The sequence below is a fragment of the Pseudomonas sp. PDM20 genome, from assembly GCF_014852575.3.
GTDB lineage: Bacteria > Pseudomonadota > Gammaproteobacteria > Pseudomonadales > Pseudomonadaceae > Pseudomonas.
In genome coordinates this window covers 335,298-390,828 of record NZ_CM181224.1, presented here as the reverse complement: position 1 = coordinate 390,828, position 55,531 = coordinate 335,298, and the positions used below count along the sequence as shown (strand labels likewise).

54 protein-coding genes and 1 other RNA gene (2 of these 55 only partly in view) are annotated in these 55,531 nt (G+C 66.8%); 23 read left to right on the top strand and 32 right to left on the bottom strand.

From position 1 onward, the window contains the following. From IB261_RS01890 to nudE, 6 genes are all read right to left on the bottom strand, one after another. A protein-coding gene (locus IB261_RS01890; RefSeq protein WP_151189038.1) for a Na/Pi cotransporter family protein crosses the window boundary here: on the bottom strand, positions 1–1,022 show its 5' portion. It extends 826 nt beyond the left edge of the window; only the first 1,022 of its 1,848 coding nucleotides appear in the window; it begins with the start codon at positions 1,020–1,022; the stop codon falls past the left edge of the window. Positions 1,023–1,095: 73 nt separating this feature from the next. Beyond that, positions 1,096–1,434, bottom strand: a complete 339-nt coding sequence (locus IB261_RS01885; RefSeq protein ID WP_151189037.1) for a multidrug transporter — start codon at positions 1,432–1,434, stop codon at positions 1,096–1,098. Positions 1,435–1,517: 83 nt separating this feature from the next. Beyond that, on the bottom strand, positions 1,518–2,096 hold the full coding sequence (locus IB261_RS01880) for a lysophospholipid acyltransferase family protein (protein ID WP_151189036.1): 579 nt from the start codon (positions 2,094–2,096) through the stop codon (positions 1,518–1,520). A 96-nt stretch (positions 2,097–2,192) separates the two neighbouring features. Next, a complete protein-coding gene (gene mutM, locus IB261_RS01875) occupies positions 2,193–3,005 on the bottom strand; it encodes a bifunctional DNA-formamidopyrimidine glycosylase/DNA-(apurinic or apyrimidinic site) lyase (RefSeq protein ID WP_081519558.1) in 813 nt (270 codons plus the stop codon). Between the two features lie 99 nt (positions 3,006–3,104). Further along, positions 3,105–3,923, bottom strand: coding sequence for a 3'(2'),5'-bisphosphate nucleotidase CysQ (gene cysQ, locus IB261_RS01870; protein ID WP_139791632.1), 819 nt, complete (start codon positions 3,921–3,923; stop codon positions 3,105–3,107). Next, positions 3,923–4,489 carry an ADP compounds hydrolase NudE gene (gene nudE / locus IB261_RS01865; RefSeq protein WP_081519556.1) on the bottom strand — a complete coding sequence of 189 codons (567 nt, stop codon included), beginning with the start codon at positions 4,487–4,489 and terminating at the stop codon, positions 3,923–3,925. The genes cysQ and nudE overlap by 1 nt, the downstream gene beginning before the upstream one ends. 126 nt (positions 4,490–4,615) lie before the next feature. Between nudE and yrfG the strand changes: the two genes are divergently transcribed. Continuing rightward, complete coding sequence (yrfG, locus tag IB261_RS01860) at positions 4,616–5,278, top strand: GMP/IMP nucleotidase (RefSeq protein WP_081519555.1); 663 nt, start codon at positions 4,616–4,618, stop codon at positions 5,276–5,278. Between the two features lie 52 nt (positions 5,279–5,330). Here the strand turns inward: yrfG and lysM are convergent, their stop codons facing one another. Further along, complete coding sequence (gene lysM / locus IB261_RS01855; RefSeq protein ID WP_081519554.1) at positions 5,331–5,777, bottom strand: peptidoglycan-binding protein LysM; 447 nt, start codon at positions 5,775–5,777, stop codon at positions 5,331–5,333. Between the two features lie 149 nt (positions 5,778–5,926). On the opposite strand from lysM, the gene IB261_RS01850 reads away from it, so the two are divergent. From IB261_RS01850 to IB261_RS01830, 5 genes are all read left to right on the top strand, one after another. Continuing rightward, on the top strand, positions 5,927–6,826 hold the full coding sequence (locus tag IB261_RS01850; protein ID WP_081519553.1) for a LysR family transcriptional regulator: 900 nt from the start codon (positions 5,927–5,929) through the stop codon (positions 6,824–6,826). Positions 6,827–6,919: 93 nt separating this feature from the next. Further along, positions 6,920–7,756 carry a formate dehydrogenase accessory sulfurtransferase FdhD gene (gene fdhD / locus IB261_RS01845; RefSeq protein ID WP_151189034.1) on the top strand — a complete coding sequence of 279 codons (837 nt, stop codon included), beginning with the start codon at positions 6,920–6,922 and terminating at the stop codon, positions 7,754–7,756. A 29-nt stretch (positions 7,757–7,785) separates the two neighbouring features. After that, positions 7,786–10,107 carry an FdhF/YdeP family oxidoreductase gene (locus IB261_RS01840; protein WP_192383356.1) on the top strand — a complete coding sequence of 774 codons (2,322 nt, stop codon included), beginning with the start codon at positions 7,786–7,788 and terminating at the stop codon, positions 10,105–10,107. A 397-nt stretch (positions 10,108–10,504) separates the two neighbouring features. Further along, positions 10,505–11,008: a YMGG-like glycine zipper-containing protein gene (locus IB261_RS01835; RefSeq protein WP_081519550.1), complete on the top strand. Its 504-nt coding sequence runs from the start codon at positions 10,505–10,507 to the stop codon at positions 11,006–11,008. 121 nt (positions 11,009–11,129) lie between these two features. Beyond that, positions 11,130–11,567, top strand: a complete 438-nt coding sequence (locus IB261_RS01830; protein ID WP_081519549.1) for a YMGG-like glycine zipper-containing protein — start codon at positions 11,130–11,132, stop codon at positions 11,565–11,567. A 59-nt stretch (positions 11,568–11,626) separates the two neighbouring features. Here IB261_RS01830 and IB261_RS01825 read toward each other — a convergent pair whose 3' ends face one another. Beyond that, positions 11,627–12,166: a DUF2087 domain-containing protein gene (locus IB261_RS01825; protein ID WP_318653083.1), complete on the bottom strand. Its 540-nt coding sequence runs from the start codon at positions 12,164–12,166 to the stop codon at positions 11,627–11,629. A gap of 274 nt (positions 12,167–12,440) precedes the next feature. Between IB261_RS01825 and IB261_RS01820 the strand changes: the two genes are divergently transcribed. Then, positions 12,441–12,806: a hypothetical protein gene (locus tag IB261_RS01820; RefSeq protein ID WP_192383358.1), complete on the top strand. Its 366-nt coding sequence runs from the start codon at positions 12,441–12,443 to the stop codon at positions 12,804–12,806. Between the two features lie 18 nt (positions 12,807–12,824). On the opposite strand, the gene IB261_RS01815 is transcribed toward IB261_RS01820, so the two are convergent. From IB261_RS01815 to IB261_RS01805, 3 genes are all read right to left on the bottom strand, one after another. Beyond that, on the bottom strand, positions 12,825–13,259 hold the full coding sequence (locus tag IB261_RS01815) for an acyl-CoA thioesterase (protein WP_192383359.1): 435 nt from the start codon (positions 13,257–13,259) through the stop codon (positions 12,825–12,827). Positions 13,260–13,266: 7 nt separating this feature from the next. After that, a complete protein-coding gene (locus tag IB261_RS01810) occupies positions 13,267–14,424 on the bottom strand; it encodes an iron-containing alcohol dehydrogenase (RefSeq protein ID WP_192383360.1) in 1,158 nt (385 codons plus the stop codon). Between the two features lie 261 nt (positions 14,425–14,685). Beyond that, positions 14,686–15,480: a thymidylate synthase gene (locus IB261_RS01805; protein WP_045213093.1), complete on the bottom strand. Its 795-nt coding sequence runs from the start codon at positions 15,478–15,480 to the stop codon at positions 14,686–14,688. A gap of 210 nt (positions 15,481–15,690) precedes the next feature. Here IB261_RS01805 and IB261_RS01800 point away from each other — a divergent pair, with 210 nt between their 5' ends. From IB261_RS01800 to IB261_RS01765, 8 genes are all read left to right on the top strand, one after another. Next, positions 15,691–16,197, top strand: a complete 507-nt coding sequence (locus IB261_RS01800) for a sugar dehydrogenase complex small subunit (RefSeq protein WP_081519544.1) — start codon at positions 15,691–15,693, stop codon at positions 16,195–16,197. Positions 16,198–16,199: 2 nt separating this feature from the next. Continuing rightward, positions 16,200–17,789: a GMC family oxidoreductase gene (locus IB261_RS01795; protein WP_192383361.1), complete on the top strand. Its 1,590-nt coding sequence runs from the start codon at positions 16,200–16,202 to the stop codon at positions 17,787–17,789. Continuing rightward, complete coding sequence (locus IB261_RS01790) at positions 17,786–19,066, top strand: cytochrome c (protein ID WP_192383362.1); 1,281 nt, start codon at positions 17,786–17,788, stop codon at positions 19,064–19,066. The genes IB261_RS01795 and IB261_RS01790 overlap by 4 nt, the downstream gene beginning before the upstream one ends. Positions 19,067–19,177: 111 nt before the next feature. After that, a complete protein-coding gene (locus IB261_RS01785; protein ID WP_192383363.1) occupies positions 19,178–21,595 on the top strand; it encodes a multiheme c-type cytochrome in 2,418 nt (805 codons plus the stop codon). 121 nt (positions 21,596–21,716) lie between these two features. Further along, a complete protein-coding gene (locus tag IB261_RS01780; RefSeq protein ID WP_192383364.1) occupies positions 21,717–22,034 on the top strand; it encodes a DUF2388 domain-containing protein in 318 nt (105 codons plus the stop codon). 111 nt (positions 22,035–22,145) lie between these two features. Next, positions 22,146–22,472, top strand: coding sequence for a DUF2388 domain-containing protein (locus IB261_RS01775; protein ID WP_151189024.1), 327 nt, complete (start codon positions 22,146–22,148; stop codon positions 22,470–22,472). Positions 22,473–22,567: 95 nt separating this feature from the next. Further along, positions 22,568–22,789: a hypothetical protein gene (locus tag IB261_RS01770; protein WP_081519540.1), complete on the top strand. Its 222-nt coding sequence runs from the start codon at positions 22,568–22,570 to the stop codon at positions 22,787–22,789. A 541-nt stretch (positions 22,790–23,330) separates the two neighbouring features. Continuing rightward, positions 23,331–23,807: a BRO-N domain-containing protein gene (locus tag IB261_RS01765; RefSeq protein WP_192225507.1), complete on the top strand. Its 477-nt coding sequence runs from the start codon at positions 23,331–23,333 to the stop codon at positions 23,805–23,807. A gap of 385 nt (positions 23,808–24,192) precedes the next feature. On the opposite strand, the gene gcvP is transcribed toward IB261_RS01765, so the two are convergent. The 4 genes from gcvP to IB261_RS01745 all read right to left on the bottom strand — a co-directional run bounded on the left by gcvP (position 24,193) and on the right by IB261_RS01745 (position 30,417). Beyond that, entirely contained in the window at positions 24,193–27,069 is a 2,877-nt protein-coding gene (gcvP, locus tag IB261_RS01760) for an aminomethyl-transferring glycine dehydrogenase (RefSeq protein ID WP_192383365.1), read from the bottom strand. A gap of 76 nt (positions 27,070–27,145) precedes the next feature. Further along, positions 27,146–27,535 (bottom strand): glycine cleavage system protein GcvH, encoded by a 390-nt coding sequence (gcvH, locus tag IB261_RS01755; protein ID WP_045213109.1) that lies wholly within the window; start codon positions 27,533–27,535, stop codon positions 27,146–27,148. A 67-nt stretch (positions 27,536–27,602) separates the two neighbouring features. Next, positions 27,603–28,685 carry a glycine cleavage system aminomethyltransferase GcvT gene (gene gcvT, locus IB261_RS01750; RefSeq protein WP_192225509.1) on the bottom strand — a complete coding sequence of 361 codons (1,083 nt, stop codon included), beginning with the start codon at positions 28,683–28,685 and terminating at the stop codon, positions 27,603–27,605. A 112-nt stretch (positions 28,686–28,797) separates the two neighbouring features. Further along, positions 28,798–30,417, bottom strand: a complete 1,620-nt coding sequence (locus tag IB261_RS01745; protein ID WP_192383366.1) for an ABC transporter permease — start codon at positions 30,415–30,417, stop codon at positions 28,798–28,800. 173 nt (positions 30,418–30,590) lie between these two features. On the opposite strand from IB261_RS01745, the gene IB261_RS01740 reads away from it, so the two are divergent. Next, on the top strand, positions 30,591–30,929 hold the full coding sequence (locus tag IB261_RS01740; RefSeq protein WP_081519536.1) for a hypothetical protein: 339 nt from the start codon (positions 30,591–30,593) through the stop codon (positions 30,927–30,929). 15 nt (positions 30,930–30,944) lie between these two features. Here the strand turns inward: IB261_RS01740 and IB261_RS01735 are convergent, their stop codons facing one another. The 6 genes from IB261_RS01735 to IB261_RS01710 all read right to left on the bottom strand — a co-directional run bounded on the left by IB261_RS01735 (position 30,945) and on the right by IB261_RS01710 (position 36,905). Continuing rightward, positions 30,945–31,946, bottom strand: coding sequence for a Fe(3+) ABC transporter substrate-binding protein (locus IB261_RS01735; RefSeq protein ID WP_081519535.1), 1,002 nt, complete (start codon positions 31,944–31,946; stop codon positions 30,945–30,947). Positions 31,947–32,066: 120 nt separating this feature from the next. Then, positions 32,067–33,284, bottom strand: coding sequence for a 2-octaprenyl-3-methyl-6-methoxy-1,4-benzoquinol hydroxylase (locus IB261_RS01730; protein ID WP_192383367.1), 1,218 nt, complete (start codon positions 33,282–33,284; stop codon positions 32,067–32,069). Positions 33,285–33,334: 50 nt separating this feature from the next. Next, on the bottom strand, positions 33,335–33,817 hold the full coding sequence (locus IB261_RS01725) for a DUF4442 domain-containing protein (RefSeq protein ID WP_081519533.1): 483 nt from the start codon (positions 33,815–33,817) through the stop codon (positions 33,335–33,337). Positions 33,818–33,821: 4 nt separating this feature from the next. Beyond that, the gene (gene ubiH, locus IB261_RS01720) at positions 33,822–35,006 is read right to left on the bottom strand and encodes a 2-octaprenyl-6-methoxyphenyl hydroxylase (RefSeq protein WP_192383368.1); all 1,185 of its coding nucleotides are present in this window, start codon (positions 35,004–35,006) and stop codon (positions 33,822–33,824) included. Position 35,007: 1 nt separating this feature from the next. Then, positions 35,008–36,342 carry a Xaa-Pro aminopeptidase gene (gene pepP / locus IB261_RS01715; protein ID WP_081519531.1) on the bottom strand — a complete coding sequence of 445 codons (1,335 nt, stop codon included), beginning with the start codon at positions 36,340–36,342 and terminating at the stop codon, positions 35,008–35,010. Between the two features lie 8 nt (positions 36,343–36,350). Next, complete coding sequence (locus IB261_RS01710; RefSeq protein WP_192383369.1) at positions 36,351–36,905, bottom strand: UPF0149 family protein; 555 nt, start codon at positions 36,903–36,905, stop codon at positions 36,351–36,353. A gap of 182 nt (positions 36,906–37,087) precedes the next feature. On the opposite strand from IB261_RS01710, the gene IB261_RS01705 reads away from it, so the two are divergent. The 4 genes from IB261_RS01705 to IB261_RS01690 all read left to right on the top strand — a co-directional run bounded on the left by IB261_RS01705 (position 37,088) and on the right by IB261_RS01690 (position 38,472). After that, entirely contained in the window at positions 37,088–37,297 is a 210-nt protein-coding gene (locus tag IB261_RS01705; protein WP_017521390.1) for a TIGR02449 family protein, read from the top strand. Beyond that, positions 37,294–37,623: a cell division protein ZapA gene (locus IB261_RS01700; RefSeq protein ID WP_045213134.1), complete on the top strand. Its 330-nt coding sequence runs from the start codon at positions 37,294–37,296 to the stop codon at positions 37,621–37,623. The genes IB261_RS01705 and IB261_RS01700 overlap by 4 nt, the downstream gene beginning before the upstream one ends. A 31-nt stretch (positions 37,624–37,654) precedes the next feature. Then, positions 37,655–37,833, top strand: a non-coding RNA gene (ssrS, locus tag IB261_RS01695) — 6S RNA. Positions 37,834–37,842: 9 nt separating this feature from the next. Then, positions 37,843–38,472, top strand: a complete 630-nt coding sequence (locus tag IB261_RS01690) for a 5-formyltetrahydrofolate cyclo-ligase (protein WP_081519528.1) — start codon at positions 37,843–37,845, stop codon at positions 38,470–38,472. Between the two features lie 24 nt (positions 38,473–38,496). On the opposite strand, the gene IB261_RS01685 is transcribed toward IB261_RS01690, so the two are convergent. Next, positions 38,497–38,631, bottom strand: a complete 135-nt coding sequence (locus tag IB261_RS01685; protein ID WP_128082560.1) for a hypothetical protein — start codon at positions 38,629–38,631, stop codon at positions 38,497–38,499. A 323-nt stretch (positions 38,632–38,954) separates the two neighbouring features. On the opposite strand from IB261_RS01685, the gene IB261_RS01680 reads away from it, so the two are divergent. Together IB261_RS01680 and IB261_RS01675 are read left to right on the top strand one after the other, a co-directional pair. Then, a complete protein-coding gene (locus IB261_RS01680) occupies positions 38,955–39,416 on the top strand; it encodes an EVE domain-containing protein (protein ID WP_081519527.1) in 462 nt (153 codons plus the stop codon). 44 nt (positions 39,417–39,460) lie between these two features. Beyond that, positions 39,461–41,320 (top strand): sensor domain-containing diguanylate cyclase, encoded by a 1,860-nt coding sequence (locus tag IB261_RS01675; protein ID WP_081519526.1) that lies wholly within the window; start codon positions 39,461–39,463, stop codon positions 41,318–41,320. Positions 41,321–41,485: 165 nt separating this feature from the next. Here the strand turns inward: IB261_RS01675 and IB261_RS01670 are convergent, their stop codons facing one another. The 4 genes from IB261_RS01670 to IB261_RS01655 all read right to left on the bottom strand — a co-directional run bounded on the left by IB261_RS01670 (position 41,486) and on the right by IB261_RS01655 (position 47,051). Further along, the gene (locus IB261_RS01670) at positions 41,486–42,610 is read right to left on the bottom strand and encodes an ABC transporter permease (RefSeq protein ID WP_192383370.1); all 1,125 of its coding nucleotides are present in this window, start codon (positions 42,608–42,610) and stop codon (positions 41,486–41,488) included. 1 nt (position 42,611) lies between these two features. Then, positions 42,612–45,347 carry a ribosome-associated ATPase/putative transporter RbbA gene (gene rbbA, locus IB261_RS01665; protein WP_192383371.1) on the bottom strand — a complete coding sequence of 912 codons (2,736 nt, stop codon included), beginning with the start codon at positions 45,345–45,347 and terminating at the stop codon, positions 42,612–42,614. Next, entirely contained in the window at positions 45,344–46,417 is a 1,074-nt protein-coding gene (locus IB261_RS01660) for an HlyD family secretion protein (protein WP_081519523.1), read from the bottom strand. Before IB261_RS01660 ends, rbbA begins: the two co-directional genes overlap by 4 nt. Before the next feature lie 220 nt (positions 46,418–46,637). Then, on the bottom strand, positions 46,638–47,051 hold the full coding sequence (locus tag IB261_RS01655; protein WP_081519522.1) for a flagellar basal body-associated protein FliL: 414 nt from the start codon (positions 47,049–47,051) through the stop codon (positions 46,638–46,640). Between the two features lie 162 nt (positions 47,052–47,213). Here IB261_RS01655 and IB261_RS01650 point away from each other — a divergent pair, with 162 nt between their 5' ends. Then, a complete protein-coding gene (locus IB261_RS01650; protein ID WP_081519521.1) occupies positions 47,214–48,191 on the top strand; it encodes an NADPH:quinone oxidoreductase family protein in 978 nt (325 codons plus the stop codon). Between the two features lie 209 nt (positions 48,192–48,400). On the opposite strand, the gene IB261_RS01645 is transcribed toward IB261_RS01650, so the two are convergent. The 6 genes from IB261_RS01645 to IB261_RS01620 all read right to left on the bottom strand — a co-directional run. Beyond that, positions 48,401–49,924 (bottom strand): malonate--CoA ligase, encoded by a 1,524-nt coding sequence (locus IB261_RS01645; RefSeq protein WP_192383372.1) that lies wholly within the window; start codon positions 49,922–49,924, stop codon positions 48,401–48,403. Between the two features lie 9 nt (positions 49,925–49,933). Beyond that, a complete protein-coding gene (locus IB261_RS01640; RefSeq protein ID WP_192383373.1) occupies positions 49,934–51,268 on the bottom strand; it encodes a malonyl-CoA decarboxylase in 1,335 nt (444 codons plus the stop codon). 29 nt (positions 51,269–51,297) lie between these two features. Next, positions 51,298–52,758 carry an amidase gene (locus IB261_RS01635; protein ID WP_192383374.1) on the bottom strand — a complete coding sequence of 487 codons (1,461 nt, stop codon included), beginning with the start codon at positions 52,756–52,758 and terminating at the stop codon, positions 51,298–51,300. A 176-nt stretch (positions 52,759–52,934) separates the two neighbouring features. Further along, positions 52,935–53,930: an ABC transporter substrate-binding protein gene (locus IB261_RS01630; protein WP_412548121.1), complete on the bottom strand. Its 996-nt coding sequence runs from the start codon at positions 53,928–53,930 to the stop codon at positions 52,935–52,937. A gap of 60 nt (positions 53,931–53,990) precedes the next feature. After that, complete coding sequence (locus IB261_RS01625) at positions 53,991–54,797, bottom strand: ABC transporter permease (protein WP_174824627.1); 807 nt, start codon at positions 54,795–54,797, stop codon at positions 53,991–53,993. Then, positions 54,797–55,531 carry the 3' portion of an ABC transporter permease gene (locus IB261_RS01620; RefSeq protein ID WP_081519515.1) on the bottom strand. 192 nt of this gene lie beyond the right edge of the window, so the window shows 735 of its 927 coding nt (coding positions 193–927); its start codon lies beyond the right edge, outside the window; it ends in the stop codon at positions 54,797–54,799. Before IB261_RS01620 ends, IB261_RS01625 begins: the two co-directional genes overlap by 1 nt.

Here is a 55,531-nt window from a genome sequence, read left to right as displayed (position 1 = left end):
CGCACCAGCGCATTGGCCAATGCGCCCTGGATCGGCCAGAACAGCACCACGCCCATGCCGTTGAACAGGGTGTGGAACAGCGCCAGCTGGATCATCGGGTTGTCCGCCAGTCCCACCGGCGTCACCAGCCAGTGCACCAGCCAGGTCAGCGGCGCGAGCAGGAGGAACGCCAGCACCCCGGTCACCACGTTGAACAGCACGTGCGCCAGCGCCAATCGCTGCCCGCTGCGGTTGCCGCCCAGGGAGCCGACGAAGGCCGTGGTGACGCTGCTGCCAACGTTGGAGCCGATGGCGATCGCCAGGCTCTGGCCCAGCTCAAGCTGGCCACCGGCGAGGGCGGCAAGCGTCAGCATCAGGGTCGCGTGACTGGACTGCAGCACCACGGTAATGAGGATGCCGAAAGTGACGAACAGCAGCGCGCCGAGCATGCCCTCCGAGCGCAGTTCGCTCATGTCCATGGCGTCGCCGAAGCTGCCGAAGCCATCCTTGATCTGGTCGATGCCCAGGAAGATGAAGGCGATACCCAGCAGGATGCGCCCGGCGGCCTTGCTCTTGGCGCCGTTGAAGCCCATCAGCACGCCGAACACCAGCAAGGGCAGCGCCAGGGGACTCAGGCTGAGGTTCTGCCCGGCCAGCGCCAGCAACCAGATGCCGCTGGTGGCGCCGAGGTTGGCGCCAAAAAGAATGGCGATGCCACCGGCCAGCTGGATCAGCCCGGTGCTGATGAAGGCGATGGTGAGCAGGGAAACCAGGGTGGAGGATTGCAGCAGGAAGGTACCGAACAGCCCGAACAGCAGGCTCTTGCCGCGAGTCGCGGTGCTCTTCTCCAACCAGCGCTCAAGCTGGCTGCCGGCGAGGTCACGCAGGCCTTCTTCAAGGCACTGCATGCCGAACAGGAACAGCGCCAGGCCCGCCCCCAACTGCAGCAGACCGGCGCTGGACCAGAAGGTGTAGCCCAGGATGACGGCGACCAGCAGCAGAAGCAGCGGACGCAGGTGCTTCTTCAGGCCACTCAGCTTCATGGGCTACCTACGGGACTTACCCGGCAAGCCGGGCTGGCGAGGCGGACACGCCGCCCCGGAGCAGGACGACGGATCAGTCCTTCTTGTAGCCGCTGGTGGTGCAGCCCAGGCAGCGCACGAAGGCGGCCTTGCCCGGATCGACGACCAGCGCCTTGCCCGCTTCGCCGATGTTGCCGCCGGCCGCGCTGAACGGCAGGGTCACCACGAAGGCCGCAGCGCCCACTACGGTCGCGCCGATCAGCAGCGGACGCGCGATCAGCAGGTCGCCAATCATGGAGTAGAACGGCGGGGCGGAGACGACGTAGGTCGGGTCGCCGCTGACATTGCTCACTTCTTCCTGAGCAACGGCCGGCAACACCGAGAATGCACAGACCAGGGCCATTGCAGTGGCGGCGGTGCGGAACACGTTCATGGAGGGAAGTCCTTTTTTGTGTAGTTGGGCAGGCAGACTGCCATAACTATAACAGCGCTCCGTGACTTGTCGCGTGACAGCCTTCAATCGCCGAAGAATGCGTATTCAGGCTTTTTCGGCACGAAAGGCCGGTAGAAGGCCAGCATGCGGCGCAGGTCGGCGGGTTCGTCGCCAGTGGGCCAGAACGGCTCGCCGATGACGATGCGCCGGCCGGGGTAATCCAGCGCCGCCAGCACGATGGGCACGCCCGCGCCACGGGCGATGTGATAGAAGCCCATTTTCCAGCGCTCGACCTTCTTGCGCGTGCCCTCCGGGGAGAGGATCAGCATCATCTCGCGGTTGTCTGCGAAGGCCTGGATCGCCTGGTCCACGGTGTTCAGCTTGAGGTGGCGCTGGATCGGGATGCCGCCCCAGCGGCGCATCAGGCCGCCGAAGGGTGCGCGGAAGATAGTGTGCTTGCCGAACCAGCGGGCGTTCAGGCGCAGCACGAACTTGACCGCCAGGAACAGGATGAAGTCCCAGTTGGACGTGTGGTGTGCGCCGATCACCACGAACTTGTCGAGTTTGGGCAGCGCACCTTCGATACGCCAGCCGGCCAGGCGCAGCATGCTGTGGCCGAGTGCTTCGGCGAACGGGTTGCGGGGCAGATAGTTGCCGGACATGAATCACCTGAAGGCCCCTCGTCGGGGGCCTTTGTTGTTATGGCGGAGGGAGGATCGGGCAGATCGGGGCGGCAGCTTAACGGCCGCCCCTGGGCCTCAGCGTTGGCAGCGCGGACAGTAGACGCTGGCGCGCTGGCCGAGACGCACTTCGCGCAGGGTCGAACCACAGACCTTGCACGGCTCGCCTCCGCGCCCGTAGGCGAAGAGCTCCTGCTGGAAGTAGCCGGGCTGGCCATCGCCGCCGACGAAATCGCGCAGCGTGGTGCCGCCGCGCTCGATGGCAATGGCGAGGATGCGCTTGATTTCCTGGGCGAGCTTCACGTAGCGCGCCCGCGAGATGGTTCCGGCCTCGCGGCGCGGGTCGATACCGGCGGCGAACAGCGCCTCGGTGGCGTAGATGTTGCCCACGCCGACCACCACCGCGTTGTCCATGATGAAGGGCTTCACCGCCATGCTGCGGTTGCGCGACAGCTGGAACAGGCGCTCCCCCTCGAAGGCATCGGTCAGCGGCTCCGGGCCCAGGTTGCGCAGCAGTTCGTGCTCCAGCGGCGTCAGGCTCCAGAGCAAAGCACCGAAGCGACGCGGGTCGGTGTAGCGCAGCGCCATGCCCGATTCCAGCTCGATGTCCACATGCTCGTGGCGCGCTGCCGGCGTGCCGCATTCCACCAGGCGCAGGTTGCCGGACATGCCCAGGTGGCTGATCAGCGTGCCCACCTCGGCATTGAGCAACAGGTACTTGGCGCGCCGCTCCACCTTCACGATGCGCTGTCCGGACAGGCGAACGTCCAGGTCCTCGGGGATCGGCCAGCGCAAACGGCGCTCGCGGACGATCACGCGGCTGACGCGCTGGCCTTCGAGGTGGGGCGCGATGCCCCGGCGGGTGGTTTCGACTTCAGGTAATTCGGGCATGGATGACGATATCTGAGGGACTTTTACGTAGGAGCGAGCTTGCTCGCGAACCGCCCGGCAAGTAAATGCCGGGCGTACGCCTACCGGATGAAACGCAGGTCAGTCCAGCGCGCGCGCCAGCTGGATCAGGTCTGCGCGCCACGGTGCCGCCTTGGGCAGAGCCAGGAAGGACTCGTTGAGCAGACTCTCCCGCGCTTCATAGGTGAAGGGCTCGCCGCGCACGTCCAGCACTTCTCCGCCAGCGCCTTCCAGCACGCCCTGGGCCGCGGCGGTATCCCACTGGCTGGTCGGCGCCAGGCGCGGGTAGCAGTCCGCCGAGCCTTCGGCGAGCAGGCAGAACTTCAGCGAGCTGCCGATGCTGGCCAGGTTCAGGTTGCCGAAGCGCTGCGCCAGGCCGGCCAGCAGCTTTTCCTGCTGCGGGCTGGAGTGGCGCTTGCTGGCCACCACGGTGAAGACGTCGTCCGGCTCGGTGCGCACTTCGATGGCTTCGGGCTCGTCGCCGCGGTCCTCGCACCAGGCGCCCAGGCCAGCACCGCCGTAGTAGCAGCGGCCGCTGGCCGGTATGCCGACCACGCCGAAGACCACCCGGCCGTGCTCGATCAGCGCGACGTTGACGGTGAATTCGTCACTGCCGGAGATGAACTCCTTGGTGCCGTCCAGAGGGTCCACCAGCCACCAGCGAGTCCACTGGGCGCGCTGCTCGAAGGGGATGTTGCAATCTTCCTCGGACAGCACCGGCACATCCGGCGCCAGCGCGCGCAGGCCGTCGGCCAGTACGCGGTGGGCAGCCAGGTCGGCGGCGGTCACCGGCGACTCGTCGGCCTTGCTCTGGACATCCAGGTCGCCCTGCCAGAACGGCAGGATCACATCGCCAGCCTTGTGCACCAGGTCGATCACGGCAGGCAGAAAAGCATTCATCACGGCTGGAATTCCCCTCGTTGGGTCAGCAGGTCACGTACCAGGTAGAGCGCGGCCAGCGCCCGTCCTTCACTGAACTGGGCATTCTGGGCGAGGCTGGAAAGCTCGCGCAGGCTGATCTTGTCCACGCCCATCGGCTCGGGCTCGTCGCCGGGCAGCGTTTCCTCGTAGAGGTCGCGGGCCAGCACCACCTGGATGCGCTGACTCATGTAGCCGGGGGACAGCGACAGTTCGGTGATGTATTCGAGCTGGCGGGCGCCATAGCCGGCCTCCTCCTTCAGCTCGCGGTTGGCGGCGTCGAGGATGTCCTCGCCCGGCTCCACCAGGCCCTTGGGCAGCGACAGCTGGTACTCGTCGACCCCGGCGCAGTATTCCTCGACCAGCACGGCGTGTTCGGCATCGAGCATGGCGATCACCATCACTGCACCGTAGCCCTGTCCCTTGCCCACCAGGCGCTCGTAGGTACGCTCGACGCCATTGGAGAAGCGCAGCTGCAGCTCCTCGACGGCGAACAGCCGGCTTCTGGCAACGATCTCTCGGGCGAGGACCGTGGGTTTCTGACGCATGGGGCGACTCCTGGGGGTGGCCGGGTCGGCTATGATAACCCGCCTTTTCCGATTCTCCGTGTCAGATATCGCGCCGATTCCGTCCACCGGCGGCGCAATTGCGACACCCTTTTGCGAAAGCCCAGCATGCCGCGCCTGCCCTGGAACCAGATCGACACCGTCCTGCTCGACATGGACGGCACCCTGCTCGATCTGCATTTCGATAATCACTTCTGGCTCGAACACCTGCCGCAACGCTACGCCGAGCACCACGGCATCAGCCGTGCCGAGGCCGATGCCGAGCTGCTGCCGCTGTTCCGCGACAACGCAGGCCTGCTCAACTGGTACTGCCTGGACTTCTGGAGCCGCGAGCTCAAGCTGTCGATCCTCGACCTCAAGCACGAGGTCGCCGACCTCATTGCCCTGCGCCCGGACGCTGACCTGTTCCTCGCCGAACTGCGTCGCCACGGCAAGCGCGCGGTGCTGATCACCAATGCCCACCGCGATTCGCTGTCGCTGAAGCTGCAGCGGGTGGAGCTGTCGCCCTGGTTCGACCGGCTGATCAGCTCCCACGACTACGGCTTCCCCAAGGAAGACCAGCAGTTCTGGCAGGCGCTGCAGGCGGACGTCGGTTTCGATCCGGCGCGCAGCCTGTTCATCGACGACAGCCTGCCGATCCTGCGCGCGGCGCGAACCTTCGGCGTCGCCCAGTTGCTGGCGGTGCGCCAGCCGGACAGCCGCCAGGGGCCGAAGGACACCGAGGAATTCGCCGCCCAGGAAGACTACCGGACGCTGCTCGAAGGGTTGTGAATCGCCGGGCTGCAGAAACAGCGAGCCCGGCGCTGGGCCGGGCTCTCTGGCTTTACTCCGGAATCCGCAGCACCTGGCCGGGATAGATCTTGTCCGGATGGCTAAGCATCGGCTTGTTCGCCTCGAATATCTTCATATAGGCGTTGGCGTTGCCGTACTCGGCCTTGGCGATGGCGCTCAGGGTATCGCCCTTCTTCACGGTGACGAAGCGCGCCTCGGCAGCAGGAGCCGCAGAAGCGGCGACGGTGATGTGGTCTTCCACACCGGAAACCCCCGCGACGTTGCCCAGGGTGAGGAGGATCTTTTCCTTCTCTTCCTGGCTGGCCACTTCACCGGTGGCGATCACCTTGTCGCCCTCGACGCTGACCTGGATGTTCGGGTTGCCCAGGCCAACCTTGGCAATGTGGTCCTTGAGCGATTCGGCGGCTTGCGCCTCCTGGCCCACAATGCTTTCCCACAGTTTCTCGCCGGCTTCCTTCACGAACGCAAAAATGCCCATTTCCAACCTCCCTACGGTTACAGTGACAGGCGGCCGGCATTGGGCAGACCGCGCGCCCCTGGAGTCTAGACGGCGACTTCCGCAGCGCCTGACGGAAAAGTCCTAATCCCTCCCCGACCCGACAGAACGCCCCCGGAGCCTTCCCGCCGATGGACATCAAGCAGCTGAAATTCCTCTGCGCCCTGGATGAGACCCGGCACTTCGGCCAGGCGGCGGCGCGCTGCCATGTCACCCAGCCGACCCTGTCCATGCGCGTGCGCAGCCTGGAGGAAGAGCTGGGCCTGGAACTGGTGCGCCGTGGGCAGCGCTTCGAGGGTTTCACCGAGGCCGGCGAACGCGTACTGGCCTGGGCCCGCAGTCTGCTGGCGGCCCACGACGGGCTCTACGCCGAAGCGGCCGCGTGCCGGGGCCAACTGGTCGGCACCCTGCGCCTGGGTCTGGTGCCATTGGCGGGGTTCGACCCCATGCGGCTGATCGAGCTGTTCGCCCAGCGCCACCCGGAACTGCGCTTCCAGCTGTTCGCCCTGAGCTCGGAAAATATCCTCGAAGGCCTCGGCCGCAACCAGCTGGACCTTGGCCTGTCGTACCTGGATCGCCTCGACCGCGAACACTTCGAAAGCCTCGAACTGGCCGCCACGCGCATGGGTTTGCTGCACGACCGCCGGCACTTCCAGATCGACAGCCCGACCCTGAGCTGGGATGCCCTGGCGGAGCTGCCGCTGGGCCTGCTTTCGGCCGGCATGCACTTCCGCCAGTCCATCGACCACGGCTTCCGCAGCCGCGGCCTGACCCCCCAGGCACGCCTGGAGACCGACGCCGTGCACCAATTGGTGCAGGCCGTGGAGCGCGGGCTGTGTTGCGCGATCATGCCGTTGGGCAGCGGGCTGGATACCCAGGGCGAGCACTTCGTCCTCACCCCGATAGAGGACGCGCGCACGCTGTCGCCGCTGGGCCTGATCCTGCGCCGCAGCGAGCCGCGCTCGGCGCTGGCCGAAGCCTGCTTCCGCGAAGCCGCGGCTCTGCTGGGCGGTTCCGAAAGCGACCGATAAACGCCATCTATCACTACATCGACAGCAGCCATTAGACGCTGCCCCGGCATAGGCATAGGCTGGTCGCATTACTAGAACCACAGGGCTCAGCCCATGCCTTGCCTGATCACCCGCCCGGCCAGCGCCGCGGTCCGGGATGCCGTCGTGCCTGCCGACGGCTACAGCTATGCCGAACTCACCCCGGAGGGCGACACCGGTCGCGCCGTGCTGGCCGGGGAAGTCGCCCTGGCGATTGCCTACAACGGGCTCAGCCAGGCCGTCATGATGGTCTCGCCGAACGACCTGGAAGACTTCGCCTACGGTTTCAGCCTCGGCGCCGGCCTCATCGACTCCATCGACGACATCTATGACGTGCGCCTGACGCCCCATGGCGACGCCATCGCGGCCGAGCTGCAAGTCAGCAACCGCGCCTTCTGGGCCCTCAAGGACCAGCGCCGGCAACTGGCCGGCAATACCGGCTGCGGCCTGTGCGGCGTCGAGGCGCTGGACCAGGCGCTGCCTGGCCTGCCGGTGCTGCCCTCGGCGCCGCTGCCGCCGGCCGCGCACTTCGAACACCTGCGTGAGCGGGTCAACGCCGTCCAGGAGATCGGCCGCCGCAGCGGCGCCCTGCACGCCGCACTGTTCGTCGATGCCGCCGGCGAGATTCGCCTGTGCCGCGAGGACATCGGCCGCCACAACGCGCTCGACAAGCTGATCGGCGCGCTCAAGCGCCAGCGCCTGGACCTGGCCGGCGGTTTCGCCGTGGTCACCAGCCGCTGCAGCCTGGAACTTATCCACAAGGCCGTGCGAGCCGGGTTGTCGACCCTGGTCAGCCTCTCCGCACCGACCGCACTCACCGTGCAGTGGGCCCGCGAGCACAACCTGAACCTGATCCACCTGCCGCACCGCAGCGCGCCGCGCATCTACAGCCCGGCTCCGCCAGCCGCCTGAACGCCCGCATTCGAAGATAAAGAGACCCCATGAGCCTGCAGCAAGAGAATCCCCGCTACCAACCCTACAAGGGCGCAGCCGCCGGCTGGGGCGCGCTCATCAGCGTCACGCGCTTCTGGCTGGACAGCAAGCAGCCGTTCAAGAACCTGCGTGCGCTGCTCAAGACCAACCAGAACGGCGGCTTCGACTGCCCCGGTTGCGCCTGGGGCGACTCGCCGGAAGACGGCCGGGTGAAATTCTGCGAGAACGGCGCCAAGGCGGTGAACTGGGAAGCCACCAAGCGCCGCGTCGACCCGGCCTTCTTCGCCCGCCACAGCGTCAGCTCGCTGCGCGAGCAGAGCGACTACTGGCTCGAGTACCAGGGCCGCCTGACCGACCCGATGCGCTACGACCCGGCCACCGACCGCTACCAGCCGATCGCCTGGGACGATGCCTTCGCCCTGATCGCCAGGCACCTGAATGCGCTGGAAAGCCCTGACCAGGCCGAGTTCTACACCTCGGGACGGGCGAGCAACGAGGCCGCGTACCTTTATCAGCTGTTCGTCCGCGCTTTCGGCACCAACAACTTCCCCGACTGCTCGAACATGTGCCACGAGGCCAGCGGCGTCGCCCTGGGCCAGAGCGTCGGCGTCGGCAAGGGCAGCGTGACCTTCGACGACTTCGAGCATGCCGACGCGATCTTCGTCTTCGGCCAGAACCCCGGCACCAACCATCCGCGCATGCTCGAACCGCTGCGCGAGGCGGTAAAACGCGGCGCCCAGGTCGTCGCCTTCAACCCGCTGAAGGAGCGCGGGCTGGAACGCTTCCAGCACCCGCAGCATGCGCTGGAAATGCTCACCAACGGCTCCGAGCCGCTGAACACCGCGTTCTTCCGCCCCGCCCTGGGCGGCGACATGGCCGCCGTGCGCGGCATGGCCAAGTTCCTCCTGCAATGGGAACGCGAAGCCCAGGCCAAGGGCGAGCCGGCGGTGTTCGACCATGAATTCATCGCCGAGCACACCCAGGGCGTCGACGCCTACCTCGCCGCGGTGGATGACACCAGCTGGGATCACATCGTCCAGCAGTCGGGCCTGAGCCTCGAGGAGATCGAGCAGGCCGCGATCATGTACCGCCGCGCCGAACGCGTGATCGTTTGCTGGGCCATGGGCATCACCCAGCACCACCACTCGGTGCCGACCATCCAGGAACTGGTCAGCCTGCAACTGCTGCGCGGCAACGTCGGCCGCCCCGGCGCCGGCCTGTGCCCGGTGCGCGGCCACAGCAACGTGCAGGGCGACCGCACCATGGGCATCAACGACCGCCCGCCGGCCGCGTTGCTCGACGCCATCGAGCGCCGCTTCCGGTTCAAGGTGCCGCGCGAGAACGGCCACAACACCGTCGAGGCGATCAACGCCATGCTCGATGGACACTCGAAGGTGTTCATCGGCCTGGGCGGCAACTTCGCCCAGGCGACCCCGGACAGCCCGCGCACCCACAGTGCCCTGCAGAGCTGCGCGCTGACCGTGCAGATCAGCACCAAGCTCAACCGCAGCCACCTCACCGTGGGCGGCGACGCGCTGATCCTGCCGTGCCTGGGCCGCACCGACATCGACCGTCAGGCCGACGGCCCGCAGGCCGTGACCGTGGAAGATTCCTTCAGCATGATCCACGCGTCCTTTGGCCAGTTGGAGCCGTCGTCGAAGCAGATGCGTTCCGAGCCCGCCATCATCGCCGGCATCGCCAAGGCCACCCTGGGCAACCACCCGGTGGACTGGGACGCGATGATCGCCAACTACGACCGCATCCGCGACCTGATCGCCGATACCATTCCCGGCTTCAGCGACTTCAATCGCCGCGTGGCCAATCCCGGCGGCTTCCACCTGGGCAACTCGGCCGGTTCGCGGCGCTGGAACACCGCCAGCGGCAAGGCCAACTTCCACCACCATCCGCTGCCGGCCGACCTGGTCCACGCGAAGATCCGCGAGACCGGCCAGGAGCCGCACCTGATCCTGCAGACGCTGCGTTCCCACGACCAGTACAACACCACCATCTATGGCCTGGACGACCGCTACCGCGGCGTGCGCGGTCATCGCGAGGTGGTGTTCGCCAACGAGGCCGACATCCGCCGCCTGGGCTTCGAGCCCGGCGAGAAGGTAGACATGGTGTCGCTCTGGTCCGATGGCGTGGATCGCCGCGTCAGCGGTTTCACCCTCCTGGCCTACGACATCCCCGCCGGCCAGGCCGCGGCCTATTACCCGGAAACCAATCCGCTGGTGCCGCTGGACAGCCACGGCGTGGGCAGCCACACGCCGACCTCGAAGTTCGTCGCCATCCGCTTCGAGAAGGCGCGGCCGAGCCTGCGGATCGTTTGACGACCTGACGCTTCGATACTCCTTGCAGGAGCGCCCCATGGGCGCGATCGCGGGCATGGCCCGCTCCTACAAGGGGACTTCGTGCGCGCAGCAGAAGGCCATCCTGCGAAAAATCCGCTGGATTTGCGTCACATCAGAAAGGGATGAAAGGTAAACTCGGAAGGGCCAGGGCAGCCCCCGTGAAAAGCCATCATTTCAATGGCAATTTGTGAGAAAAACACCTCACAAATGGAACCCTGGAATAACACTCAGACCGCCCGAAATCGAAAAAGTTCTGACCATAAATCAAATACTTGCAATATTTGATGAAAGTCGTGTTACTCGTCGGAACCCCCTTGTCAGAGCCTTCGCACGACCCGAGGATCGCTTCCAACATCCCCACAGAGAGATCCTCTCTATGAAGTACTCCTCGATGCTCCTGTTGTCTCTTGCGCTGGTCGGTGGCACCGCCTACGCGGACGGCGACACCCGTGCCGGCGTCGGTGGCGCCCTGGGCGGGGTATTGGGTTCGGTCATCGGCCAGTCGGTCGGTGGCAGCACCGGCGCCGCCATTGGTAGTGGTCTGGGCGGTGCGGCCGGTGGCGCGGTCGGTGCCCGCCACGGCAACAAGACAGAAGCCGCCATCGGTGGCGGCCTGGGCGCTGCCGGCGGCCAGGTGATCGGCAACAAGATGGGTGGTACCACCGGCGGCCTGATCGGTGCGGCCCTGGGTGGCGGCGCCGGCGGCGCACTGGGCAACCACTACGCCGACAACAACCGCGACGACGATGATGACGATTACCGTCACGGCTACCGTCGTGCCCGTTACGACGACCATCGCCACTATGATCGCCGCTGGCACGACAACGGTCGCCATCGTGGCTGGTACAAGCACAAGCACCACCGTCGCGACTGGGATTGACCCGCGGTAGCTCTAACCGCGATCAGTCCACGGAAACGACGACTGACAGCCGGGCCTGATTGCCCGGCTGTTTTGTGTGCGGGACAATTCTCCCGATAATTCCTACTTTCAGGTTCGCAACATGCGTAAGACTCTTTCTGTTCTGGCACTGGCCCTGCTGGCCAGCCACGCCGTGGCCGATGACACCAAGACCGCCATTGGCGGCGGTATCGGTGGCGCCCTCGGCAACGTGGTCGGCGGCGCCCTGGGCGGCTCCACCGGTGCGGCCATCGGTGCTGGCGTAGGCGGTGCGGCTGGCGGCGCGATGGGCGCGAAGAACGGCAACAAGACCGAGGCGGCCATCGGCGGCGGCCTGGGCGCAGCCGGCGGCTCGGTCATCGGCAACAAGGTCGGTGGCTCCACCGGCGGCGCCATCGGCGCGGGCCTGGGTGGTGCAGCCGGCGGCGCACTGGGCAACCACCTGGCCGACGATAACGACGATGACCACCACAGTGGCAGCAAGAGCCATCACAAGGGCAAAGGCCACTACAAGCACAAACACAAGCATCACGACGACTGACGGATGCCCTTGTGAAAAAGCCCGCCTATTGGCGGGCTTTTTCGTTCAGGCCTTCAGCTTCAGGCGCAGGCTGGCAAACAGGACAACAGCGCGCCCAGCTCGGCCGGCGGACGTCGCTCGACGCGCCGGTACTCACCGCCATCCGGGGTACGCGTGAGCCAACCGCCGTCCACCAGCGCCCTTCGCAGCAGGAGGTGGTCGCCCAGACATTCCTGGGCGCGCAGCCGTTCGTTGAGCTCCTTCTCGCTCCAGCGCTGCCGTGCCGGCAGTCGCGACCACAGCACCCAGAGGCACGCCTCGCGGTGGCTGTGCTTCTTCGGCCAGCGCTGCAGGCAGCCGGAGTCATCGAAGTAGCGCCGCCATTGCTCGACGCGGCGAAAATCCACCACGGCTTCAGGCTCGGCTTCGCGGGCCAGTCGCGTCTGCGCCTGATGACTGGCGCGCAGCGCCTGGTAGTTGCGGAAACCCACCGCGCGGGCGAGCAGGTTGAGCAGTTCGACATGACCGGGGCGCTCGGGCGATTCGTCGAGCTGGCGCGCCAGCGATTTCGCCAGCGCGGAGATGTCGGGGGCGTGATAGGGCAAGCGTTGCCTGGACACAGTGCAATCCTCGTTGCGTGCCAAGACCTCGCGCGGGAGGTTATCGGGGGTCGCCATTCCGATGCGGCACTGGGGAAAGTGTGTCGGATCGTCAAACATGCGGGGAACCGCGCGGCAGGTTTAGCGCTCTCCATACGGAGGCGGCGACGCCTGGGTGAACTGCCGACCGGCCGCCAGCATAGGCCGGACGCGCCGCCCGGGACAAGCCCCGTGTCATCCCGCGAGTCTGGTATAGGCTTGCCGGGGAGGGATCACTGCCGACAAGGAGTTACTCGTGAAAGCTCTTGCTGCCGCCGGACTGCTGCTGACGCTCTGCGCCGCGCAGCCCGCGTACGCCGGGGACTGGCAGGTCTGCCAGCTGGAAGTGGAAATCACCGGAGCGCTCAAGCTGCCCGTGCGCGGGCTGGAAGGCCGGGTCGCTTCGGCCAAGCCGCGCTCGGCGGGCACCGAGTGCCCGAGCCCGGGCGAGGTCATCGCCTTCGAACCGGAAAGCGCCGACTGGCAGAGCCGCATCCCGCGCCAGCACTGGCCTGCGGCCGGGCAACGGGTGTGGATGCGCTACCAGTACCTGGACGGCATCTGCAAGGGCGACGGCAACAGCCGGCCCTGCCGCATCGAGCATTATCCGATGGGCTGGTGAGACGTCCGCCCCTTGAGGTCAGCCTCGAACCAGCACTTCCATCGCCTCGCGCAGCGGCGCCGGAATCGACACCGGCCGGTTGCTCGCCCGATCCACGAACACATGCACGAACTTGCCCGCCGCGCAGGCCAGTTCATCGCCCTCGCGGAAGATCGCCAGTTCGTACTGCACCGAGCTGTTGCCCAGCTTGCCGATCCGCAGGCCGACCTCGATGCGCTCGGGGAAGGCCACCGGCGCGAAGTAGTCGCAGCTCGAACTGACCACGAAGCCCACCACGTCGCCGTCGTGGATATCCAGGCCGCCGCGCTCGATCAGGTAGGTATTCACCGCCGTGTCGAAGAAGCCGTAGTAGGTCACGTTGTTCACGTGGCCGTAGATGTCGTTGTCGTGCCAGCGCGTGGTGATCGGCTGGAAGTGCGCGTAGTCGGCGCGGCTGGGGTGCTGTTCGCTCATCGGGTTCTCAGAAGGCGGCTCGGTAGATGGCCAGCGCGTCGCTCTCGCTGACTTCGCGGGGATTATTCACCAGCAGGCGCTGCTGCAACATCGCATCGGCGGCCAGGCGCGGCAGGCTGTCCTCCGGCACGCCGGCATCGCGCAGGCGCGACGGCAGGCCGCTGCGCGGGCTGAGGTCGGCCAGCTCGGCAATGAACTGCTCGGTGCGGTCGGCATCGCTGCGCAGGCGCTCGCCCAGCAGCAGCGGCGCCAGCTCGGCATAGAGCGGGCCGGCGTTGGGCGCATTGAAGCGGATCACCTCGGGCAGGACCAGCGCATTGCTCAGGCCGTGCGGAATATGGAAGTGCCCGCCCAGCGGGTAGGCCAGCGCGTGCACGGCGGCTACCGGGGCGTTGGCGAAGGCCTGCCCGGCCAGGCACGCGCCCAGCAGCATGGCCTGGCGCGCCTCGCGGTTGCGGCCGTTGTGCACCGCTTCGTCGAGGTTCAGCGCCAGCAGGCGCAGGGCCTCGCGGGCCAGCAGGTCGGACAGCGGGTTCTTCTTCAGCTTGCTGGTGTACGCCTCGATGGCGTGAACCATGGCGTCGATGCCGGTGGCGGCGGTGACCGCTGACGGCAGGCCGAGGGTGAGGTCGGCGTCGAGCACAGCCAGGTCCGGCAGCAGGTAGGGGCTGACGACGCCCATCTTGGTGGTCTCGCCGGTGGTGACGATGGCGATCGGCGTCACTTCCGAGCCGGTGCCGGCGGTGGTCGGCACCTGGATCAGCGGCAGGCGCGGGCCACGGGCGTTGCCGACGCCGAAGACATCCTTCAGGCATTGTGTCGCCAGCGGGTGCGCCAGCAACGCCACCAGCTTGGCAACGTCCATCGAGCTGCCGCCGCCGAAGCCGACCACCAGCTGCGCGGCCATCCGGCGCGCCTGGTCAGAGGCTTCCAGCACGATGCTTTCCGGTGGGTCGGCCAGCACCTGGTCGAAGACTTCCACTGCCACGCCGGCGGCGGCGAAGCCTGGCAGCACGCCGTCGAGCATGTTCAGGCGGGTGATGCCGGGGTCGGTGACGATGAGCACGCGCTGGGCGCCGCGCTCGCGGCAGAGTTCACCCAGGCGGGCGGCGGAGCCACTTTCGCAGAGGATCTGCGCGGTGGTGGCGAAGCTGAAAGGCTGCATGACGGTCCCCGGTCTTGTCGTTGTAGTGCGGAAAATCCGTAGGCCACCGTTCGGCGGCCAGCCGGGGGAGCATAGCAATGGGACGCAGCCTCATGAAACCTTGTACCGCCAGGCGAAACAGTTATTCACCGAGTGAATGGTTTTGCCATGGATCACCGGGGCCCAGCAAGCTCGCTCCTACGAAGGGCATCTCACTGACTCTTGGCGGGGCAGAAACAAAAAGGCCGGCATTGCGCCGGCCTTTTCTTCATCGAGGACAGGTCAGACAGCGACCGGTGCCTTGATGTGCGGGTGAGCTTCGTAGCCGACCAGCTCGAAGTCCTCGAAGCGGAAGTCGAACAGGTCCTTCACCTCGGGGTTGATCTTCATGGTGGGCAACGGCAGCGGCTGGCGGGTCAGCTGCAGGTCGGTCTGCTCCAGATGGTTGGCGTACAGGTGGCAGTCGCCGCCGGTCCAGATGAATTCGCCGGGCTGCAGCCCGGCGACCTGCGCGACCATCAGGGTCAGCAGCGCGTAGCTGGCGATGTTGAAGGGCACGCCGAGGAAGATGTCGGCCGAACGCTGGTACAGCTGGCAGCTGAGCTTGCCGTCGGCCACATAGAACTGGAACAGCGCGTGGCACGGCGGCAGGGCCATTTCGTCGATCAGCGCGGGGTTCCACGCGGAGACGATCAGGCGGCGCGAATCCGGGTTGTTCTTCAGCATCTGCATCAGGTTGGCGATCTGGTCGATGTGGCGACCGTCCGGCGCCGGCCAGGAGCGCCACTGGTAGCCGTAGACCGGGCCCAGGTCGCCGTTTTCGTCGGCCCACTCGTCCCAGATCGAAACGCCGTTTTCCTTCAGGTAGGCGATGTTGGTCGAACCTTTGAGGAACCACAGCAGCTCATGGACGATCGATTTGAGGTGGCACTTCTTGGTGGTCACCAGCGGGAAGCCTTCGGCGAGGTCGAAACGCATCTGGTGGCCGAACACGCTGTAGGTGCCGGTGCCGGTGCGGTCGCTCTTGAAGGTGCCGTGTTCGCGCACGTGGCGCATGAGGTCGAGGTACTGTTTCATCGCTGCGGTTTCACCCAAAAGCCGGTCGGTGAGGCTCTGCGGCGCGGCTCCGGGGTGGGCCGCCGGCAGGAGCAATCGCCCGGCAGAATCTGAACAAGCGGCAATACTAAGGGCCTGGGCAAGGTATCGCCACCCTGGCCGACCAATACCCGATTCAAGCGGCGACAGACCGCGCTCCCCAACCGTTCGCCTGTTGCAAGAGAGGTCGTCATGTCCGAGGCACAGCTGCCCGCCTTCCCCCTTTCTCGTCGCCGCCTGCTGGCGGTGGCCTGCGCCAGTGCCGCCCTCGGCGGTGTGCTGCTCAGCCCCGCCGCGCGCACCTGGGCCGCGCTGACGCCTCAGGCCGAGAAGGAGCTGGAAAGCTTCATGACCCTATCCCAGCGCCTCACCGGGCGCAGCAACCTCGACCCGCGCATCGGCCAGCGCCTGTTCCAGGCCCTGGCGCAGCGCGACACCGCGCTCAAGCAGAGCCTGGCCGAGCTGCTCGAGCGCCTGGGCGACGCCCCGGACAGCTGGAACGAGCGCCAGCAGTGGCTGGCCCGGCAGATCCTCGGCGGCTGGTACCTGGGGCAGGTCGGCGATGACACCAGCGCCACGGTCGTCACCTACGAGCAGGCGCTGATGTTCCGTGCGGTGGACGACGTGCTGGTGATCCGCAGCTACTGCCCGAACAAGCCGGGCTTCTGGGCAGCGCAGCCTACCGAGCGGGGGGCATGAGCATGGCCGAGACGCAACGCGCGGATTTCGTGGTGGTCGGCTCCGGAGTGGCCGGCGCCCTGGTCGCCCATCAGCTGGCGCTGGCCGGCAAGGACGTGCTGATCCTCGAAGCCGGCCCGCGCATGGGCCGCTGGGAGATCGTCGAGCGCTTCCGCAACCAGGCGGACAAATCCGACAACCAGGCGCCCTACCCGTCCAGCGCGCACGCGCCGCATCCGCAGTTCAAGCCGGACAACCACTACCTCATCCAGAAGGGCGAACACCCCTACGACGTGCAGTACATCCGCGCCGTGGGCGGCACCACCTGGCACTGGGCGGCGTCCGCCTGGCGCTTCCTGCCCAACGACTTCAAGCTGCTCAGCCTCTACGGCGTGGGCCGCGACTGGCCCATCGAGTACGCAGAGCTGGAGCCCTGGTACCAACGCGCCGAGGAGGAACTGGGCGTCTGGGGCCCCGGCGATGAAGAGCTCGACTCGCCCCGCAGCCAACCCTACCCGATGCCGCCGCTGCCATTGTCGTGGAACGAGCAGCGCATCAAGACCTTGCTCAACGCCAACGGCTACCGCGTGGTCACCGAGCCGGTGGCGCGCAACAGCCGCCCCTACGATGGCCGGCCGACCTGCTGCGGCAACAACAACTGCATGCCGATCTGCCCCATCGGCGCCATGTACAACGGCATCGTCCACGTCGAAAAGGCCGAGGCCGCTGGCGCGCGGCTGATCGACAACGCGGTGGTGTTCAAGCTGGAGAAAGGCGACGGCGGCCAGATAGTCGCAGCGCTGTACAAGGACCCGCAGGGCAACGAAGTGCGGGTCGAAGCCGACACCTTCATCCTCGCCGCCAACGGCATCGAGACGCCCAAGCTGATGCTGATGTCCGCGGTTGGCAACAGCTCGGACATGGTCGGCCGCAACCTCATGGACCACCCCGGAACCGCCGTGCAGTTCTACGCCGACGAGAAGCTCTGGCCTGGGCGTGGGCCGCAGGAGATGACCTCCATGGTGGGCTTCCGCGACGGCGCCTTCCGCAGCGAGTACGCGTCGAAGAAGATCCACCTGTCCAACCTCTCGCGCACCGACCAGGTGGCCGCCGAACTGATCCGCCACGGGCCGCTGCTGCTGGGCCATGACCTGGAGGCGAAGATCCGCGACCGCGCCGCGCGTTTCGTGCGCTTCGACAGCTTCCACGAAATCCTCCCACACCCGCAGAACCGCATCGTGCCCAGCGCCACCGAGCGCGACGCGGCGGGCATCCCCAAGCCCGAGTTCACCTATGCGATGGACGACTACGTGCGCAAGAGCGCGGTGCACACCCGCGAGGTGTACGCCCACGCGGCCAAGCTGCTGGGCGGCGAGGAGGTCAGGTACGACGACAGCTTCGCCAACAACAACCACATCACCGGCACCGTGCTGATGGGCGCGGACCCGAAGGACTCGGTAGTGGATGCCCAGTGCCGCAGCCACGACCACCCCAACCTGTTCATCGCCAGCAGCGGCGTGATGCCCACCGTCGGCTCGGTGAACTGCACCCTGACCATCGCCGCCCTGGCCCTGCGCCTGGCCGAGCACCTGAAGCGGGAGACCAAGGCATGAAACCTCTCCTGCTGCTCGCCCTGCTGGCCACACCGCTGGCCACCCATGCCGCCAAGGCCCTCGACCCGGCGCCGGCGGAGTTGCTGCAACGTGGCGAATACCTCGCCCGCGCCGGCGACTGCGCGGCCTGCCACACCGCGCCGGGCGGCAAGCCCTTCGCCGGCGGCCTGCCGCTGGCCACGCCACTGGGTGCGGTGTACTCCACCAACATCACCCCCGACCCGAAGACCGGCATCGGCAGCTACAGCTACGACGACTTCGCCCGTGCCGTGCGCGAAGGCGTGGCCAAGGGCGGCACGCGGCTCTATCCGGCGATGCCCTACACCGCCTATTCGAAGATCACCGACGAGGACATGAAGGCGCTCTACGCCTGGTTCCTCGAAGGCGGCGTACAGGCGGTCGCGCAGCCCAACCAGGATTCCGACATCACCTGGCCGCTGGACATGCGCTGGCCGCTGGCGATCTGGAACCTGCTATTCCACGACGATGCGATCTACCAGAACAACCCGAAGCAGAGCCCGGCCTGGAACCGTGGCGCCTATCTGGTCCAGGGCCTGGCCCACTGCGGCACCTGCCACACGCCGCGAGGCTTGGCGTTCCAGGAGAAGGCCACGGACGAACGCGGCACCGGCTTCCTCGCCGGCGCGGCACTTGGCGGCTGGTATGCCTTCAACATCACCCCCGACACCCACAGCGGCATCGGCGGCTGGAGCGACGCGGAGATCGTGCAGTACCTCAAGACCGGTCGCGTACCGGGAAAGGCGCAGGCCGCCGGCCCCATGGCGGAGGCGGTGGAGCACAGCTTCCAGTACATGACCGACGCCGACCTGCAGGCCATCGCCAGCTACCTGCGCAGTGTTCCGGAGGTCAGCGATGGCGAACGCAAGGCGCGCTTCGCCTGGGGCCAACCGGCGGACGATCTGGTCACCCTGCGCGGCCAGGACTTCGCTGCGCAAAAGCACGATGACGGCGCGCGCCTCTACCTGGGCAACTGCGCCAGCTGCCATTCCTGGAGCGGCGAGGGGGTGAAGGACGGCTACTACCCGATGCTGCTGAAAAACAGCGCGGTGGGTGCCCTGCAGCCGGACAACCTGGTGCAGGTGGTGCTCGGCGGCGTGCATCGCAAGGTGGGCAATGACGACGTGTTCATGCCCGGCTTTGCCGGCACGCTGAACGACGAGCAGATCGCCACCCTGGTGAACTACCTGACCGCGCAGTTCGGCAATCCCGATGTGAAGGTCGATAGCGCAAGGGTCGCCGAGATTCGCCAGCCCTGACCCCGACGTAGTGGCGGGCCGCCAGCCACCAGAAATGAGGCCCGCCCGCGTTGACAGCTCCCACCGGCTCGCGGAAGCTCCTGTACCCACGGAGTTGCCGCGGAACAACGGATGTCCATGCGCCACAAGACCAAGAAGCCTCGCACCGTCTCTGCCCCCGCTCCCGCCGCCGCGCAGCCCGAAGGATTGCGTCGCGCCTGGCTCGCCGTCGTCGTCGGGGCACTGCTCCTGGCTACCATCGGGGCGTGGATCTGGGTCGAACAGGACAACGGCGTCCAACTGCCCAGCGGCCACCCAGCGATTCCGGCCAGCACGGCGAAGCCCGCTGCGCCGACACCGGCGGCACAAACCGCGACGCTGGTGGATGAAGCCACCTGCAGCGGCTGCCACCAGTCGCAGATCAAGGACTGGCAGGGCTCCCATCACCAGCAGGCGATGAAACCGGCAACCGAAGGCAACGTCTTGGGCGACTTCGCCAATGTCACCTTCAAGGGCGAGACCGAGACCAGCCGCTTCTTCCGCAAGGACGGCGAGTACTGGGTCAACACCCCCGGCGCCGACGGCAAGCCGGCGGATTTCAAGGTCGCCTACACCTTCGGCTTCGAACCGCTGCAGCAGTATCTGCTGGCGTATCCGGGTGGCCGCCTGCAGGCCCTCGGCGTCGCCTGGGATAGCCGCAAGCACCAGTGGTTCCAGCTGATGCCAGGCCAGCGCATCGACTTCAAGGACGAGCTGCACTGGACCCGCCCCGCGCAGAACGCCAACTTCATGTGCGTCGAGTGCCACACCACCGGTTTCAAGCGCAACTACGATGCGAAGACCGACAGCTTCGCCAGCCACTGGAACAGCCTTGGCGTCGGCTGCCAGGCCTGCCACGGCCCGGCGTCCAAGCACCTGGAATGGGCACAGAAGCCCGACGGCAACGCCGCCAGGGGCTTCGATGTGCCGCTGCAGAACGCCAGCCAGAGCACCATCGTCGAGACCTGCGCACGCTGCCACGCCCGCCGCGCGCCACTGGGCGACGGCTACCAGAACAGCCACCGTTTCATGGACGACTACCTGCCCAGCACCCTGACCCGCGAGCTCTACGAGATCGACGGCAAGATCAAGGACGAGGTCTTCGAGTGGGGCTCCTTCACCCAGAGCAAGATGTTCGCCAAAGGCGTGCAGTGTACCGACTGCCACAACCCCCACAGCGGCGAGCTGAAAGCGCCGGGCAACGGCGTCTGCCTGCAGTGCCACAACACCGCCGGCAAGGCAGTGCGTCCGCAGATCGACGGCAAGGGCCTGCAGGCGAAGAACTACGACTCCCCCGAGCACACCCACCACCAGCCCGGCACCCCTGGCGCGCAGTGCACGTCCTGCCACATGCCGGGGCGCTACTACATGGTCAACGACTACCGCCACGACCATGGCTTCACCTTGCCCAACCCGGCGCATGCGCGGCACATCGGCGCACCGGATGCCTGCCTGGCCTGCCACAAGGACACCCCGGCGAAGAAGATCAGCGACCAGTTCCGCCAGTGGTACGCCAGTGAACTGCCGGCCAAGGCCAACGCCTCCAGCAATCCCGTCCCGCGCTATGACGACACCCTGTGGAAAGCCCGAAATGGCAAGCCCGGTGCCTCCCGCGCCCTGCATCTGCTGCTGGCCGACGCCAGCCTGCCGGCGATCCGCCGCGCCACGCTGATCGCCGAGCTGCCCAGCTATCCCAGCCAGCGTTCGCTGGAACTGGCCGCGCTGGCCCTGAAGGATGCCGACCCGCAGGTACGTACCGCCGCCATCAACGTGCTCCTGCCGCTCGCCAACGGCCCGCAGCAGGCCATGGTGCTGCCGACCCTGCTGGCGCCGCTGCTGTCCGATCCGATCCGCGCCGTCCGCATCGCCGCCGCCTGGCAACTGGCGCAGCTGCCACCACAGGCCCGCTCCGGTCTCGACGCCGCGCTGGACAAAGGCCTGGGCGAATACGAGGCGGTGCAGAACGACCTGAGCGAACGCGCCGAGGCGAACCTCAACCTCGCCATGCTCTACCAGCGCACCAACCGGCCGGAAAAGGTGGAGCCCGCCCTGCGCGCCGCCATTGCCCGCAACCCGGCATTCCTGCCGGCCACGGTCACCCTGATCCAGTGGCTGGAGGCCAACGGGCGCCAGGCGGACGCTCGCCAGCTGCTCGACGAAGCCCTGCGACAGAACCCGGCATCCGGGCTGCTGCACCACGTCAACGGCCTCGCCCTGATCCGCCAGGGGCAACGCCCGCAGGCCCTGAAAGAGCTGCGCGAAGCAGTACGCCTGGCCCCGGACGACGACCAGCTCCGCTATGTCCTGGCCATTGCCCTGCATGACAGCGGGGATGCCGACGGCGCCAGCCACGAGCTGGAGATCCTGCTGCAGAAACACCCGGCCAACCGCGCGGCACGCCTGGTGCTGCTCGACTACCTGCGTGAGTCCGGGCAGTTCCAGAAGGTGCAGCAACTTACGGCAGAGCTGGAGCAGCAGAACCCGGACGACCCCTCGCTCAAGCGCGAGTGATCGTCCGGCGACAGATAGCGCTGAAGACCGGCAGCTCCGACGACAGACATTTCCGACGACAGGATGGAACCGCGGAATATTCCGATGCTCTGAGTGGCGCGCAATCACTCAAGGAACCATCATGCGTCGCCGTTCTGTCCCTGCTGTCGTAGCCCTCACCCTGCTCCCCCTCACCTGTGCCATGGCCGAAGATCGCGACTTCTGGCGCTCGGTCCTGACCTCCGGCGCCACCACCGCCTCGAGCTACCTGACCAGCCGTGACGACCACAAGCTGATCGGCCCGGCCCAGGACGACGCCGCCAGCTTCATCGCCACCGATGGCGCCATCCGTGGCCCCTACCTGGAAGCCACGCTGCAGCAGATGCGCAGCGCCGACCCTGCCCTGGCGCAAGCCAGCGATACCGAGCTGGCCTCGGCAATCCTCGCCGCCCAGCGCTGATCGAAACGGCCTGCGCGAGCGACCACTCGCGCAGGCCGTCGCCGGAAAGTTGGAACTCCCGCCAGTCGCCGCGCCTCTCACCTGTACACGGACCTTGCGGAGGTGTACCCGATGCGTACCGCGAAACTGGCCACGGCCTTTGCCCTGATCGCCCTGCCCGTTGCCTCGGCCATGGCCGACGGCGACTTCTGGCGCGACGTCATCTCGTCCGGCGCCACCACGGCGTCGACCTACCTGACCTTCAAGCACGACAAGCTGATCGTCGCCGCGCAGGACGATGCGAGCGCCTTCGTCGCCAGTGACGGCGCCATCCGCGGCCCCTACCTGGAAGCCGCCCTCACCCGCCTGCGCAGCGACGACGCCGCGCTGCAGGACCACAGCGACATGGAACTGGCCAACGCCATCCTCGTCCGCCGCGATGACGCACCCGCCCAGTGACACCCACCGGCGTGGCCCATGGCGCTCGCCGCGGGCCACGCCAAGTGGTGCGGGCTGTGTTCTACTGACACTCCGCCTACGACACGGAGTGTCCCATGAACGATCCCATCCAGCCGTTGAAGATCACCCTGATCCTGCTGATCGTCAGTGAAGGTTTCTGGCTGCTCAGCCGCCTGCTCAGCGTGGTTGGCCTCGAGATTTACTCGCTGCTACCCTCGGCCGTCTACAACCTGATCGGCATGCTCAGCAACGTACTGATGATCCTGCTGTTCGTGTTCCTGATCCGCCTGATCGGCCGCTTGCAGCTCAAGCCCTGAGTCCCGCCGCAGGCACCAGCGCCCCTCTCGAAAACGCGCCTGCCGCGAGCGCCACGTTGCGCCGTCGAACGGCACGCAGCGGATTCAACCTGTAGGAGCGGGCCACGCCCGCGATCGCGCGCATGGCGCGCTCCTACAGGGAAGCTCGGCGCAAGGGTTTTCGCGCGGAAATACCCGACAGCCTCGCAGTTCCTGAAAGCCACGCCACCGATGCGGTAATGCCGCTGCGGGATGCTTGGGAAGCCCCCTACACTGCCGCGGCGTTGCGGTCCTACGAGCCCACTGCTTAGCGTTTCGCCCTGCCACAGCGTCATCGTGGCCAGGCGTAGAAACCTGACTTCTAGTTACTGTCGCAATAGCAGGGGCAATCCGGCACCACTTCGGTGCCGGGTTCGCTTTGCTGTCTATGGCGGCCGTGCGAGGCGGACTTCGGTCCGGCCGGTCTTTGGTAACTAGAGCCGGTTTTCTACCCTTGCACGGTCCGCCTCCCTCCTTCGGCAGTTTCGGGCGGCGGCTTCTTGATTCAGCAAGGAGCTCCAGCATGAACCTTTCGATTTCCCCGGCCGATGACGGCCTGATCCCGACTTCCTTCATCCGCTATAACCGCCAGCTACGTGCCCTGCTGATCGAGCAGCAGGCGTGGTTCGTAGCGCGGGACCTCGGCAAGCTGCTCAGCTACAAGATCACCGGGCCCTTCCTCAAGCGCCTGGACGGCGACCAGCACCGCCATGAGCGCCTCGCTGGCTACTCCCAGCCGGAACTGCTGATCAGTGAAAGCGGCCTCTATGCCCTGCTGCTGGTCTACTGCTACCACCCGGAGAACCGCAGCCTGCGCCAGTGGCTGACCAACGAAGTGGTGCCCACCCTGCGTGACCAGTTCAACCACGACGCCCGCCTGCCGCGCCGCCGGATGCAGCAGTTGCTCGGCGAGGCGCTGCCGGTGATGGACTGGCAGGGCAACCTCTGGCTGCGTTGGCGCGACGCCATTGGCCTGATGGAAAGCCACCTGCGCACCTGACCCGCTTTGTAGGATGGGTGGAGCGTAGCGATACCCATGCTGTCGGCGCACGGAAGCTGATGGGTATCGCTGCGCTCCACACCATCCTACGTCGTGCCCTCGGCAGGCTCTGGTAGGGCGCATAACGCGCCAGCGTTATCCGCCGTGGCGCTTCCGGCGGATTACCCGTTCCGGGTTATCCGCCCTACGGCTCTGGGATTCGCTTCGACCTGCCCCGTCGCGTAGGAGCGAGGGGGACGCCTTCGTTATTGCTCGCGAACCCGCCCAGCGCCTGCGCCGCCGGGAACTCCATTCGCGAGCAAGCTCGCTCCTGGGGAAAGCCCAATGAAAAAGCCGCCCGAAGGCGGCTTTTTCAGTTCAGCGCACGTTCACTTCGGCGCACTGATCACTCGCGGTAGTCATCCACCGGCACGCAGGCACAGAACAGGTTGCGGTCGCCGTAGACGTTGTCCACGCGGTTCACCGCCGGCCAGTACTTGAAGGCGCGGGTGTGCTCGGTCGGGGTCACCGCTTCGGCGATCTGGTAGGGGCGGTCCCACAGCCCGGTGACGTCCGCCAGGGTGTGCGGCGCGCGCTTGAGCGGGTTGTCCTCGGCCGGCCATTCGCCGGTCTCGACCTTGGCGATTTCCGCACGGATCGACAGCATCGCCTCGATGAAGCGGTCCAGCTCGTGCTTGGACTCGCTCTCGGTGGGCTCCACCATCAGCGTGCCGGGCACCGGGAAGGACATGGTCGGCGCGTGGAAGCCGTAGTCCATCAGACGCTTGGCCACGTCTTCCTCGCTGATCCCGGTCTGCGCCTTGAGCGGGCGCAGGTCGAGGATGCACTCGTGGGCGACGCGCTCGTTGCGGCCACGGTAGAGCACCGGGAAGGCGCCATCGAGCTGCTGGGCCAGGTAGTTGGCATTGAGGATCGCCACTTCGGTGGCGTCGGCCAGCTGCGGGCCCATCATGGCGATGTACATCCAGCTGATCGGCAGGATGCTCGCGCTGCCCCAGGGCGCGGCGCTGACAGCGCCGTTCAGCGGGTTCGGACCTTCGATGCGGATCACCGGGTGGTTGGCGACGAAGGGCGCGAGGTGCTTCTTCACGCCGATCGGGCCCATGCCCGGGCCGCCACCGCCGTGGGGAATGCAGAAGGTCTTGTGCAGGTTCATGTGCGACACGTCGGCGCCGATGTCCGCCGGGCGCGCCAGGCCGACCTGGGCGTTGAGGTTGGCGCCGTCCATGTAGACCTGGCCGCCGTGGCTGTGGATGACCTCGCAGATTTCGCGGATGCCTTCCTCGTACACGCCGTGGGTCGACGGGTAGGTGATCATCAGGCAGGACAGCTGCTCGCCGGCTTCGGCCGCCTTGCGCTTGAGGTCCTCCAGGTCGACATTGCCGCCCTTGTCGCACTCGACGATGACCACGCGCATGCTCGCCATGATCGCCGAGGCCGGGTTGGTGCCGTGGGCCGAGGACGGGATCAGGCAGATGTTGCGGTGCGCATCGTCACGGCTCTCGTGGTACTTGCGGATCGCCAGCAGGCCGGCGTACTCGCCCTGGGCGCCGGAGTTGGGCTGCATGCAGATGGCGTCGAAGCCGGTGATCGCGCACAGCCAGCTTTCCAGCTCCTCGATCATCAGGCGGTAGCCCTCTGCCTGCTCGCGCGGCACGAAGGGGTGAAGGCTGGCGAACTCCGGCCAGGTGATCGGGATCATCTCGCTGGTGGCGTTGAGCTTCATGGTGCAGGAGCCCAGCGGGATCATCGACTGGTTCAGCGCCAGATCCTTGCCCTCGAGCTGGCGCAAGTAGCGCAGCATCTCGGTTTCGCTGTGATGGCGGTTGAACACCGGATGGTTCAGGTAGTCGCTGCTGCGCTGCAGGGCGGCGGGGATGCCGTCGGCAACCTTGCCGGCGTCGAGCTGGGCGACGTCCAGGCCGTGGCCGGCACCGAGGACAATGTCGAACAGGCTGGCGAGGGTGTCGGCGCTGCTGGTTTCGTCCAGGCTCACGCCCAGGCGGTCTTCGCCGACGATGCGCAGGTTCACGCGGGCGGCGCGGGCGCGCTCGACGATGGCCTGCTGCTGGGCGCCGACGTCCAGGGTCAGGGTGTCGAAGAAGTGCTGGTTGACGACCTTCACGCCCTTGGCGGTCAGGCCGGCAGCCAGCACGGAGGTCAGCCGGTGCACGCGCTGGGCGATGCGCTTGAGGCCCTGCGGGCCGTGGTAGACGGCGTACAGGCTGGCGATGTTGGCCAGCAGCACCTGCGAGGTGCAGACGTTGGAGTTGGCCTTCTCGCGACGGATGTGCTGCTCGCGGGTCTGCAGTGCCATACGCAGCGCGGTGTTACCACGGGCGTCCTTGGACACACCGATGATGCGGCCCGGCATGGCGCGCTTGTAATCGTCGCGGCAGGCGAAGAACGCCGCGTGCGGGCCGCCGTAGCCCATGGGCACGCCAAAGCGCTGGGCGCTGCCCAGGACCACGTCGGCGCCCAGCTCGCCCGGCGGGGTGAGCAGCAGCAGCGCGAGCAGGTCGCTGGCGACGCAGGCGATGGCCTGTTGCGCGTGCAGCGCGTCGATCACCGCGCGCAGGTCACGGATTTCGCCACGGGTGTCCGGATACTGCAGCAGCGCGCCGAACACAGTGTGCTGGCCGAGGTTGTCCACCTCGTCGACCACCACGTCGAAGCCGAAGGCTTCGGCACGGGTCTGCACCACGGAGATGGTCTGCGGGTGGCAATGCACGTCTACGAAGAACAGGTTGCTCTTGGCCTTGGCCACGCGCTTGGCCAGGGCCATCGCTTCGGCGGCGGCGGTGGCCTCGTCGAGCAGCGAGGCGCTGGCGAGGTCCAGGCCGGTGAGGTCGATGGTCATCTGCTGGAAGTTCAGCAGGGATTCGAGACGACCCTGGGCGATCTCCGGCTGGTACGGGGTGTAGGCGGTGTACCAGCCCGGGTTCTCCAGCACGTTGCGCAGGATCACCGTCGGGGTCAGGGTGCCGTAGTAGCCGGTGCCGATCAGGCTGGTCCACAGCTCGTTCTTGCCCGCATAGCCCTTCAGCTTGGCCAGCGCGCCCTGTTCGTCGAGGGCGGTCGGCAGGTCCAGCGGCCGGTTCAGGCGAATCGCCGGCGGCACCGTCTGCACGATCAGGTCGTCGCGGTTGCCGAGCCCGAGGGTATCGAGCATGGCTTGCTGCTCGGCGGCGTCGGGGCCCAGGTGGCGGGCGAGGAAGGCATCAGGCTGGTGCAGCTGGGAAAGCGAAGGGGTGTTCGACATGGCCACGGTCTCGAAAGGTCGGTCCGTAAAAAAGAACAGGCCCCGACGAGTCGAGGCCTGTGTTTACAGCAGTGTCTTACGCGTCGGCGTCGCTGGCAGCGCGGTAGCCGGCGGCGTCGAGGAGCTTGTCCAGCTCGGCCGGGTTGCTCGGCTTGAGCTTGAAGAACCAGGAACCGTACGGGTCGTTGTTCACTTCTTCGGGGGTGTCGGCCAGCACGTCGTTGACGGCGATGACTTCGCCGCCCACCGGGGCGTAGATGTCCGAAGCGGCTTTCACCGACTCGACGACACCGGCTTCCTGGCCGGCGGCGAGGGTCTTGCCCACTTCCGGCAGTTCGACGAAGACCACGTCGCCCAGGGCTTCCTGAGCATGGTCGGAGATGCCCACGGTCACGGTACCGTCGGCTTCCAGGCGCGCCCACTCGTGGCTGGCGGCGTAACGCAGGTCGGCGGGGATATTGCTCATCTTGTTGTTCCTCGAGGACTGGGCGACGGGCGGCGATGCCGCCCTCTTCTAAGTTAGATCATGCAATTTAGATCAGGGCTTTGCCATGACGCACGAAATTCGGCTGAACGACGCGAACCGGGTACCACTTGCCACGGATTTCCACTTCGGCGCGGTCGCCGGTGGCCGCCGGCACGCGGGCCAGGGCGATGGACTTGCCGAGCGTGGGGGAGAAACTTCCGCTGGTGATCTCGCCGTCGCCGACGCCGGCAACGCGAACCACCTGGTGGGCGCGCAGCACGCCGCGCTCCTCCAGCACCAGGCCGACCAGCTTGGGCGCATCACCGGCAGCCTTCTGCGCTTCCAGGGCTTTGCGGCCGATGAAGTCGCGGTCTTCGGGTTCCCAGGCAATGGTCCAGCCCATGTTGGCGGCCAGCGGGGTGACGTCTTCGTCCATGTCCTGGCCGTAGAGGTTCATCCCGGCTTCCAGGCGCAGGGTATCGCGTGCGCCCAGGCCCGCCGGGGAGATACCGGCGCCGACCAGGTCGTTGAGGAAGCCTTGCGCCTCAACGGCCGGCAGCATGATTTCCAGGCCGTCTTCGCCGGTATAGCCGGTGCGGGCGATGAACCAGTCACCGTCGGCCTTGCCCTGGAAGGGCTTGAGTTCGCGGATCAGCGCGGCGCGCGAGGGGGTGACCAGTTCGGCGGTCTTGTCGCGGGCGTTGGGGCCCTGCACGGCGAGCATCGCGAGGTCCGCGCGCTCGGTCAGGGTGACGTCGAAGCCTTCGGTGTGGGCCTGCATCCAGGCCATGTCCTTGTCGCGGGTGGAGGCGTTGACCACCACGCGATAGCCGTACACGCCGAGGTAGACGATCAGGTCGTCGACCACCCCGCCGCGTTCGTTGAGCATGCCGCTGTACAGCGCCTTGCCCGGAACCTGCAGTCGTTCGACGTCGTTGGCCAGGAGTCGCTGCAGGTATTCCTTGGCCTGCGGACCGGTGACGTCGACCACGGTCATGTGGGAAACGTCGAACACGCCGCAATCGCGACGTACCTGGTGGTGCTCTTCGACTTGCGAACCGTAGTGCAACGGCATGTCCCAACCGCCGAAATCGACGATCTTGGCGCCGAGGGCGACGTGCAAATCATAGAGCGGCGTGCGCTGTCCCATGGGTGTTCTCCTTCCGGGCGAGGCGGGTGCGGAGCGCGAGTACGGCCCGCACGAAACGCGCGCATTGTAGTCGCATGGCAGGACTCTGGACAGCTTGTCCGACGGCCGATTCTCAGGGCCGCGAAGAACCGCTCTGGCGCGCGGAGCGACGGATCAGGCCGATCACCGGGAACAGGCCCACCAGCACCAGCGTCAGCGCAGGCAGCGCGGCGCGCGCCCACTCGCCCTCGCTGGTCATCTCGAAGACGCGCACGGCCAGGGTGTCCCAGCCGAACGGGCGCATGAGCAAGGTCGCCGGCATCTCCTTGAGCACGTCGACGAACACCAGCAGCGCAGCGCTCAGCGCACCCGGCAGCAGCAGCGGCAGATAGACGCGCAGGAACAGGCCGGCGCCGCCGACACCCAGGCTGCGGGACGCTTCCGGTAGCGACGGGCGAATCCTGGCGAGCGCGCCTTCCAGCGGGTTGTAGGCCACCGCCATGAAACGGATCAGGTAGGCCACCAGCAACGCCCCGAGACTGCCCAGCAGCAGCGGCTTGCCGGCGCCGCCCAGGGCGCCGGAGAGCGGGATCACCGCGTGATTGTCCAGCCAGCTGAAGGCCAGCATGATCGCCACCGCCAGCACCGAGCCGGGCAGCGCATAGCCGAGGTTGGAAATACCCACCGCCGAGCGCACCGCCGGCGTCGGCGACAGGCGCCGGGCGAAAGCCAGCAGCAGCGCCACGGCCACCGTCAGCACCGCCGCGAAGCCGCCCAGGTAGAGGCTGTGCAGGATCAGGCCCCAGTAGCGCTCATCGAGGTCGAAGCGGCCCTTCTGCCAGACCCAGACCACCAGCTGCAGCACCGGGATGACGAAGGCGCAGGCGAACACCAGCAGGCACCAGGCGCTGGCGGCGAAGGCCTTCCAGCCGTGCAGCCGGTACAGCGCCGCGCCGCGCGGACGCTCGTTGGGCACGCCGCTGCGGCCACGGCTGTAGCGCTCGCCGAGCAGCACCAGCATGACGAACAGCAACAGCAGGCTGGCCAGCTGGGTGGCGCTGGAGAGACTGTAGAAGCCGTACCAGGTCTTGTAGACAGCAGTGGTGAAGGTATCGAAGTTGAACACCGACACAGTGCCGAAATCCGCCAGGGTCTCCATGATCGCCAGCGCCAGCCCGGCGCCGATGGCCGGCCGGGCCATCGGCAGGGCGACGCGCCAGAAGGCCGCCAGCGGCGACAACCCGAGCACCCGCGCCGCTTCCATGAGCCCGCGTCCCTGGGCAAGGAAGGCGGTTCGCGCGAGCAGGTAGACATACGGATAGAAGACCAGCACCAGCACCGTGATCACGCCGCCGGTGGAGCGTACGCGCGGCAGCCGCAGGCCGCTGCCGAACCACTCGCGCAGCAGCGTCTGCACGGGGCCGGAGAAGTCCAGCAGACCGACGAAGACAAACGCCAGCACATAGGCAGGCACCGCGAAGGGCAACATCAGCGCCCAGTCCAGCCAGCGCCGGCCGGGGAATTCGCAGAGGCTGGTGAGCCAGGCCAGGCTGACGCCCAGCACGCTCACGCCAACGCCCACGCCGGCCACCAGCACCAGGGTATTGCCCAGCAGGCGCGTCATCTGGGTTTCCCACAGGTGCGACCAGATTTCGCGGTCGATCTGGGCCCAGCTCAGCAGCAGGACGCTGATGGGCAGCAGGACCAGGGCGGCGACGGCGAAAGTGATGGGGTACCAGCGGTTGGCGCGCATGCGTTGGGTGTTTCCAGAACATCAGGGGGTCGTGGGAAGTGCCGCCGGGCTGCCGTCGGAAATTTCCCTCATTGAAATCGAATTCGCCCGATCCTCACCTGGCAGGGATAAAGCGCAAGGTACAGCGGTCGAATCGGCCACTCTGCCACCGCCGTCCCCAAGGAAAAAGTCCCATGTCGTCACTCTGCCGCCTGTCCGGCCTGCTGCTGTTGCCGCTCTGCAGCCTGGCCCTGGCCGACGAACCCACCCCTGTCGAATCCTGCCTGGCCATGGCCATCGGCAAGGTCGCCGCGGACCCGCAGCTGCAGGAGCGCTGGCAGCAGACCTGGATCGAGCCGGGCTCGATCCGCGAGGAAGCTTATGAAGGCTCGGTCGACGGTCAGACGGCGAGCAAGCGGCTGGTCGCGCAACTGCGTCGGGGCGAGCAGTCCGACGGCGAATTCATCTGCCTGCTGAGCGGTGAGGGCAAGGCACTCTCCGTCAGCCATTCGGACGATGCCGGCGCCCGTTGAGGCGCCGGATTCCGGTCAGTTCCAGCCGGCGCGATCCATCAGCTTGATCGCTTCGGCCTGACGCTTGCCGGCGATTTCCACCGGGATGCTGTCGGCCTTGAACTCACCCCAGGCCGCCACTTCCTGCGACGGCGCCACTTTCGGGTTGGCCGGGAATTCCTGGTTGATGCCGGCGAACAGCGACTGGGCGTCCGGCCCGGTCATCCACTCCACCAGCTTCTTCGCGGCTTCCGGGTGCGGCGCATGCTTGGTCAGGCCGATGCCCGACAGGTTGACGTGCACGCCACGGTCGCCCTGGTTCGGCCAGAACAGCTTCACCGGCAGCTGCGGATTGTCCTTGTGCATACGGCCGTAGTAGTAGGTGTTGACGATGCCGACGTCGCACTGGCCGGCGGCGATGGCCTGCAGCAGCGCGTTGTCGTCGGAGAACACGTCGGTCGCCAGGTTGTTCACCCAGCCCTTGAGGATTTCCTCGGTCTTTTCGGCGCCATGGGTCTCGATCAGGGTCGCGGTCAACGACTGGTTGTAGACCTTCTTCGCGGTGCGCAGGCACAGGCGGCCTTCCCACTTCGCATCGGCCAGCTCTTCGTAGGTCGACAGTTCCTCGGGCTTCACCCGCTGGGTCGAATAGGCGATGGTCCGTGCGCGCAGCGACAGGCCGGTCCAGCTGTCGGTGCCGGAGCGATACTGCGGCGGGATGTTGGCATCCAGGGTCGGCGAATCGAAAGGCTGCAGGATGCCCATCTTCTCGGCCTGCCAGAGGTTCCCGGCATCCACGGTGAGCAGCAGGTCGGCCGGGGTATTGGCGCCTTCGGCCTTGATCCGCGCCATCAGCGGCGCTTCCTTGTCAGTGATGAACTTGATCTTCACCCCGGTCTTCTCGGTGTAGGCGTCGAACACCGGCTTGATCAGCTCGTCGATGCGCGAGGAGTAGACCACCACTTCGTCGGCGGCCTGGGCGGTGCTACCGAGGGCGGCCAGCAGGAGGGTGGCGAGAAGACCTTTGCGCGCGAGCATGGGCGTGTCCTTTACGGGAAAGATATCCCTCAAATGATAAGGAACCTCATTTGCTAACGAGCCGCGCGTTTGTGTCGGGGTGTTTCGATGGGGTGCGGTCTGGGGTCGCGGGCGCCCTGATCACACCCGCGCCAGATTCGGCAAGTCCCCCGACAGCCCCAGCGCCTGGCGCACGAACACGCCCTTGGCCTCATGGTGCTTGTCCACCAGGCGCAGCCCGGCGTTGCGCAGCCAGCGCACCGCCAGCGGGTCGGCCTGGAACAGGCGCTGGAAGCCTTCCATCGCCGCCATCATCGCCAGGTTGTGCGGCATACGGCGACGTTCGTAGCGGCTCAGCACACGTTCCTCGGCAATGTTCTCGCCACGGGCGTGGGCATGCTCGATCACCTCGGCGAGCACCGCGGCATCCAGGAAGCCCAGGTTCACGCCCTGCCCGGCCAGCGGGTGGATGGTGTGCGCGGCGTCGCCGATCAGCACCAGCCCCGGCTCCACGTAGCGCTTGGCGTGGCGCTGGCGCAGCGGGATGCACAGGCGGCGGTCGGCATGCTCGATGGCGCCCAGGCGCTGCTCGAAGGCGAGGCCCAGAGCCTTGCAGAAGCCTTCGTCGTCCAGCGCCATGAGCTTTTCCGCCTGCTCCGGGGTGGTCGACCAGACGATCGAGCACCAGTGTGCGTCGCCCTCTTTCGCCAGCGGCAGAAAGGCCAGCGGGCCGTCGTCGGTGAAACGCTGCCAGGCGGTGGCCTGGTGCGGCTTCTCGCAGCGCACGCTGGTGACGATGGCGTGGTGCAGGTAATCCCACTCGCGGGTGGCGCAGCCGGCCAGGCGGCGTACCGCGGAGTTGGCGCCGTCGGCGGCGACTACCAGGGGTGTACGGATTTCGCGGCCGTCGGAAAGGCTCAGCAGCCAGTCGTCGCCGGAGTGGCGCAGCTGCTCCAGGCGCGCATTGGGCAGCAGGCCGAGGGCGGATTCATGCAGACGCTCCAGCAGGGCGTCCTGTACCACGCGGTTTTCGACGATGTGGCCGAGCATCTCGGCATGCACGCTGGCGGCGCTGAAGTGGATCTGCCCGGTCCCCGAGCCGTCCCACACCTGCATCTCGCAGTAGGGCTCGGCGCGCCGTGCGGCGATGCCGTCCCAGGCGTGCAGGCGCTGGAGGATGCGCCGGCTGGCCTCGGACAGCGCACTGACGCGCGGTTCGAAGGGCGCTTCGCGGTCGAACGGCTTGACGCTCAGCGGCGAGCCGTCGAGCAGCAGGATATCCAGCCCGCTGCCTTCCAGGGCCAGGGCCAGCGCGCTGCCGACCATTCCCGCCCCGACGATAACCAGATCCGCGTGCATGTGCGTTCCTTCTTCAGCGGCCCGCGCAGCACCTGCGCGGGCATCGAAATTCAAGCGGCCTGCCGCGCGCGCGGCTTGAGCCGGACGTACAGGGTCTTCTGCACCCGCGCCACCAGGGTGCCTTCGCCGTCACGCACTTCGGCGTGCAGGCGCGGCAGGTATTTCTCGCCCGTGGCGGTCTGCTCGCGGATGTCGTCGAGCAGGTGCTGGTCGATACGGAAATCGGCATACACCGGCCCTTTGCCGGGGCTGACGAATTCGATGTTGGCAGCCTTGTCCCAGACGATGTAGTCGCGCCCCAGGTTCTCCATCAGCATCAGCATGAAGAACGGGTCGGTCATGCTGTACAGGCTGCCGCCGAACTGCGTGCCGACGTAATTGCGGTTGAACAGGTTCAGGCCCATCTTCACGCGGATCTCGCGGAAATCCGCGCTGATGTGGCGCACTCGCACTCCGGCGCCGAGGTAAGGCGGGTAGAGGTTCAGGCCAATGCGCAGCAGGCGGGCGCGGTGCGGACTCTTGCGTGCTTGCATCGACTCAGACCGGTCGGGCGCCCAGGCCCATGGCCTGGCGGGCGAACCAGCGCTTGGCCGGTGGCAGCAGGTCGAGGCCGAGCAGGCCGATGTTGCGGCCGGTGGCCAGCAACGGCTGGGCATTGGAGAACAGGCGGGTGACGCGGTCGGAGAAACCGACAGTCATCTGCTGGTCCAGGCGCTGGCCATCCAGGTAGCGCTGCAGCACGGCGAAATAGCCCGGCGCGGCCTCTTCCTGCAACAGGCAATCGCCCAGGGCCTTGGCATCGCGCAGCGACAGGTTGAAGCCCTGCCCGGCAATCGGGTGCAGGCTGTGGGCGGCATTGCCCAGCACGACGAGGTGCGGGCGAATCTGCTCGTCGGCCTCGGTCAGGCTCAGCGGGTAGCCATAGCGCACGCCAACCTGGCGCAAGGTGCCCAGGCGATAGCCAAAGGCGTCCTGCAGTTCGGCCAGGAAGGCCGCGTCGGACAGCTCGCGCAGGCGCTCGGCGTCACGGCCGTTACGGGTCCAGACCAGCGCGCAGCGGTTTTCCGGTAGCGGCAGCAGGGCCAGCGGGCCGTTTTCGGTGAAGCGTTCGAAGGCCTGCCCGCGATGGGCCTCGGACGGGCTGATGTTGGCGATCAGCGCGGTCTGCCCGTAGGACGAGGAGCGCACGTTGATGCCCAGCTGCTCGCGCAGCCCGGAGCGGCCGCCGTCGGCCAGCACGGCGAGGTCGCAGTCGAGCTGCGAGTCGTCGTCCAGGGTCAGGCGGTAGCCGTCGCCCAGTGCATCCATCCGGCGCACTTCGGCCGGGCAGCGCCAGCTCACCACTTCCGGATCGAGCGCATGCCACAGGCACTGGCCGAGCCAGGCGTTCTCCACCACGTAGCCGAGAGCGGGAACGCCCTCTTCCACCGCCGTCAGGCGCGCGGCGCCGAAGCGGCCGCGGTCGGAGACGTGGATCTGGGTGATGGGTTCGGCGCGCTGCGATATCTGTTGCCAGAGCCCCAGGCGCTCGTAGATCTGCCGGCTGCCGAAGGACAGCGCCGAGGAACGCGCGTCATAGCTGGGCTGGTAGGCATCGCCGGGGGCGAAGGGCTCGATCAGCACGATCTGCCAGCCACGCGCGCGGGCGCCGGCCTGGAGGATCAGTGCAAGGCTTGCGCCGACGAGTCCGCCACCGATGATGGCCAGTTGCGTACGTTGCATGTCAGGCGGCCTGGGCCTTGGCCTCGGCCATCAGCGCTTCGATCTCGGCGACGGTTTTCGGCACGCCATTGGTCAGCACTTCGCAGCCGGTCTTGGTCACGACCACATCGTCCTCGATGCGCACGCCGATGCCGCGCCACTTCTTCGGCACGTCGGTGTTGTCCGGGGAGATGTAGATGCCCGGCTCGACGGTCATCGCCATGCCCGGTTCGAGCACGCGCCATTCGCCGCCGACGCGGTACTCGCCGACATCGTGCACGTCCATGCCCAGCCAGTGGCCGGCACGGTGCATGTAGAAGGCCTTGTAGGCTTCGCGCTCGATCAGCTCGTCGACGTCGCCCTTGAGCAGGCCCAGCTCCACCAGGCCAGCGGTGATGACCCGCACGGTGGCCTCGTGGGCTTCGTTCCAGTGGCGGCCCGGAGCGATGTAGTCGAAGGCCGCCATGTTGGCATCCAGCACCAGCTGGTAGATGGCCTTCTGCTCGGGGCTGAAGGTGCCGCTGGCGGGGAAGGTGCGGGTGATGTCGCTGGCGTAGCAGTCGATCTCGCAGCCGGCGTCAATCAGGATCAGGTCGCCGTCCTTGATCTGCGCGTCGTTCTCCCGGTAGTGCAGGATGCAGGCGTTGCGGCCGGTGGCGACGATGGAGCCGTAGGCCGGCATCTTCGCGCCGCCCAGGCGGAAGGCGTATTCCAGCTCGGCTTCCAGGTGGAACTCGTAGAGGCCCGGACGGCAGGCCTGCATGGCGCGGATGTGCGCACCGGCGGAGACTTCCGCGGCATAGCGCATCACCTTCACCTCGCCGGCGCTCTTGTACAGGCGCTGGTCGTGCAGCAGGTGGTCGAGGGCGACGAACTCGTTCGGCGGCTGCGCACCCTGGCGCGCCTTGGAGCGGATCACGTTGATCCAGTCCATCAGCCGGCGGTCGAATTCCTGGTTGGCGCCCAGCGCGTAGTACACGCGGTCGCGGCCCTCGATCAGGCCGGGAAGGATGTCGTCGATATCGCCGATGGGGAAGGCGTCGTCGGCGCCGAAGGTGCCGATGGCACCGTCCTGGCCGGCGCGCAGGCCGTCCCAGAGTTCACGCTCCGGATCGCGCTCGCGGCAGAACAGCACGTACTCGCCATGCTCGCGGCCGGGGATCAGCGCCATCACCGCTTCCGGCTCGGGGAAGCCGGTGAGGTACTGGAAATCGCTGTCCTGGCGGTAGACGTGCTCGACGTCGCGGTTGCGGATGTACATCGGCGCCGCCGGGAGAATGGCGATGCTGTTGGGTTCCATCTGCGCCATCAGCGCCTTGCGACGACGGGCGTATTCCGACTTGGCGATACGGATCATGCGCGACCTCAATGCAGGGAGAGTTTCTCGGCCGGTGCCGGCACCTTGCCGAATTCGGAGAACAGCAGCAGCGGGGCGACGCGCAGGTACTCCTGCACTTCCATGTAGTCGGCCTCGCCGTCTTCGGATTCTTCCAGCTGGCCGCCGACCTGGGCGATGGCGGCGATGTCCTGCAGCACTTCGTCGGCTTCGTCGGACAGGCTGGGGGAACGCAGCGCCAGGCCGAAGCCGGCGAGGAAGCCCTGGCACCACTGGCCCAGGGCCACGGCGCGCTCGGCCAGCGGCGCATCGTCATTGGGCAGCATCAGCACCACGGCCATCTCGCCCTGGCTGAAATCCTGCTGGACCATGCCCAGTAGGCCGCCCAAGGCCGCGCCCAGGCGCTCGCCCGGCTCGCCGCCGAGCAGTTCACCGGCGGCCTGCAGCCATTCGCCCTGGTCGAAACCAGACCCGGCGCAGACGCGGCCGAGCAGGTGGCCGTGCAGTTCGGCGGGGGAAATGGGCAGGGCGGCCTCGGCGAGCAGGGCGGCGAAGGCGGTATAGGCGGAGCTGGAAGTGGACATGATCGAACCCGGGTGACGGCTAGGCGCCATCAGGCGCCGCGCATAGAATATGGTCCGTTATCCTAGCACCGGCGCACACCGCAAGACCATGTGACGACGCGCCGGGCAGCCGTGCGTTGACCCACCCCCACGGCAGTCCTATATAGTTCTCGATTACTTAAGCAACTCCCAAGCGAGAGCCCATGGAAGACGCCGACCTGCACGCGCTGATCGCCAAGTTCGACCTGCTGCTCCAGCGCCTGGAACAGCTAAAGGCCGAGAACCGGCTGCTGCGGGCGAACGAGAAAAGCTGGCGGGAAGAACGCGCCCATCTGATCGAGAAGAACGATTTGGCTCGGCAGAAGGTCGAAGCGATGATTTTGCGTCTTAAAGCCCTGGAGCAGGACTCATGAGCCAGTCGAATACCCTGAACGTCCAAATCCTCGACAAGGAGTACTGCATCGCGTGCCCTGCGGACGAGCGCGTCAACCTGGAAAGCGCCGCGCGCTATCTGGACAGCAAGATGCGCGAGATCCGTTCCAGCGGCAAAGTGATAGGTGCCGACCGTGTCGCGGTGATGGCGGCCCTGAACATCACCCACGACCTGCTGCACAAGCAGGAGCGCGTCGAGCACGACAGCGGCTCCACCCGTGAGCGCGTGCGCGAACTGCTCGAGCGCGTGGATCGCGCCCTGACCACAGACACCCCTACCACCGATAAAGACCAGGGTGAAGTCTGACCAGGGAAATTTCCTTGGGGTATAATCGCCTCGCTCCCTGGTGTGTTTGCCAGTCGGTGATGTCCCTGAGCCGATAATTGCAACAACGGGGGTTGCCAGTTGGGCTGGTGTGCATGTCCGCACGACGGAAAGCCTTAAAGCCTACTGCAACCACCACCTTGAACTCTCGGGTTCAAGGGCTAACCCGACAGCGGCATGTCCGGGGAGCTTTACCCTTCCATGATTCACTCCGATGGTCTTTCCCGCCCTGCCCTGCGCCGCCAGCTGCGCCAGGCCAGACGCGCGCTCACTCCCCTTCAGCAACGTCTCGCCGCCCAGGCCCTGTATCGCCAGCTCGCGCAGCATCCGCTGTTCCGCCGGGCGAAGCACATTGCTCTGTACCTGCCGGCTGACGGCGAAATCGATCCGCGCCCGTTGATGAAGGCTGCGCAGAAGCGCGGCAAGGCGACCTACCTGCCGGTGCTCTCCGACTGGCCGCGCACGCACATGACCTTCCAGCAGGTAGGCATCGGCGAGCGCTGGGTACGCAACCGCTTCAACATCGCCGAACCGCAGGCCGACCGCGGGCGCCAGCGCCCCGCCTGGGCGCTGGACCTGCTGCTGCTACCGCTGGTCGGTTTTGACCCGCAGGGCGGCCGCCTGGGGATGGGCAAGGGGTTCTACGACCGGACCCTGGCCTACCTGGGCATGCGCAAAAATTGGCAGAAACCGACGCTATTGGGCCTGGCGCACGAGTGCCAGAAGGTCGACAAGCTGGAACTGGCGAGCTGGGATGTGCCGCTGATGGGCATAGTGACGGACGGCGGCTGGTATGGCCGTCTCGCGACGGCATCGCGTTCCTTGCGATAACCGTGGCGGCAGCAATCCCCTGGATCAGGGCTGCTGGGTGACCTGCACCGGGGCGTTGCCCTGGCGTTGTTCCCACAGGCTCTGGGTGTAACCGGTAGTGACGACACCCAGACCGAAAAGTATTACCAACACCCACAAAAGATCAGGCTTGCGTTTCATCGATTGCCTCCCCCTTCCAGGCAAACTGTCAACGATGGCCGGCGGTGGTTTTTTTATCCGTCCGGCAGGCCAAGCTAAAAACGGCGGCATTCTCCGACAATGAAAAGCTTCTCGCAATTCTGACGCCAACCGATCGTCGGAGGAGCAGTCGCCCCCAAAACTTCCGGCACTTTCAGGCAATGTTCATGCCGGTATTCCTACATCTTCTTCCTACAATTTGTTTCCGGCGAGCCGGCAGCTTGTCGCAGGGAAACGCCTGCCCGCCTACCCTTAGCCAAATCAGAAAAGATCATTACCCGCCACGCACAAGGAGACCCTCGCGGATGGCACGCGCTTACTGGCTGATGAAATCCGAGCCCGACGAACTCTCGATCCACGACCTGCAGCGTCTGAAAACCGCGCGCTGGGACGGCGTGCGCAATTACCAGGCACGCAACTTCATGCGCAGCATGCAGCCGGGCGACCTGTTCTTCTTCTACCACTCCAGTTGCCCCGAGCCGGGCATCGCAGGCATCGCGCAGATCGACGGCGAGCCCTACCCCGACCCGACCGCGCTCGACCCGAAAAGCCATTACCACGACCCCAAGGCCAGCGACGAGAAGAACCCCTGGACGGCCCGCGACGTGAGCTTCGTCGAGGCCTTTCGCTCGGTGCTGCCGCTGGGCACGCTCAAGGCTCAGGCCGGGCTGGAAGAGATGCCCCTGGTGCAAAAGGGCAGCCGCCTGTCGGTGATGCCGGTCACTGCCGAACAGTGGGCGATCGTCGTCGGCCTGGCGCACAAGTAGAGGCACTGTGCTATTAGGTTACTGAAGCCCCCGGAATTCGCCGCATGCACCGCCTTCAGTCCTCACTAGCTTCCTACCTCGGGCTTGGCGGTCTGCTCTGCGTGCTCCTGCTTGCCAGTGCCTGGCTGGGTGAGGAACTGGCGAGCAGCGAGCGGCAGCGCGTACAGGAGCGCCTGACCTACCAGGGGCGCAGCCTCGCGCACCAGCTGGAAGCCAACCTCCACGAGCAGGTCCAGGGCCTGGACCTGCTCGCCCAGCTGTGGACCCACCATGGCCGCATGCCCCGTGCGGAATGGGAGCTGGACGCGCGCTTCTACGTGCGCAGCTTCCCCGGCTACCAGTCGATCCAGTGGGCCGACCCGGAGCTGCGCATCCGCTGGCTGGAACCCCTGCAGGGCAACGAGGCGGCGCTGAACTTCCGGCTTTCCCCGCAGCACCCCAACTACGCGACGGCGATGTCCGCCCGCGACAGCGGCAAGCCACGCCTGAGCGACAGCGTGGAGCTGGTCCAGGGCGGGCGCGGCTTCGTGCTCTACACCCCGGTTTACCTGCGCGATGCCAACAACCAGCTGCAGTTCGACGGCTTCATGCAGGGCGTCTTCCGCGTCGGCCCGCTGATGGACAACCTGCTCAGGCAGGCGGACAACCACCTGTTCAGCGTGCGCCTGCTGGAGCACGGCCGGCCACTCTACGTGCGCGACCAGCCCGCCGGCGATGCCGAACAGACCCTGCAGGTGCCGCTACGACTGCTCAACAACCGCAGCTTCGAGCTGGAGCTCAGCCCCACTCCGGCCCTCGTGCAATCACTGTCCACGCCGTTGCCGATGGTGGTGTTCGGCAGCGGCGTGGCTATCAGCCTGCTGCTGGTGGCGGCGCTGTTCCTCGCCCGCGAGAACGCCCGCCGAGCCACCGCGCTGAGCGCCAGCAACCAGTTGCTCAGCCAGGAAGCAGAGCAACGCCAGTCGGTGGAAGCACATCTGCGCGACAGCCGCGAACGGCTACAACTGGCGCTGGACCTCACCGACTCCAGCCGTGACGCGCTGTTCATCTTCGACCTGCAACAGCGCGAGCTGCTGCACATGAACCGCGCCACTTACAACGGCCTGGGCTACAGCGCCGAGGAGTTCCGCCACCTGCTGCGCGATGACCCGGAGCGGCTGATCCCCGGATTCCACGCCTGGCTCCAGCTGGTGCAGCAGGCGCATCGGTTGAACCTGTCGATGATCTTCCAGCGCGAGATGCAGCGCCGCGACGGCAGCCTGCAGCCGGCGGAGATCAACACCCAGCTGATCCACCAGGGCGACCGCGACTACCTGATCGCCGTGGCCCGCGACAACAGCGAGCGCCTGCAACTGGAAGCGCAGCTGCACAAGCTCTCGCAACAGGACGGCCTCACCGGCCTGTTCAACCGCCGCTATTTCGACCGCCAGCTGCAGAGCGAATGGCGCCGCCTGCGCCGCGCCGACGCGCCGCTGGCGGTACTGATGCTCGACGTCGACCATTTCAAGCGCTTCAACGACTGCCTCGGCCACCTGGCCGGCGACGACGCACTGCGGCGCCTCGCCAGTTGCCTGCAGGAATGCCTGCAACGCGAAGGCGATGTGGCTTGCCGGTATGGTGGCGAAGAGTTCGTCATCATCCTCACCGACACCGGGCTGGAAGGCGCCAGTCATGTCGCCGCGCGCGTCCACCAGCGCGTGGCCCAGATGGGCATCGCGCACCCGTCCGCTGAGCTGGGACGACTGACCGTGAGTATCGGCCTGGCCATCGCCACGCCGGGGCAGGACGCCGAGCCGGATCAGCTGATCGCCCAGGCTGACCAGGCGCTCTACGCGGCCAAGCACAAGGGCCGCAACCAGACGTGCGTGTGGCCGGTGGATATGGCCGAGCGCACGCTTTCCTGACAGTCCGTGCGAGGGACTCCCTCACCCCAGCCCTCTCCCAGGGGGAGAGGGAGCCGTCCGTGCCGGCTGAGGCCATGGTTTCATCCTGCGCCGACCAGTCCCCTCTCCCTCTGGGAGAGGGTTAGGGTGAGGGGAATGCATGGCACAGCGGCGTCCCGTTCAGCGTCAGGCCATCTGCCCGATGGTCCGACGGAAGCGCCAGAGCGCGCCGAAGAAGAAAGCCGCACCGATCCCGACGATGGCCAGCAATTGCGGCCAGACGATCGACAGGTCCGCGCCGCGATAGAGGATCGCCTGGGCCAGGCTGACGAAGTGCGTGGTCGGCGCTGCCAGCATGATGTTCTGCACCAGCTCCGGCATGCTCTCGCGCGGCGTGGTGCCGCCGGAAAGAATCTGCAGCGGCATCAGGGTGAGGATCACCAGCAACCCAAGTTGCGGCATCGAGCGGGCCACGGTGCCGATGAAGATGCCCATGGAGGTGGTGGCGAACAGGTGCAGCGCCGCACCCAGCAGGAACAGCCCCACCGAACCGCTGATCGGCACGTCCAGCCAGCCGCGCACCACCAGTTGCAGCGAGATCGCCGCCGCCACCAGCACCACGGTGCCCATGGACCAGACCTTGGCCATCATGATCTCGAACGCGGTCAGCGGCATCACCAGCAGGTGTTCCACCGTGCCGTGCTCGCGCTCGCGGATCAGCGCGGCGCCGGTGAGGATGATCGACAGCATGGTGATCTGGTTGATCACCTCCATCACCGCGCCGAACCAGGCCTGGGTCAGGTTCGGGTTGAATTCCATACGCACCGCCAGCTCCGCCGGCATAGCCGCCTCGGCGCGGTAACGGCTGACGAACTCGCTGACCTCGGTGCCGACGATGTTCTGGATGTAGCCGGCGCCGGAGAAGGCCTGGCCGGTCTGCGTCGCATCGACGTTGACCTGGATCGCCGGCTGCCGCCCGGCCAGCACGTCGCGCTGGAAGTCCGGCGGGATATCCAGGGTGAAGGTGTACAGGCCGACGTCCATGCCGCGGTCCATCTGCGCGTGGCCGATCATTTCCGGCACCCGGAAATACGGCGGCTGGAAGGCGTTGGCGATGCGCGAGGAGAGCTGCGACTGGTCCTCGTCGACGATGGCGATCGGCGCGTGGTGCAGGGTTTCCGGCACGCCGGTGGCCGAGCTGTAGACGCCCAGGGTGAAGGCCCAGGCAATCAGGATCAGCATTGCGTAGTCGCGACCCAGGCTGCGGAATTCCTTGATGCCGAGGTTGAAGATGTTCGCCAGCTTGTTCATCTCAGACCTCCTGCTTCTTCAGGCAGGCCACGCTGAGCAGCGTCAGCACCACCACCATCGCCAGCAACGGCAGGTAGTAGACCCACAGGTCGGCAAAACCCAGCGCCTTGGAGAAGGCGCCTCGGCTGACGATCAGGAAGTGCGAGGTCGGGTAGAGCTGGCCGATCACCGCTGCCGCACCCTCGAGCGACGACACCGGATGGATCAGCCCGGAGAACTGGATCGCCGGGATCATGGTGGCGATCGCGGTACCGAACACCGCAGCGATCTGGCTCTTCATGAAGGTCGAGAGCAACAGGCCGAGGCCGGTGCTGGTCACCACGTAGAGGAACGCACCCACCAGCAGGGCCAGGAAACTGCCCTTGAGCGGCACCTGGAACAGCAGCACGGCCATGGCCAGCATCAGCACGAAGTTGATCATGCCCATGCCGATGTAGGGCAGCTGCTTGCCGAGCAGGAACTCCAGGCGCGTGACCGGGGTGACGTAGAGGTTGGTGATCGAGCCCAGCTCCTTCTCGCGCACCACGCCCAGGGCGGTAAGCATCGCCGGAATCATGATCAGCAGCAGCGGGATCACCGCCGGCACCATGGCCTTGAGGCTCTCCACGTCCGGGTTGTAGCGGAAGCGCACCTCGGTGCTCGCCGCCGCGCTGGCGGCGCTGCTGCCACTCTGCCGCGCGAGGTCGGCCAGGTAGCTGGCGTGCAGCCCCTGCACATAGCCGAGCACGGTGTTGGCGCGGGTCGGCATGGCGCCGTCGATCCACACGCCTATGGCCGGGTCGGCGCCGCGCTTCAAGTCACGGCCGAAATTCGGTGGGATCTCCACGGCCAGGCTGATGTCACCGCTGCGCAGGCGCCGCTCCAGCTCCTCGGGGTTCTGGATCGGCGCCTTCTCGATGAAGTAGCGCGAGCCGGAAATGTTCAGCGCATAGGCCTGGCTGGTGGTGGTCTGGTCGCGGTCGAGCACCGCGTAGGTGAGGTCCTCGACGTCCATGTTGATGCCGTAGCCGATGATGAACATCAGCAGCGCGGTGCCCACCAGCGCCAGGGTCAGGCGGATCGGGTCGCGGCGCAGTTCCATGGCCTCGCGGCGTGCATAGCTGAACAGGCGCAACCAGCTGAAGCGGTCGCTGCCCTTGTAGCGGGCGGACTCGGCGGGCTGCTCGGGAGCCGGCGTGGCGTCGGCCACCGGGGCGCTGCCGGCGGCCTCTTCCAGGTAGGCGATGAAGGTGGCTTCCAGGGTCGGCAGGCCACGCTTGTCGATCAAGCCCTGCGGTGTATCGCTGTCGAGCACCTTGCCGGCATGCATCAGCGAGATGCGGTCGCAGCGCTCGGCCTCGTTCATGAAGTGGGTGGAGATGAAGATGGTCACGCCGTCGTTGCGCGACAGCTCCACCATCAGCTCCCAGAAACCGTCGCGGGCCACCGGGTCGACGCCCGAGGTGGGCTCGTCGAGGATCAGGATTTCCGGTTTGTGGATCACCGCCACGGCCAGCGACAAGCGCTGGCGGATGCCCAGCGGCAGGCTGTCGGGCAGCTCGCCCTTGACCTTGCCCAGGTCGAAGCGCTGGAGCATCTCCTCGACGCGCGGGCCGATCTGCTCATGCGGGATGTGAAACAGCTTGGCGTGCAGTTCGAGGTTCTGCAGCACCGTCAGCTCGGCGTACAGCGAGAAGGCCTGGGACATGTAGCCGACGCGCCGACGGGTCTCCATGTCATTGGCGTTCACCGGCTGGCCGAACAGCGCGCAGGTACCCTCGCTGGCGGGCAGCAGGCCGGTGAGCATCTTCATGGTGGTGGACTTGCCGCAGCCGTTGGAGCCGAGGAAGCCGAAGATTTCCCCGCGCTCGATGCGGAAGCTGACGCGGTCCACCGCGACGAAATCGCCGAAGCGGCAGGTCAGCCCCTCGGCCTCGATGGCGATCTGCGGCGCGCCGTCAGGCTGCGGCCGCGGTGGAATCACCAGCTTGTGGTGGCCGGCGCGCTTGCTCTCGGGCAACAACGCGATGAAGGCTTCTTCGAGATTCTGCGTACCGGTGTGCGCGCGCAATTCGGCGGGCGTGCCAGTGGCGAGCACCTTGCCGTCGTCCATCGCCACCAGGTGGTCGAAGCGCTCGGCCTCCTCCATGTAGGCGGTAGCCACCAGTACGCTCATGCCTTCGCGGCCAGTGCGGATGCGCGCGATCAGCTCCCAGAACTGGTTACGCGACAGCGGGTCGACGCCGGTGGTGGGCTCGTCGAGGATCAGCAGGTCAGGGTCGTGGATCAACGCGCAGCACAGCCCGAGCTTCTGCTTCATGCCGCCGGAAAGCTTGCCCGCCGGGCGCTCGGCGAAGGGCGCCAGCCCTGTGCTGTGCAGCAGGTCGGCGATGCGCCGCTCGCGCTCGGCCTTGTCGTGGCCGAACAGGCGGCCGAAGAAATCGACGTTCTCGAACACCGAGAGCGTCGGATAGAGGTTCTTGCCCAGGCCCTGCGGCATGTAGGCGATGCGCGGGCACACGGCGCGGCGGTGGCGCGCATCGCGCATGTCGCCGCCGAGCACCTGGATTTCGCCGTCCTGCATCTTCCGCGCACCGGCCAGCAGCGCCAGCAGGCTGGACTTGCCGACGCCGTCCGGGCCGATCAGGCCGACCATGCGGTTGGCCGGGATTTCCAGGGTGACGTCGTCCACTGCGCGGGTCTCGCCGTAGCGCAGCGAGACGCCAGCCAGACGGGCCACGCAGTCGGCGGCGTTCATTGCGGGACCTTGATCTGCAGCTCAGCCGGCCACTGCACCTGCGGGTCGAGACGCAGGTAGGCCATGCCCGGCACGCCGGTCTTCACGTAGGTGATGTACTTCTCCAGCAGGCCCGGATCGAGGCGCGCCTTGACCCGGAACATCAGCTTCTCGCGCTCGTTGGCGGTCTCCACGGTCTTGGGCGTGAACTGCGCGACGCTGGCCACGTAGGACACCTTGGCCGGGATCACGTACTCGGGCACGGCGTCGATCACCAGGTGCACTTCCTGGCCCAGCGCGACCTTGCCGGCCTGGCCAGAGGGCAGGAAGAAGGTCATGTAGACGTCGGCCAGGTCGACCATGTTGAGCAGCTTGCCGCCGGCCGCCAGCACTTCGCCCGGCTGCGCCACGCGGTACTGCACACGGCCGTTGCGCGGGGCCTTGAGCAGGCTGTCGTCGATATCTGCCTGCAGGCGCTCGACGCTCGCGGTGGCAGCCTCGATGGCCGACTGCGCCTCGATCACCTGGGAGCGCGCGGCGGAGATGCCGGCCTGCGCCGAGACCACCTGCGAGCGAGCCGCGGCCAGCGCCGCCTGGGCGCTTTGCAGGGTGGCGCGGTCGTCGTCCAGTTGCTGTTGCGGCAGGGCGTTGCGCTTGACCAGCTGTTCGGTGCGGGTGAAGCGCTTCTGCGCGGCGGTGAGCTCCGCCTGGCGTTGCGCGACTATGGCTTCGGCGGTGGATTTCTCGCTGGTGCGCTGGGCCACCAGGGATTGTGCGGTGAGCTGGGCGTTCTGCGCCCGCCGCACTTCCGCCTGGGCCTGGGCGAGCTGGGCCTGGAGCACCTGGGTGTCCATCTTCGCCACCACGTCGCCGGCCTTCACGAAGTCGCCTTCGTCCACCAGGATTTCCGCCACGCGGCCGGGCAGCTTGGTGGCCACGTCGACTTCGGTGGCCTCGATGCGCCCATTGCCACTGGCGAAACCTTCGGGCAGCCCCGTCGGCTTGAACGTCTGCCAGGCCAGCGCGGCGAGCACGGCCACCACGAGCACCGCGAGACCACGGGTGCGCCAGCTTTTTGCCTTTCCTGTCATCCGATTTCCCCTTTGTCCAGGCGCTCGAATTCGAGCGGATCATGAGGGGATGTTCGGCGACCAGCGGTAAACGGGGTTTGATTCAGGTCAGGCGTGCGCCGGAAATTTCCTACGCGCCTTGTGAGGCGGGGCTTTCAGCCCAGCATTGCGGCGAGCAGCCGCAGCCGGGTGTCGCTTGGCCTGCATGAGGCGCACTCATGCAGGCGCAGCCCGGAGGGGATCAGGGCTGGACGATCAGGTTGTTGAACAGCAGGTCGTCCACCAGCGGCTTGCCCTCCTCCTGCTGGAGGGCGGTCTGCACCTGCTTGAGGGCTTCCTGGCGCAGTTTCTCCTTGCCGTCGACGCTGCCGAGGGAGTCGTCGGTCTGCTGGGCGAACAGCATAACCAACTGGTTGCGGATCAGCGGCTCGTGGTGTTCGACCTTCTCGGAGGCCTCCTTGCCGGTGACCTTCAGCGCGATGTCGGCCTTGAAGTACTTCAGGCGCGGACCGCTGCCATAGTTGCCCACCAGCGCCGGGGTAAGGTCGATGAACACGGGCTTGTTGGCGTCTTCCGGCTTGGCTTCCTCGGATTCGGAAGCCATGACGAAGGTACTGAAGGAAAAGGCCAGCAACAGGGCGAGGAAAGCTCTCAAGGCGGTGTCTCCGGATTCGATGGGCAAAGGATAGCCACACTCGCGCCGCCGCCCAAGCTATATCGGGGCATAAGCCCAGGCCATGGTGATTTGCCCCCTGTGCCCGCGCTCCTACACTGGCCCTCTACTCACAAAGAAGAACCTCCAACGGAGTACGTCCTCATGAAAGCCGTGCTGTGCAAAGCCTTCGGCCCCGCCGAAACCCTGGTGCTGGAAGACATCGCCAGCCCCGAGCCGAAGAAGAACGAAGTCCTGCTGCAGGTCCATGCCGCCGGGGTGAACTTCCCCGACACCCTGATCATCGAGGGCAAGTACCAGTTCAAGCCGCCCTTCCCGTTCTCCCCGGGTGGCGAGGCGGCCGGCGTGGTCGGCGCGGTCGGTGAGAAAGTCAGCCATGTGAAACCCGGCGACCGCGTGATGGCGCTGACCGGCTGGGGCAGCTTCGCCGAGGAAGTGGCGGTGCCCGGCTACAGCGTGATGCCGATCCCCGACGGCATGGACTTCGCCAGCGCCGCCGCCTTCGGCATGACCTACGGCACCTCCATGCACGCGCTCAAACAGCGCGCCAACCTGCAGCCGGGCGAGACCCTGCTGGTGCTCGGCGCCTCCGGCGGCGTGGGCCTGGCCGCCGTTGAGATCGGCAAGGCCATGGGCGCCAAGGTCATCGCCGCCGCCAGCAGCGAAGCCAAGCTCGAAGTGGCCAAGGCCGCCGGCGCCGACGTGCTGATCAACTACAGCGAAGGCAGCCTGAAGGACAAGCTCAAGGAACTCACCGGCGGCCAGGGCGTGGACGTGATCTACGACCCGGTGGGCGGCGACCTGTTCGAGGAAGCCTTCCGCTCCATCGCCTGGAACGGCCGCATGCTGGTGGTCGGCTTCGCCAGCGGCACCATCCCGTCGCTGCCAGCCAACCTCACCCTGCTCAAGGGCGCCTCGCTGGTTGGCGTGTTCTGGGGCTCCTTCGCCCAGCGCCAGCCGCAGGACAACGCAGCGAACTTCCAGCAGCTGTTCGCCTGGTTCGCCGAAGGCAAGATCAAGCCGCTGGTGTCCCAGACCTACCCGCTGGAACAGGCGGCCGACGCGATCAACCACCTGGGCCAGCGCAAGGCGGTCGGCAAGGTGGTGGTGACTGTTCGCTGAGCGCTCCTGCTGGATAACTCTGCGTTCGGATCGGCCCTCACCCCAACCCTCTCCCAGAGGGAGAGGGAGCACATCGTGCCGGCTGACGGCATGGTCTCATCCTGCACCGAACGATCCCCTCTCCCTCTGGGAGAGGGCTAGGGTGAGGGGAGCGGAGCCAACATGAGTGTCCACCAGTCCCGGCACCGGTTCGCGAGAAAAACCGGGGCTTAGGAATACAACGCCTTGAACTGCTCGCGCAGCACATTCTTCTGCACCTTACCCATCACGTTGCGCGGCAGCGCGTCGACCACCATCACCCGCTTGGGCTGCTTGAAGCGCGCCAGCTTGCCGTCCAGCGCGGCAAGCACCTGCGCCTCGCTCGGCGCCTGGCCCTTGCTGGCCACCAGCACGGCGGTCACACCCTCGCCGAAGTCCGGGTGCGGCACGCCGATCACCGCCGATTCGGCCACGCCGGGCAAGGTGTCGAGGATTTCCTCCAGCTCCTTGGGGTAAACGTTGAAGCCGCCGCTGATGATCATGTCCTTGTTGCGGCCGACGATCTGCACGTAGCCGCGGTCATCGATGAAGCCGATGTCGCCGGTCATGAAGAAGCCGTCCGCGCGCAGTTCCTCGGCGGTCTTTTCCGGCATCCGCCAGTAGCCCTGGAACACGTTCGGCCCGCGCACTTCGATCATCCCCGGCTCGCCCTGGGGCAGCAGGCTCGGCTCGGCCTGGCCCGGATCGGTGATGCGCAACTCGACGCCCGGCAGCGGGAAGCCGACGGTGCCGGCGATGCGCTGGCCGTCCAGCGGGTTGGAGGTGTTCATGCCGGTCTCGGTCATGCCGTAGCGCTCGAGGATGGCCATGCCGGTGCGCTCGGAGAACGCCTTGTGGGTCTCGGCGGTGAGCGGCGCGGAGCCGGAGATGAACAGGCGCATGTGCGCCACCGCCTCGCGGGTCAGGCCGGGCCGGTCGAGCAGGCGCGTGTAGAAGGTCGGCACGCCCATCAGCAGGTTCACCTGGGGCAGCAGCTTGAGCATCTGCGCCGCGTCGAACTTGCTCAGGAAAAGCATCGAGCCGCCGGCCATCAGCAGGCTGTTGCAGGCCACGAACAGGCCGTGGATGTGGAAGATCGGCAGCGCATGGAGCAGCCAGTCCTCGCTGCTGATGTTCCAGTAGTCCACCAGCGCGCGGGCGTTGGAGACCAGGTTGCCGTGGCTGATCATCGCGCCCTTGGAACGCCCGGTGGTGCCGGAGGTGTAGAGGATCGCGGCGAGATCGGAAGCAGCACGCTCGACGTCGGCGAAGCGCCCCGGCTTGCCATGCACCTTGGCCATCAGCGAGCCGTTGCCGGCATCGCCGAGGGTTTCCACGTGGGCCACGCCGCTGACTTTCGCCAGCTCCCGGGCCTGGGCCTCGAAGGCCGGCGCACAGACGAACAACGAGGGCTCGGCATCATCGAGGAAGTAGCGCAGCTCCTCGCCGGTGTAGCCGCTGTTCAGCGGCAGGTAAACCGCGCCGACGCGCAGCACGGCGAGGTACAGCATCACCGTCTCGGGGCTCTTGTCGACCTGCACGGCGACGCGGTCGCCCGGCTGCACGCCGAGCTCCACCAGCGCGTGGGCGAACTGCGAGGTGCTGCGTAGCATGTCGGCGTAGCTGTAGCCGCCGCCATCCGGGGTGCGGATGAACGGCTTGGAAAGGTCGCTGGGCAGGTGTTTGCCGACTTCGGCGAAAAGGCTCTGGTTCATGGTGAGGTCCTAGCGTTTTGTTTTCGCCGACAGGGTGGCCAGTTTGCGCACCTCGGGTGAGGCGGTGACCGCGCCCTGGTTGGCGTAGGCTTCGTGGTTCTTTTCGATCTGGCGCAGTTCGTAGCGGTAATTGACCATCAGCCCGGCGGCCTGGCGCAGGCCGCTGGCGGAGAGGTCGCCGCGCCAGTTCAGACGCTCCAGGCGCGCGCCGTTGCCCAGGTGGAAGCGCGCCACCGGGTCCAGCGGGAAACCCGCGCCGTTGCGGGCATGCAGGAAGTATTCGGCGGCCAGCGCCAGCATCGGTTGCTCCGTGCGTGGCGGCGGCGCGGCGTCGGGCTTGAGTGCCTTGAGCAGCTCGGCGGCTGTCGCGCCCAGCTGCGGGTCCTCCCCCAGGCTGTCGAGCCAGCGGCGGAAGCCGGGCACCGGCGACAGGGTGACGAACTGGCGCAGGCCGGGAATCTCCCGCGCCAGCTCCTCCACCACCTGCTTGATCAGGAAGTTGCCGAAGGAGATGCCGCGCAGTCCGTCCTGGCAGTTGCTGATGGAATAGAACACCGCGGTATCGGGCTCGTCTGCCGACGCATCAGCCGGCTTGCCCTCCGGACTCTTTGTTTCCAGGATCTCTGCAATCGCGCCCGGCATGGCGCGGGTCAGCGCCACCTCAACGAAGATCAGCGGCTCGTCGGCCAGGGCCGGGTGGAAGAAGGCGAAGCAGCGGCGGTCGGACGGCTGCAGGCGGCTGCGCAGGTCATCCCAGTCCTTGATGGCGTGGACGGCCTCGTACCTGATGATCTTTTCCAGGATCGATGCCGGGGTCGACCAGTCGATGCGCCGCAGCACCAGGAAGCCGCGGTTGAACCAGGACGCCAGCAGGTGCTGCAGGTCGTGGTCCACGGCTGCCAGCTCCGGATTGGCTTTGAGCTCCTGCAACAGCAGGCGGCGCATGGCAATCAGCTCGGCGGTGCCGCCGGGTGCCTGGTTGAGGCGGCGGAACAGCTCCTGGCGCGGCGGTTCGCTGGCTTCGAACAATGCCGTGGTGTTGGCCGACGACGGTTCGTCGAGGTAGCGCTGGCAGGCTTGCGCCAGCGCATCGTGGGGTGGTGCGAAATCCTTCAGCAGGGTGTCGAAGAAGGCCTTCTGCTGGTCTTGCGGACAATCCCGGTAGGCGCACAGGACCTGCTGCGCCAGGGCCACGCCCGAGGCTTCGCCGTGGCTGGAGATCAGCTTGTGGCAAGCCTGCGCCAGCGCCTGGGCATTGCCCGGCGCCGGCTCGCGCGACTCGAGCAATTGCCGGCCGCGCTCGGTGATGCTTTGCAGCAGTTCCTGGAAGAAGCTGATATTCATGCGTCCCCCTCAGCTTGTGGATAACGGAGTTACACCCCCGCCAGCATGGGCGGCGGGCAGCGCTGATACCAGCGCGAGGCCTGCTCGTAGGCGTGGGCCAGTTGCAGCACGGCCATGTCGGCCTGGTGCCTGCCGATGATCTGGATACCCATGGGCAGGCCCTGCTCATTGAAGCCCACCGGCACGTTGACCGCCGGGCAACCGGACAGGGTGGCCGGGATCACCACTTCCATCCAGCGGTGGTAGGTGTCCATGGCCTGGCCGGCGATTTCCTTTGGCCAGTCCCAGGTCTTGTCGAACGGGAAGACCTGGGCGCTGGGCAGCAACAGGTAATCGTAGCGCTCGAACAGTCGGCTGATCGCACGGTACCAGTCGCTGCGTGCGGCGGAGGCGCGGAACACGTCCATGGCGGAGAGTTTCAGGCCGTTCTCCACTTCCCAGATCGCCTCGGGCTTGAGCAGCTCGCGCTTGGCCGGGTCGGTGTAGGCCGCGCCGAGGGAGCCGGCGACCATCCAGTGGCGCAGGGTACGCCAGGTGTCCCAGAGGCGCTCGGGCGAGAAGCCCATGGCGGTCTCCTCGACGTGGCAGCCGATGGCTTCGAAGTCGGCGAAGGACTTGCGGCACAGCTCCAGCACGCCCTTCTCCATGGGCAGGTGGCCGCCCAGATCACCCAACCAGCCCAGGCGCGCGCCCTTGAAGTCGCGTTCCAGCCGGCCGGCGAACTGCTCGCCGCTCTCGGCGATGGACAGCGGCGCACGGGCATCGCCGCCGGCCTGTACCGACAGCAGCAGCGCCACGTCGCGGACGCTGCGGCCCATGGGACCTTCGTAGCCCATCTGGTCGATGAACAGGTCGGCGCTGTCGTCGAAGGGCACGCGGCCCTGGGACGGACGGAAACCGATGATGTTGTTGAAGGCCGCCGGGTTGCGCAGCGAGCCCATCATGTCGCTGCCGTCGGCCACCGGGACCATCTGCAGCGCCAGGGCCGCCGCTGCGCCACCGCTGCTGCCGCCGGCGGTGCGCTCGGGCGCGTAGGCGCAGCCGGTGGCACCGAAGATCGGGTTGTAGCTGTGGGAGCCGAGGCCGAATTCGGGGGTGTTGGTCTTGCCGATGATGATCGCGCCGGCCGCCTTGATGCGCTCGACCATGATGCCGTCGCGCTCGGGCAGGTAGTCGCGGAACAGCGGCGAGCCTAGGGTAGTGCGGATGCCCTGGGTCAGCGACAGGTCCTTCACCGCATGGGGCAGACCGTGCATCCAGCCACGGTATTCGCCACGGGCCAGGTCGGCGTCGCGCTGGTCGGCTTCGGCCAGCAGGAGATCGTCCGGCTGCTGGCTGACGATGGCGTTGACCGCCGGGTTGTAGCGCTCGATCTGCTCGAGGTGCGCCTGCATCACTTCACGGCAGGAAACTTCGCGCAGGCGGATGCGCTGGGCCAGTTCGTGGGCCTGGAGCTGGGCGAGTTCGTTTTGCTTGTTGTTCTGGCTCATGGAACGAGGCCTTTTTTCATCAGGATTTCCCGCAACGGGAAGGTTCGGTCGGGTTCAACGACCCCATCAGCGGATGGGGCTTGTAGCGAATATCGTGTTCGCCGGGCCGCACGCTGCCGGCACGTCCACGAAGGTGGACGCGAGCAGCGTCGGTCGGCGGCTTTCCCGGTCGGGGATCAGCGCATCAGGTTGGTCCAGATACGGTCGGCCAGGCGGATCGCGCCTTCGCCACAGGTCTTGCTGAACACCACCTTGGTGCCCTCGGGGATGTGCAGTTCCGGCGCATCCTTCAGGCTGGCATCGAGGAAAGGTTCAACGCCCTTGATCGGGCTCTGGTGCTTGAGGAAGTTCTGGGTCATCGCCGAGTTCTCCGGCTGGCTGAGGAAGGCGATGAACTTCTTCGCGTTCTCCGGGTGCTTGGCGCCGGCCGGGATCACCAGGTTGTCCACCCAGGCCATCACGCCCTCTTTCGGGTAGAGGTACTTCAGGCTGGACTTCATCTCACGCGCGCGCATCGACGAGCCGCCCCAGAACATCGACATGTCGACTTCGCCCGAGGCCAGGTTCTCGCGGATCGAACCGGCCTTGGAGCTGTAGGTCTTCACGAAGGGCTTCTGGGTCTTCAGCAGGGTCAGCACCTGTTGCATCTGCTTGGGGTCCTCGCTGCACAGCGGGATGCCCAGGTAGAGGCTGGCGGTGTCGATCACTTCGCTCGCCGAATCGAACATGTTGATCCTGCCCTGCAGCTCCGCCGGCGGGGTGAACAGCACCGAGTAGCTGTCGGCCGGGCCGCTGTACTTGGCGCTGTCCAGCACCACGCTGGTGGTGCCCCAGATGAAGGGGACGGCGTAGGCGCCTTCCGGGTCCCAGGTGGGCTTCTTCAGGTTGTCCTCGACGTTGGCGTAGTAAGGCTGGCTGGCCGGGTCGAAGCGCTCCAGCAGCTTCTCCTGAATCAGGATCGGCACGAACTGGTGCGAGGGAATGGCCACGTCGTAGCCGGTGCCGCCCTGCTTGAGCTTGGCCAGCAGCGTTTCGTTGGAGTCGTAGGAGTCCACGGTCACCTTGATGCCGGTTTCCTTCTCGAACTTCTCGAGGATCTGCGGGGTGAAATAGCCACTCCAGCTCACCACGTTCAGTTGTTCGGCGGCGTGCACGTTGGCCACCAGGCCCATGGCCAGCGAGGCCCCTACAGCAGCGATCAGTTTGCTCATCTTCTACTCCGGTATGTGGGCTCAGGCCTTCTTCTTGCCGAGCAGGTAGGACAGGGTTACGAACAGCACGGAAACGCCGAGGATCAGGGTCGACACCGCGTTCACATCAGGCGTCACGCCCATGCGCAGCAGGCCGAAGATGAAGATCGGCAAGGTGGTGGTGCCGGCCTGGGAGACCATCATCGAGATCACGAAGTTATCCAGCGAGACGATGAAGGCCAGCATCAGCCCGGAGAAAATCCCCGGCATCAGCAGCGGCAGGGTCACCTTGCGGAAGGTCCGCCAGGGGCCGGCGTAGAGGTCGGCGGCGGCCTGCTCCAGAGACAGGTCCATGTCGTTGAGGCGGGCACGGATCGGCAGGTAGGCGAACGGGATGCAGAACACCGTGTGGGCGATGATCAGGTTGCCGTAGCCCAGCGACAGGCCGAGGGTGGAGAACAGCGCCAGGGTGGCGACGCCGACGACGATTTCGGGCAGCACCAGCGGCAGCATGATCGCCCCCATGGACAGCCGCAGGCCCTTGAACTTGGCCCCGCGCGAGGTGCCCAGCGCGGCCAGGGTGGCGATCACCGTGGCAATCACGCTGGCGCAGACCGCGATCAGCAGGCTGTTGCCGGCGGCCTGGCGCAGCGCCTGGTTGGCGAAGGCGCTGCGGTACCAGTCGAGGCTGAAGCCGGTCCACACGGTGGCGGACTGGTTGGCGTTGAACGAGAGCACCACCAGCACCACGATGGGCGCGTAGAGGTACAGGTAGAACAGGAAGCTCAGCGCGCCGAAGCCACGAAAATCCTGCACACCCAGACGGCGTTTGGTCAGCAGCGAGAGCATCATTCACCTCCCCGGGCGATGCGCAGGCGCTCGGCGCGCATCGCGTAGAACATCAGCACCAGCATCACGGCTCCCATCAGCACCAGCGACAGCGCCGCGCCGAAGGGCCAGTTCCGCGAGTCGCTGAACTGCCGGAAGATCAGGTTGCCAAGCATCATCTTGGTGCCGCCGCCGAGCAGTTCGGGGGCGATCATCGCGCCCAGGCACGGCACGAAGGTGAGGATGGCGCCGGCCAGGATGCCCGGACGGGCAATCGGCAGGACCACCTTGCGCAGGGTACGGATGCGTCCGGCATAGAGGTCCTGGGCCGCTTCGAGCAGGCGCATGTCCATCTTTTCCAGGGTGGCGTAGATCGGCAGCACGACGAAGGGCGCGTAGGTGTAGACCAGGCCCAGCAGCACGGCGCCGTCGGTGTAGAGCAGGTTCAGCGGCTGGTGGATGATGCCGAGGCTCATCAGCGTGCCGTTGACCACGCCAGTGCCGCGCAGCAGCAGGATCCAGGCGTAGGTGCGGATCAGCAGGTTGGCCCAGAACGGCACGGTGATCAGGAAGATCAGCAGGCCGCGACGGTGCGCCGGCTGCATCGCCAGCCACACCGCCACCGGGAAGCCCACCAGCAGGGTGATGACGGTGGTCGCCGCAGCAATGCCGATGGAGCGCAGGGCGATCATCACGTAGGAGTCGGCGAAGGCCAGGCTGTCGTCGAGTTGGCGCTCGAACAGCAGCGAGACATA

Excerpts from the sequence above, each read along its gene's own strand:
- IB261_RS01885 (WP_151189037.1), bottom strand. The coding sequence starts at position 1,434 with ATGAACGTGTTCCGCACCGCCGCCACTGCAATGGCCCTGGTCTGTGCA.
- IB261_RS01880 (WP_151189036.1), bottom strand. The coding sequence starts at position 2,096 with ATGTCCGGCAACTATCTGCCCCGCAACCCGTTCGCCGAAGCACTCGGC.
- mutM (WP_081519558.1), bottom strand. The coding sequence starts at position 3,005 with ATGCCCGAATTACCTGAAGTCGAAACCACCCGCCGGGGCATCGCGCCC.
- cysQ (WP_139791632.1), bottom strand. The coding sequence starts at position 3,923 with ATGAATGCTTTTCTGCCTGCCGTGATCGACCTGGTGCACAAGGCTGGC.
- nudE (WP_081519556.1), bottom strand. The coding sequence starts at position 4,489 with ATGCGTCAGAAACCCACGGTCCTCGCCCGAGAGATCGTTGCCAGAAGC.
- yrfG (WP_081519555.1), top strand. The coding sequence starts at position 4,616 with ATGCCGCGCCTGCCCTGGAACCAGATCGACACCGTCCTGCTCGACATG.
- lysM (WP_081519554.1), bottom strand. The coding sequence starts at position 5,777 with ATGGGCATTTTTGCGTTCGTGAAGGAAGCCGGCGAGAAACTGTGGGAA.
- IB261_RS01850 (WP_081519553.1), top strand. The coding sequence starts at position 5,927 with ATGGACATCAAGCAGCTGAAATTCCTCTGCGCCCTGGATGAGACCCGG.
- fdhD (WP_151189034.1), top strand. The coding sequence starts at position 6,920 with ATGCCTTGCCTGATCACCCGCCCGGCCAGCGCCGCGGTCCGGGATGCC.
- IB261_RS01840 (WP_192383356.1), top strand. The coding sequence starts at position 7,786 with ATGAGCCTGCAGCAAGAGAATCCCCGCTACCAACCCTACAAGGGCGCA.
- IB261_RS01835 (WP_081519550.1), top strand. The coding sequence starts at position 10,505 with ATGAAGTACTCCTCGATGCTCCTGTTGTCTCTTGCGCTGGTCGGTGGC.
- IB261_RS01830 (WP_081519549.1), top strand. The coding sequence starts at position 11,130 with ATGCGTAAGACTCTTTCTGTTCTGGCACTGGCCCTGCTGGCCAGCCAC.
- IB261_RS01815 (WP_192383359.1), bottom strand. The coding sequence starts at position 13,259 with ATGAGCGAACAGCACCCCAGCCGCGCCGACTACGCGCACTTCCAGCCG.
- IB261_RS01810 (WP_192383360.1), bottom strand. The coding sequence starts at position 14,424 with ATGCAGCCTTTCAGCTTCGCCACCACCGCGCAGATCCTCTGCGAAAGT.
- IB261_RS01805 (WP_045213093.1), bottom strand. The coding sequence starts at position 15,480 with ATGAAACAGTACCTCGACCTCATGCGCCACGTGCGCGAACACGGCACC.
- IB261_RS01800 (WP_081519544.1), top strand. The coding sequence starts at position 15,691 with ATGTCCGAGGCACAGCTGCCCGCCTTCCCCCTTTCTCGTCGCCGCCTG.
- IB261_RS01795 (WP_192383361.1), top strand. The coding sequence starts at position 16,200 with ATGGCCGAGACGCAACGCGCGGATTTCGTGGTGGTCGGCTCCGGAGTG.
- IB261_RS01790 (WP_192383362.1), top strand. The coding sequence starts at position 17,786 with ATGAAACCTCTCCTGCTGCTCGCCCTGCTGGCCACACCGCTGGCCACC.
- IB261_RS01785 (WP_192383363.1), top strand. The coding sequence starts at position 19,178 with ATGTCCATGCGCCACAAGACCAAGAAGCCTCGCACCGTCTCTGCCCCC.
- IB261_RS01780 (WP_192383364.1), top strand. The coding sequence starts at position 21,717 with ATGCGTCGCCGTTCTGTCCCTGCTGTCGTAGCCCTCACCCTGCTCCCC.
- IB261_RS01775 (WP_151189024.1), top strand. The coding sequence starts at position 22,146 with ATGCGTACCGCGAAACTGGCCACGGCCTTTGCCCTGATCGCCCTGCCC.
- IB261_RS01770 (WP_081519540.1), top strand. The coding sequence starts at position 22,568 with ATGAACGATCCCATCCAGCCGTTGAAGATCACCCTGATCCTGCTGATC.
- IB261_RS01765 (WP_192225507.1), top strand. The coding sequence starts at position 23,331 with ATGAACCTTTCGATTTCCCCGGCCGATGACGGCCTGATCCCGACTTCC.
- gcvP (WP_192383365.1), bottom strand. The coding sequence starts at position 27,069 with ATGTCGAACACCCCTTCGCTTTCCCAGCTGCACCAGCCTGATGCCTTC.
- gcvH (WP_045213109.1), bottom strand. The coding sequence starts at position 27,535 with ATGAGCAATATCCCCGCCGACCTGCGTTACGCCGCCAGCCACGAGTGG.
- gcvT (WP_192225509.1), bottom strand. The coding sequence starts at position 28,685 with ATGGGACAGCGCACGCCGCTCTATGATTTGCACGTCGCCCTCGGCGCC.
- IB261_RS01745 (WP_192383366.1), bottom strand. The coding sequence starts at position 30,417 with ATGCGCGCCAACCGCTGGTACCCCATCACTTTCGCCGTCGCCGCCCTG.
- IB261_RS01740 (WP_081519536.1), top strand. The coding sequence starts at position 30,591 with ATGTCGTCACTCTGCCGCCTGTCCGGCCTGCTGCTGTTGCCGCTCTGC.
- IB261_RS01735 (WP_081519535.1), bottom strand. The coding sequence starts at position 31,946 with ATGCTCGCGCGCAAAGGTCTTCTCGCCACCCTCCTGCTGGCCGCCCTC.
- IB261_RS01730 (WP_192383367.1), bottom strand. The coding sequence starts at position 33,284 with ATGCACGCGGATCTGGTTATCGTCGGGGCGGGAATGGTCGGCAGCGCG.
- IB261_RS01725 (WP_081519533.1), bottom strand. The coding sequence starts at position 33,817 with ATGCAAGCACGCAAGAGTCCGCACCGCGCCCGCCTGCTGCGCATTGGC.
- ubiH (WP_192383368.1), bottom strand. The coding sequence starts at position 35,006 with ATGCAACGTACGCAACTGGCCATCATCGGTGGCGGACTCGTCGGCGCA.
- pepP (WP_081519531.1), bottom strand. The coding sequence starts at position 36,342 with ATGATCCGTATCGCCAAGTCGGAATACGCCCGTCGTCGCAAGGCGCTG.
- IB261_RS01710 (WP_192383369.1), bottom strand. The coding sequence starts at position 36,905 with ATGTCCACTTCCAGCTCCGCCTATACCGCCTTCGCCGCCCTGCTCGCC.
- IB261_RS01705 (WP_017521390.1), top strand. The coding sequence starts at position 37,088 with ATGGAAGACGCCGACCTGCACGCGCTGATCGCCAAGTTCGACCTGCTG.
- IB261_RS01700 (WP_045213134.1), top strand. The coding sequence starts at position 37,294 with ATGAGCCAGTCGAATACCCTGAACGTCCAAATCCTCGACAAGGAGTAC.
- IB261_RS01690 (WP_081519528.1), top strand. The coding sequence starts at position 37,843 with ATGATTCACTCCGATGGTCTTTCCCGCCCTGCCCTGCGCCGCCAGCTG.
- IB261_RS01685 (WP_128082560.1), bottom strand. The coding sequence starts at position 38,631 with ATGAAACGCAAGCCTGATCTTTTGTGGGTGTTGGTAATACTTTTCGGT.
- IB261_RS01680 (WP_081519527.1), top strand. The coding sequence starts at position 38,955 with ATGGCACGCGCTTACTGGCTGATGAAATCCGAGCCCGACGAACTCTCG.
- IB261_RS01675 (WP_081519526.1), top strand. The coding sequence starts at position 39,461 with ATGCACCGCCTTCAGTCCTCACTAGCTTCCTACCTCGGGCTTGGCGGT.
- IB261_RS01670 (WP_192383370.1), bottom strand. The coding sequence starts at position 42,610 with ATGAACAAGCTGGCGAACATCTTCAACCTCGGCATCAAGGAATTCCGC.
- rbbA (WP_192383371.1), bottom strand. The coding sequence starts at position 45,347 with ATGAACGCCGCCGACTGCGTGGCCCGTCTGGCTGGCGTCTCGCTGCGC.
- IB261_RS01660 (WP_081519523.1), bottom strand. The coding sequence starts at position 46,417 with ATGACAGGAAAGGCAAAAAGCTGGCGCACCCGTGGTCTCGCGGTGCTC.
- IB261_RS01650 (WP_081519521.1), top strand. The coding sequence starts at position 47,214 with ATGAAAGCCGTGCTGTGCAAAGCCTTCGGCCCCGCCGAAACCCTGGTG.
- IB261_RS01645 (WP_192383372.1), bottom strand. The coding sequence starts at position 49,924 with ATGAACCAGAGCCTTTTCGCCGAAGTCGGCAAACACCTGCCCAGCGAC.
- IB261_RS01640 (WP_192383373.1), bottom strand. The coding sequence starts at position 51,268 with ATGAATATCAGCTTCTTCCAGGAACTGCTGCAAAGCATCACCGAGCGC.
- IB261_RS01635 (WP_192383374.1), bottom strand. The coding sequence starts at position 52,758 with ATGAGCCAGAACAACAAGCAAAACGAACTCGCCCAGCTCCAGGCCCAC.
- IB261_RS01630 (WP_412548121.1), bottom strand. The coding sequence starts at position 53,930 with ATGGGCCTGGTGGCCAACGTGCACGCCGCCGAACAACTGAACGTGGTG.
- IB261_RS01625 (WP_174824627.1), bottom strand. The coding sequence starts at position 54,797 with ATGCTCTCGCTGCTGACCAAACGCCGTCTGGGTGTGCAGGATTTTCGT.